This is a genomic window from Streptomyces sp. Act143, assembly GCF_003143935.1.
Taxonomy (GTDB): domain Bacteria; phylum Actinomycetota; class Actinomycetes; order Streptomycetales; family Streptomycetaceae; genus Streptomyces.
On the sequence record NZ_QFRX01000001.1, the window covers coordinates 57749 to 115419 of the forward strand.

Below are 57671 nucleotides of genomic sequence, written 5' to 3' on the forward strand. Positions count from 1 at the left end.
TCACATCGAGAGGTAGGAGGTAGATCATGATCGCACTCGGCATCATTCTTCTGATCGTCGGTTTCCTTACCGGCATATCGATCCTGTGGACCCTCGGCATCATTCTTGCCGTGGTCGGCGCCGTCTTCTGGGTCATGGGTTCCATGGGGCACGCGGTCGCCGGTCGACGCCACTATTGGTGACCGTACCGTTCACCGGTCGGCGCCCTCGCGCCGAGGGGGCGTCGCCTGCAAGGTCGGGCCAGTAGGGGCAGGGGTCCTTGAGACAGCGAGGGGTCCTTGCTCCTGCAGGCCGAGAGCGGTCGTAGCTTTCAGAACGCGTAACGCACCCGCAGCCACGGCACATGGGTACTGAGGAGTCCGCGCAGGGTCTGCACGGCTTCGGCTTTGATGAGGTTGTGGTAGCGGACGTTGGCGGCGCCGTTCTGCGAGCGCTTGCCCTGTTGCAGCGCGGGCTGCCACAGCAGGTCCTCGGCGCGGGGGTGCCAGCCGAGGTTGACCTGGTGCAGGTCCTCGTTGTGGGTCAGCATGATGACCTCCGCCGCGGCCTGCTGCTTGACCCGCTGCGGTACGACGTCGTCGACCTGCCGCAGGAGGTCGGTCCAGTCGTCCTGCCAGCCGGGCCGCAGGACGACGGGGGAGAGGTTGAAGTGGACTTCGTACCCGGCGTCCGCGAAGTCGGCCGCGGCGGCGATGCGGTCGGCCACCGCAGAGGTCCGCAGGTCCAGCAGCCGGGCGTCGTGCGGGGGCATGAGCGAGAAGCGGATCCGGGTGCGGCCGCGGGGGTCCAGTGCCAGCAGATCCGGGTTGACGAACTTCGTGGCGAAGGACGCCTTCGCGTGCGGCCACTGGCTGAAGGCGGTGACGAGGTCCGCGGTGTTGTCGCAGATCAGCGCGTCCACCGAGCAGTCGCCGTTCTCGCCGATGTCGTACACCCAGGCCGTCTCGTCGCACTGGTTGGACTCTCGTTTACGGCCTTGGCGGGCGATGTGCCGGGCCAGGTGCGCGATGATCTGGTCGATGTTGGTGAAGACGGTGATGGGGTTGGCGTACCCCTTGCGACGGGGCACGTAGCAGTAGGCGCAGGCCATCGCGCAGCCGTTGGAGGGGCCGGGAGCGATGAAGTCGGCGGAGCGTCCGTTGGGCCGGGTGGTGAGGGTCTTGCGCTCGCCCATGACCAGCGTCTCGCCCTTGACGCGAACCCATCGCTCGACGTTCTCCTCGTTGCCGTGCAGTCCCGGGATGCGCCAGTGGGAGTCCACTTCGACGACCTCCGCGGCGGGGAAGCGCGCGAGAATCTCACGTCCGCGAGGCGACGTGGCGGCCGACGGCTCGGCGTAGATGGTACGGACCGGGAGCAGCCGCCGGGCCGTGGAGGACTCGTGGAAGGGCGGGCCTGCCGCGGGCGCCTTCCCGTCGGGAGCGGCAGGTGCCGCCGTACCCGTCAGCGCGTCGAGGCCGAAGAGGGTGTCGGCACCGTCGTCGGGCTCGGCGGAGGGGTGTGCCATACGTGAAATTCTCTCGCCGTTGGTGCACCAGTACGCCCCTATCATACTTATTGCCCTGCCCTGCCCTGCTTGGCGCGGTGAACGGTCGTCGCCGGGCCCCCTTCGGGGGGTGCGCGGTTTCCGGTCGGTCGGCACGCCCCAGCGCCGGGGCGTGCCCGCACTCGCGCAGGCCGCCGCGGGGCGGACGACGTGCACGAGTGCGAGGTGCTGTGCGCGGTGGATCGTGGTTCAGCCGCCGGGGAGGATGACGGCATTGCCTGCCGGGGCCGGGGCCGGGCTCGGGATCGGGGCCGGGCTCGGGATCGGGGCCGGGCTCGGGATCGGGGCCGGGCTCGGGATCGGGGACGGTGGCCACCTCCGGGGGGCAATCTTGCGGAACTGCAGTGCCTTCATGGTGCGGAATCCTTTGTGCGGCTCGGCTGCGGCTCAAAGGGGTAGGTGCCGTCGACCAGGTTGGTGCGGATGGCGCGGCTGTAGGCGTCGATGTCGTACGCACCCGGCTGGCACGCTCGGGCCGCCGATGTCGGCGTTGTTCATGGCGAGGTAGTGGGCGCCGAAGGTGTCCACGGTGAAGGTGACGGCCGCGGCCGCGGAGGAGGGGCCGGTCACGTCGAGCTGCACGGCCGCTGCCTTGATGCCTTCGACCTTGAGGGTTTCGGCGGCCTGCTCGGAGCCTTCGGCGTCGAAGCCGGCGATAACGACGTTCGCGCCGCCCGCACCCAGGCGTCAGGCGGTGGCCAGACCGCTGCCGGGGGTGGCGCCGGTGATCAGCGCGGTGCGGCCGGTGCGCTCAGTGCAGTGATGGTGCTCATGTGCTGCTCTCACTGCGCGAGAGGGGGTGCGGCGACTGCGGTGGCGGCCTCCGAGATCAGAGCGTCGTAGCTTGCTTCACCCGGGCGGCCAGGTCTGCGGCATCGGAGTCGTGGCCTCGTCCGCCACGCGCCCAGACGTGCAGCGCGGCGGTGAGGACTCCGGCGGCGTCCACCACGACGGCCGGACGGATGTCCCGCACGTTGTCGTTGCCGAGCCGGTCGGCGGTGCTGCGCATCGACTCCTCCTGGGCGTCGACCCGCTCTGCGATCGCCACGACCGCTGTGGCCGTCAGCCCGTGTTCCAGGGTCAGCTCCATTGCGGCGACGGCCAGGGCGCTCCTGGTCTGCTGCGCCTCGCGTCGGCGTCGGTCCCGGGCCGGGGCGACGGGCTCCGTTGCCTTCGTGTCTCCCTCTGTAAGCCGTCATGTCTCATTGGGACATCAGTCGCAGGGAGGCAGGCGCCCCGAGGGGATGGAATGCAGGCACAGCGTGTGCTCTCGCGCTCTGGCGGACTTGGGCTTGATCGGCTTGGCCGTCAGGCCGTCGGACGCTGGGGGTCGTCGGGGGCCGGCGGGGGTGCCGGACGCGGATCGGCACACGTGGCCGGCCCGCCGCGCCGCTCTACGAGGCTGCCGGTGGCCTCGTAGAGCTTCACCCTAGGGCTCGACGAGCCGCTGTCGGGCCGCCACTAGGGTGGGCGCATGTCTGTGAACATCCATCTCTACCTCGACATCGAGAACCTCGCCTCCGCTGAGGAAGCCGACGCAGTGGGGGCGACAGTGGAAGAACTCTTCAAAGAGCACGGGATCGAGTCGTGGATGCGGGTGGGTGTTTTCCATGACCCGCCCAAGGTTCTGACGAGCAGCGAGCACGGGCCGATTATCATCACCGGGTTCGGAAGATGGTCCGAGCAGTTCGAGTCCGACGTCGCCAAGGCGATTGGCGCCGTCGCGCCGAAGGCCCGGATTGACCTGAAGTGGGACTACCCGGACGAGAGGTGACAGGGCGTGGGCGTTCACCGGTGCCCGGATGGCTGAACCGGCCGGGGCCGGGCGGGGGAAGACGCCCCCGCCTCAACGGTCCGGCGGCGGGGAGCGGTTGGCCGGAAGTGAGCCCAGGGGGTGTGCCGATCGGTCTGGACCATTGACCCGGCCCCGTCATGACGGCACCCAGAAGCCCGTCAGTGGCCGTGTGAGTGAACAACCGTCACATACCTGAATCAGTAGGGTAAGCGCCCCTCTCGCGTCCCCGCGCACCGCCACCCCTCGGCTCACGACGAGGTGAACGCTCATGAGCACCACGCGAAGGAAGCTCCGCGGCTACGCGCTCGGCGGCGCGACCGCCACGGCGGTCGGTCTCCCCGCCGCTCCCGCGCACGCCGCCTCCTGGCAGCTGAAGTGGTCCCCCTCGGCGAGCGGCGACGGACGATATCGCCGGTGTCGCGCTCCTGGGAAACCCGTACACTCCCTGAGCAGTCACAAAGATTCGCTGTCGAGGAGCCCGCTCCGTTCGATGTGACCTTCAACGCGGGACACGACAGATCCAGCTGTGCCGAACCGTCCTCGACGGGCGACAGGGTGGCCGGTGTCCTGTTGCCGTTGGCCCGACAGTTCGCCCCGATCGCGGACGCCGCACTCGACCTGCTGCTGAGGATCGCCGCCGCCGCGCACGGTCTGGCGGTGTTCCTGAGGCAGGGCCTGTGGCGTGAGCGCCGCTGGGACTCCTTCTGCCTGGTGACCCCCAACTGGCAATTCGGCACGGGAAGCGCAGCCCTCTGGGACACCGAGGCGAAGGCTGCCCGCTCAGCCCGGGAGATCATGGGGCAGAACGCCGTACCGTGATCGTCAAGCAGCACGCGGCCGCCGAAAGGCCGACCGAGCGGGAAGAGGGCCCCGGGTGCCGGGGGACACCCGGGGGTGGAGAAGGGTCAGGCGCCGGTTCCGGTCACCGAGCCTGCGCTCTTCGTCACGTGGTACGTCACGGTGGCTCCGCTCCAGAAGTGGAAGACGAGCGTCGCCTGGGTGTTGTCACGCAGTGAGTTGACGAACTTGGAGGTGAGGAGGAGCCCGTTGCCCGGGTAGTCGGGAGAGAAGGCCTCGTTGAACTCCTGGTAAGGAGTCCAGTTGGTCGGGCCGGCGTTGCTGCCGTCGGCGTACGTGGCCTCCATGGTGGCCAGTTGGTCACCGCGGTATTGGGTGGGAATGGTGAGATCGCCGGCGTCGCCGGTCGCGTCGGAGAGCACCGGCCTGTCGTACGTGGTCACGTGGATCTTCCAGGGCAGACCCCGGGAGAAGCGAGCCTCGATGGTCGCGTTGACCCCGTAGGCGCGGTCGCCGGCGAGCCGGGTCAGCGCGGTGGCTGTGAGCGTGAGCTGGTTGCCGGAGACGGTGTAGTCCCGGCCCCGGACGAGCTCTTTGCCGCCCTGCCACATGCCGCGGAAGGTGGTGCCGTTCGGGTTGAGGGTGAGTGTTCTGGCGGTGATTGCACTCGACTTGGCCAGGAAGACACGGTCCGAGGAGGCGGTGCCCGAGCGGGTGGTCCAGCTCGACTTGATCAGGTTGATCAGCTCGGGGTCACGCCATTGCAGCGTGGAGCGGTTCAGGAAGTTGTAGGCGTCCCACAGGGCCGTGGTCACCCCGGAGGTGCGGGCCTCGTATCCGAACATCTCGAAGTACTTCAGTGCTTCGCCGCGTTCGACACGTGGCGCGGGTTGGAAGTGGTCGGGGTACGACAACAGGCCGTACTCACCCAGGTAGACGGGGATTCCCTTGGAGACAAGGGTGTCGCGGAGCCGGGCGAAGTTGTCGGTCAGGTCCTTCTGTGCGGTGGCGTCGAACCGGGTGCCGCCGGCGATGTTCACGCTGAACGGGTACCAGCTGTAGTAGTGCACGGTGGCCACGAGGTTGGGGTCGTCGAGCGACTGCATCTCGCTCACCAGGGCATCCAGGAAGACCTGGCCGGAATTGGTGTGCAGGCTCGGCAGGACGAGCAGACGGGTCGCGTTGTTGCCGCCGGACTGGCGCACCACGCCGTGGAACGCGGTGTTCAGTTCGTCGTTGTACTGGATGCCCTGGGCGTCGGTGGTGTTGTTGAACTGCGGCTCGTTGTTGCTCTCGAAGAGCAGCTTGTGCGGGGAGTCCTTGAAGGTGGCGGCGATCTGGGTCCAGGAGGCCTTGAAACGGGCCAGGACGCCGTCATGGTCGGTGGGCATGTCGGCGATCCACTGCCACGAGTCGTGATGGACGTTGATCACGACGTAGAGACCGTCGGCCAGGGCCCAGTCGACCACCTGCTTGACGCGGGTCATCCATCGCGCGTCGATCGTGTAGGGAGCGGTGGAGGACTGGTGGTCCGTCCACGTCACTGGGATCCGGACGCTGCGGAAGCCCTGGGCTTTGATGGTGTCGAACAGGGCTTTGGTGACGGGTGGGTTGCCCCAGGACGTCTCGTCGGGGATGGCGTCCAGGGTGTTGCCGAGGTTCCAGCTGGGCTGCATCGCGGCCACCGTGCCCATCGGACTGAGCGCGATGTTCCCCGTCGCCGCGTACGCGCCCTTGTGGGACGGTGCGGCGAACGCGGTGGTGCTGGTCAACCCGATCGCGGCGACCAGCGCCAGCAGCAGACCGAGCACCCGGCGGGGGCCGCCTCTGCGCCGGTCGGAGGGGTGGTGCGTTCCCTTCATCTCTGACCTCTCTGTGTTGGCCGAGCGGGTTCCGCCCGTGGGGATGGAGCGGCAGGCAGCAAGGGGGCGTCTGCGGAAGCCGACGTGGTGACTCGGCTCGCGCCGCGCCGGTTCAGAGGGAGAGCGGCTCGTAGTCGAACCAGTCGAAGTGCACGGTGCCCGCTGCCGCGTACAGGCCGATGACCCGTCCGGTGAAGCCGCCTGCCACCTCGGTCGACAGGTAGCGGCCGTCGAGTGCGCCGAGTGGGATGAAGGTGCCGTCCTGCTGCTCGACGCCGAACGTGAGGACGTCGGGGCCGGTGCGGGGGCCGTTCGGAGGGGCGTCGCAGACGTCGAGGCGCAGTACCACGGGCCCGGCGGGCACGGGACGGGCCGCCACGACGGTGCGGAACGGTCCGACGCGGCTCAGGACGCGTACCTGGCCCTCGGCCGCCTCGATCTCGTAGTGGTGCTCCTCGTCCAGACGGACGGCGAGGCCACCGCGCCCTTCGGCGGGGTCGATCCGGGTGCGTACCCGGCAGGACAGGTGCTGCTGACGGCGGCCGGCGAAGACGACGTCCGGCTCGTCCAGCGAGGTGCCGCGGGCCCGCAGGGTCAGCCAGCCGGGCCGTTCCTTGGTGGTGCAGTGCTCGGCGGGACGGTCGCGCACGGAGATCCACTGCGGCCGCAGCTCGTTCAGGTCGAAGTCGTCCCGTACTTCCTCGGCCGGGCCGGGCACGAGCGGCCATGCCGGCGCGGGCAGAACTGACGTCACCTCGCCGACGACGGGCCAGTCGTCCACCCAGGTCACCGGTGCGAGGAACGTCTCGCGTCCCAGCACGTGCCAGCCGGGGGTGCCCCCGCGCGGGCGGACCCCCAGCAGCACCAGCCACCAGGTGCCGTCGGGGCCTTGGACCAGGTCTGCGTGCCCGGTGTTCTGGATGGGGTGGTGGGTACCGCGGTGGGTGAGGACCGGATTGTGCGGGCACGGCTCGAACGGGCCGGTGGGCGTGCGCCCGCGGGCGATCGAGACGGCGTGGCCGCGCTCGGTGCCGCCCTCGGCGATGAGCAGGTACCAGTAGGCGCCGATGCGGTACAGGTGCGGCGCCTCAGGTGCCTGGGCGCCGGGGGTGCCGGCCCACACCTGGTGCGCAGGTGCGAACGTCTCGCCGGTGTACGGGTCGATACGGACCTGTGCGCCGCCGGCGACCGTGCACCAGCAGGTGCCGTCCTCGTCCCAGGTGAGGTCCGGGTCGATGCCTTTCACCTCGGGCAGTCGGACCGGGTCGGACCAGGGTCCGGCGGGGTCGGTGGCGGTGAACAGCATGGTGCCCTCGCCGTCGGCCACGTTGGTGACGATGAGCCAGAAACGTCCGTCGTGGTGGCGCAGGGTGGGAGCGTAGATCCCGCCGGAGGACGGCATGGCGGCCGGCAGGCGCAGTTGGGCCGGCCGGTCCAGGGCGTTGCCGATCTGCGTCCAGTGCATGAGGTCCCGGCTGTGGAAGACGGGGATGCCGGGGAAGTACTCGAAGCTGGAGCAGACGAGATAGTAGTCGTCGCCCACGCGGCAGACGCTGGGGTCAGGGTGGAAGCCGGGGATCACGGGGTTGGTCAAGGTGGTGTCCGCCCGCCGTGTTTCTGTCATGGGGCCAAGTCCCTTTCCTTCAACGGGTCGTTGTCAGGTGGCACCGGCGGTTCAAGGCGCGTCCGGCACTACGGGGGCAAGGCGGAGCAGCACGGCGGACGGAGCTGTGGGCAGCGTCAGCGTGAGGTCGGCGGCGTCGGGGTTCCAGGCGGCGACGGCCTGGCTCGCGGTGGGGTAGAGGACGTCGACGCGAGCGGCGGAGCCGCGCAGGTGAGGCAGGGGGAGGCTCATGGTGGACGCGCCGCGGGGGCGGCGCCACACGGTGAGGTAGGTGGCGGCCGGGGTGCCCAGGGCCAGGGCGAGCCATGGGTCGTCCCAGGCCGGCAGGCCGAGCGGCCACGCGGGGACGGCCTGAGGCAGGTCGGCACGGATGGCCTTGTACACGGTGACAGCCTCGTGCACCAGGGCCCGGGCCTCGGGCCGCAGATCCGGGAGCCGGCCGGAGAGGTGGATGCGGCCGAGGAGTGCGCTCCCCATGGTGAAGGCGACCTCGTCGAGGGAGTCCTCCGGCAGCGGGTAGGCCCAGACGGCGCCCTGTTCGGGGGTGACGGCGGTGGGCGCGGAGGCGGCGATCGGTGCGTACAGCTGGAGGTTCTGCTGGTCGCTGGTGGACTGCAGTTGCAGCCGCGACAGCAGTGCGTAGTCCCAGCGCATGCCGCCGGAGGAGCAGTTCTCCACCACGAGGTGCGGGTAGCGGTCCAGGATGCCGTCGAGCCAGTCCAGTTGGGCGCGGTTGTGGCCGAGCAGTCCGGCGGCCGGGGTCTCGTCGGGGTGGGCGCTGGTGCCGGAGCCGGGGTCGATGTTGTGGTCGAGCTTGAGGTAGCCCACCCCCCAATCGCCGACCAGACGGTCCACGACCTGGTCCAGGTGGGCGCGGGCGGCTGGGTGACGCAGGTCCAGGTGGTGGCGGCCGGTCTCCGTGACGCGCACGCCGTCGCGGCGGAAGAACGCCTCGTCCGGCAGGGCCTTTGCCATGGGGCTGCGTACGCCGATCACCTCCGGCTCCAGCCACAGTCCGGGCACCATGCCGCGTTCGCGGATGCGGTCCAGCACCTCGTGGATCCCGCGCTCTCCTGGGAACCGTGAGGCGGCCGGCTCCCAGACGCCGACGCTGTCCCACCAGCCGCCGTTCTCGTCGTCGTACCAGCCGGCGTCGATGACGAAGTACTCCGCACCCGCTTCGGCCGCCGCGTCGATCAGAGGCAGCAGTTTCTCCGTGGTCGGGTCGCCCATCAGGCAGTTCATGTAGTCGTTGAAGATGACGGGGAGTCTCCGGTGGTCGGAGTGCGGGCGGCGGGCCGTGCGGCGGTAACGGGTCAGCGCGGCGAACGCGTCGTCCGGGCCGCCGTCGCCGCTGAAGGCGAGGGCGACGGGTACGGTGCGGAACTCGCCGCCGGGCTCCAGGGGTTGGCGCCAGCCGTGGTGGGTGTCGGTGGGGCCGAACAGGGCGAGGTAGGCGAGCTGGTCGCGTTCGCCGCACTCCCAGTGCCAGCCGCCGCCGTTGTGCTCGATCTGCCACAGCCAGGTGCGGCCCGAGTCGCGGTCGGTGAGACCGCCCATGGGCAGGCGGCCGCAACTGGACCACACGCCCCGGCCGGTCTGCGTGAACTCGCCCTTGCCGTTGTCGTAGACGACGACGCGGTCGCTCAGCAGCGGCGAGGTCACCCGCATAGGCCGGCGCTGCCAGCGGCATTCGGCGACCCAGTCGTTCTCCGCCCACAGCAGGTCCGCGCCCCCGATGGCCGCCGGACCGTCCGCGAGGCACCCCACGACCAGGGACGAGACCGATTCCAGGTGCAGCGCGGCCTGCCCGCCGTTGCGCAGGACCACCTCGCTGCGCAGGACGGGCACGCCGTCCGGCGAGCGGTAGGTCACCTCCGCGACGAGCCCGGTGTCAGGGTCGCGGAGTTCGACGGTCAGCACGTGCCAGTCACCGTCGCGGGACACGCGGTGCGCGCGGTGGCGCAGCCGTCCGCCGACGTAGGAGTCGATGAGACGCCCGCCCGACCAGGCGCGGCCGTGCCCCGCGGCCGTGACCTCCAGCAGGGGCAGCGGAGGCCAGTTACGCCGCTCGGGGGGTGTCCCGCCGGGGAGGCCGATGTGGGTGAGGCGGGCGGTGCCTTCCTCGCCGACGTCGATCTCGACCTCCAGGGCGGCGTGGCCCCATCGGAGGGTCTGCGGTGCGCTGGTCATGGTGGCCTTTCTGGTGGGGGAGAGACGTGGGGGTCGGGACCCAGCGGTAAGGGAGACAATGGGCGAGGGTCAGGTGATACGGAGCACTGCGCAGCCGCCGGGCGGCAGTTCGGCCAATGTGATGCCCGTGAGTACGTCGCGGGCGGGCTCGGGCAGGGGCACGGGTTCGGGGCGGTGGTTGATCAGGACGCGCCAGCTACGGCCGTCCGGGGCGCGTCGGAGGACGGCCTCGACCTGAGCGGGCAGGCCTGGTGCCTCGGGAGCAACCCCCGTTTCGTCGAGCAGCCGGGCGACCAAGGCGGCGTAGCCGGCGTCGTCCAGGCGGGTCGAGAGGTACCAGCCCGTTCCGGTGCCGAAGCGGTGGCGGGTCAGCGCCGGGGCACCGGCGAGCATGCCCTCGGCGTAGGCGGCGAGCGTGTCTGCGCCTTCGGCGCGAAGCGACTCGCTCCAGACGGTGCCGTGCGATCCGTCCGACAGGGCGATCCGCTCGTCCCGCCGCAGCGGCCGGTACTCCTCGACGCGGACGCCCAGTGCCTCGCGCAGCGGCGCGGCGGGGTAGCCGCCGAGGCGGGCGTGCATGCGGTCGTCGACGTATCCGCTCGCGTGCTGGACGAGGAGGGTCCCGCCACCGGCGACGTAACGGCGTAGGTTCTCGGCCGCCCCGTCGGACAGGAGGAACAGGGCCGGCGCGATGACGAGAGCGAAGCGGCTCAAGTCGTGCTCGGGGTGGGCGAAGTCGACGGTGACGCCGGCGTCCCACAGTGCCCGGTGCGCCCGGCCGAGTGCCGCGTGGTAGTCGAGGTCCGCCGAGGGCAGGCCGTCCACGCCGAGCGCCCACCAGGCGTCCGCTTCGTGCAGGACCGCCACCGAAGCGGTGACCGTCGATCCCGCCAGTTCGCCGAGCCGGGCGACCGCCTCGCCGACGTGCGCGACCTCTCGGAAGATGCGGCTGTCCGGCCCGGCGTGCGGGACCATCGCCGAGTGCCACGTCTCGGCGCCGGCGCGGGACTGCCGCCACTGGAAGAACAGGGCGCCTTCCGAACCACGCGCGATGTGCCCGAGGGTGTGGCGCAGGACGTCCCCGGGCTCCTTGGCCAGGACCCGGTCGCGGTCGTAGACGGTGTTGGTGCCCTGTTCCATCAACAGCCAGGGCCGGCCGCCGCCCAGGGAGCGGGCGCGGTCGGCGTGGAAGGCGACGTCGGCGGCGGCGTCCGGACCGGGGGCGCTCGGATACTGGTCGGACGTGACGACGTCCAGTTCGCGGGCCAGGGCCCACAGGTCGACGTTCTGGTAGGCGGGGAGCATCAGGTTGGTCGTCACCGGCCGGTCGCTGTGCGCGCGGATCGCGTCGCGTTGCTCGCGGTAGGCGGCGATGATCTCGTCGGACCAGAAGCGGCGGAAGTCCAGTGCCTGGCCGGGGTTCTTGTGCCACTGCGTCACGCGCGGCGGCAGCAGTTGCTCCCAGGAGGTGTAGCGCTGGCTCCAGAAGACTGTTCCCCACGCCTCGTTGAGGGCGTCCAGCGAGCCGTGGCGCGCGCGCAGCCACGCCCGGAAGGCGGCGGCGGTGTGGTCGCAGTAGCAGAGCGTGCCGTACTCGTTGTGCACGTGCCACAGGGCAACGGCGGGGTGCTCTCCGTAGCGTTCGGCCAGGGCGGAGGCGATCCGGCGGGCCGCGCTGCGGTAGGCGGGCGCTGCGAGGCAGTAGGTGTCGCGGCTGCCGTGGGTGAGGCGGGTGCTGTCCGGGGTGACCGGCAGCGCGTCGGGGTGGGCCAGGGTGAACCAGGGCGGCGGGGAGGCCGTCGGGGTGGCGAGGTCGACGGCCACGCCGTTGGCGTGCAGGCGGTCTATGTGGGCGTCGAGCCAGGCGAAGTCGTAGCGGCCCTCGTCCGGTTCCAGCAGGGCCCAGGAGAAGACGCCCATGGTGGCCAGGTTGACTCTGGCCCGGCGCATCAGCGTGTCGTCCTCCTTCCAGACCGGTTCGTCCCACTGCTCGGGGTTGTAGTCACCGCCGAAGGCGAGGCCGTCCAGGCGGTCGGTCAGGCTGCGGGTGGGCATGACTGGTCCTCGGGAAGAAGGGATTCGGCACCTGCTGGGCTACTGCTCCGGTCCTCCTGACGGTGGTGAGGGAATCGGGGGTCGGTTCACCCCCTGATCGCGCCCGAGAGCACACCGGTGCGGAAGTGCTTCTGTCCGAACGGGTGGATGATCAGCAGCGGTACGGACGTCAGGACGATCACCGCCCTCTGCATGAGGCAGCGGGGCCGTCTGCGCGTGCCCGGAGCCGAGGCCGGAGTCGAGGCCGGAGTCGACCCGGCTGTGCCAACGGAGCTCCCGGGCTTGGCTCGTTGCTCAAGGCGGCGATCCTTCCTTCCCGCGATCGTCGAAGCGCTTCACCTGGCCGGGAACGTTAACGACACGTCTCTGACGAGACAAGAGGGCAGGCATCAAGAAAATCTCTTCGACTCAGGCCGTTGACAGCCCGTTGCGGCGATGCAGGCGTTGAAGCGCTTCGATAACGCACCTGCCTGCCTGGGCGTCTTCCGCGGGGGTTCTTCGTCCTGCCCGCCGCCCGACATCCGTTCCGCGCCCCGGTGGCGCCGATCGACGGGCGCGCCGACGACCTGCTCGGGCGGCCCGCGCGCGACATGCGGATCACACTGCCGCGTCAGTACGCTCCGGCCGTCGAGCGCCTCGGTGTGGCCTCGTTGTGCACGGGTACGGCTGCGCTGCACGGCGTTCGGTGCGGCGGGCGGAGTTGACGGACCCCGAGAGCCTCAGGCCCGGGTTGGACGGCGCGGAGGCGGTGTTCCTGCAGCGACGGCGGTCCCGTCGTGCATCCGCTCGACGTGCCGCGTCTGCTGGATGTGGCGAAGGCTGGCGGGGTTCACCACCGCCATCGGCTTGTGTCCCTGCTCGACTGCGAGGTGGATCTTGCTGTTCGCCCGGCTGCGGGAGCGTCCGGGACCGTCGTCGGCCGGCTGCACCCATCAGGCTCCTGGCCGAAACGGCACAAGTCCCTGACAGGCGAACGGAATCCTGGCGCGGGCATGCGCGATGGTGCGGCGGCGCACCACCTCGCATGCCCGCCGCGTGGGCGATCAGGTCACGGGCTGAAGCGTCCACAGCAGGTTTGTGCTGGTGGTCCACGTCCATTGCTTCGTCACGGAGCCGGAGGGGACCTGGCCGCCACCGTCGAGCACGAGTCCCGTGCTGCGGTTGGCGATCGAGTACTGACCGTTGCCGCGGTCGGTGATCTGCCACTGCTGGTTGGGGCCGCCGTTCCAGGCCGCTTGGCGGGCGGGAGAGCCGTTGTCGGTCGAACCCCAGCCGTCGGCGACCATGCCGTTGGTGCGGTTGACCAGCCGGTAGTAGCCGGTGCCGAGGTCGACGGCCTGCCACTGGAGGTTGGTGCTGTCGACCGGAGTCCACTGCTTGAGGTTGGAGCCGCTGGCGACATTGCCACCGCTGTCCAGGGCCAGACCGTCCGTGACGTTGATGAGCCGGAAGTAGGTGACCGGATTGAAGGTCACCTTGAGCGAGGCGATGGCGTCGTTGTTGCCGGTGGTGCGCAGGTCGGGGGTGTCGGCGGTGAAGTTCCAGGCTGTGCCGGTGAAGTTGTCGCCGGAGTAGCCCGTCACCCGGTAGCCCCGCGGCACCCGCAGCGAGGAGATGGAGGACGGCCCCACCCCCGCAGCCGTCAGCTGGGAGGAGGTGTAGCTGCCCAGCGTCAGCACCGCGCTGGCCGCGGAGTAGTCCACGTCCTTGAACGCCGTCACCCGGCCCGCGCCGACGGCCGTCGGGATGCCGGTGACCTCCACGCACACCACGGAGTCGTTGGCATCCGGCGCACCGGACGGGACGGTGACATTGATCTGGCCGCCGCTGACGGTGTAACTGAGTGAGGCCGACGGGTTGTTCATGAGATAGACGCGGCTGATCGTGTTCGTGAGCGCCGGGATCTGCAGCACACCGCCCGAGGGCCAGGCGAAGACATGGGCGTACAGCTTGCCGTCCTTCTTGGTGGCTGTGCCCCAGGTGGGGTCGGTGCCGTAGGGGCTCGCCGTGGCTCCGTGCACGCTGTCGCCGTACGTCGCCATCCACGAGGCCAGGCCCTGAAGGACGGTCACGGATCCGGCGGTGACTGAGCCGTCGCCCTTGGGGCCGATGTTCAGCAGGAAGTTGCCGTCCCGCGAGACGCAGGTGACGAGCTCCTGGACGAAATCCTTCACGGGTCGGTAGGAGTTCTCCTGGCCCCCGTTGTAGCCCCAGGCACCGTTCATGGTGTCGCACCGCTCCCACTGGCGCTCCAACGGTGCGGCGGGGACACCGAACTCCGCGACCGCGTAGTCGCCGAGCCCCAGGTCCCGCTTGACCCTTTCGTTGACGACGAGTTGGGGCTTGCGGGCGATCAGCCAGTTGTAGAGGTCCTCGCCGTCCGACTTGAGCCACCAGTCCTGGAGCGTGGGGCTGGAGGGCTCGCCGAACCAGTCGCCGTCGAACCACAGCAGCGCCGGGTCGTAGCGGTCCAGCAGTTCCTGCAACTGGGCCTTCATGTCGGCGATGTAACTAGTGCGGGCGCCCTGGGAAGCCATCGTGGTGACGCCACCGCTCCGAATCGTCTGCGAGGGATGATTCCAGTCGAGGATCGAGTAGTAGAGCCCGAACTTGACACCTCTCGCCTCGCACTCGGTCTTGAGTGCCGCCAGGAGATCTCCCTGGACGCCGGCGTAGTCGTGCAGGTTGTACAGCCTGGTGCCGGTGGTGTCGGTGAAGCTGGGGACGTCGGAGTTCCACATGGCGAAGCCCTCGTGGTGCTTGGCCGTGATCACCAGGTACTTCATACCGGCGTCCGCCGCCAATTGCGCGATGGCCGCCGCGTTGAAGGCCGTGGGGTTGAACTGTTGCGACACCTGGGTCTGGTAGGCGGACTTGGACCAGTTCTCCGCGGAGAAGGCCCATTCACCGTGGCCGAGGTAGGAGTAGGAGCCGAAGTGGATGAACATGCCGAACCGGGCCTGGTACCACCATTGCATCTTGGATGGGACGGTGTAGGCCTGAGCGGGTGCAGCCCACAGGGCCTGGGGCAGTCCGAAGGCCACGACGCCTCCGGCGAGCGCGGCAGCTTTGATCAGGGAACGTCTGCTCAGGTGCGCAGAGGACATGGTGCGGCTCCTGGATCCGGGAGGCGTGGCGGGAGGGGCAGGGCGCATGCACGGGCGTCAGGTCCGTCGGCGCCGCGGACACGCTTCTTACGCCAGCGCCGCCGATGACATCGGATGAATTTATAGGGGCTGCCCGCGTTCCCGTCTAGAGTGAAGGCGGAAGTTCATCAATTGACTCTGCTCAACAGGGAGTTACTCAGCATCCCTCTGGCTCGAACTTGAGGGAGCAGTGGGCTGCTCGCTGACATTGATCGGATCTATGGTTTTGGTGGTGAGGACAGCAGGGAGCGGTGTGGCGGAGCGTGGCCCGAGGAGCCGGGAGACCCGTGGCCGACGATCCGAGCTCCGCAAGGCCGCCCATGGTGGGCGCCAAGTCCCCTTCTGGTAGCGGCCTCGTCCTTGCTGGGCGAAGACGCCTTGACGGAGGAGGCGTCCGAGGCGATCGGCTTCGTCGGACTGGTGCTGCCACGCGCAACTCGTGCACTCACCGGCGCGGGCCACGCCAGTCTGGTCTCGTCAACGGCCTCGACGCCACTGAAGACATCGCCGATGAGATCTCGGCGGGACTGCCTGTGTCGTCCTGGTGACGCGGCACGCCCGGCCGGCGGGGAGCTCCGCGACATCGCCGCCGGTCGCCGCCGGGACCGGACATCGCCGCCTCGGTGCTGACCGGGAACGACTGTCACCTCGCCGGCCAGGAACCGGAGGTGCTGCGCGCCGCCCGCACCGGTCGTCGATCGTCGAGATCACGGCCGATGCACTGGCGCCCGGCACGTTGGGCAACCACTCGGCCATGGCCACGTCGAAGGCCGGCGTCGCGACCCGGCCGTGCGGCCGGCTGCCACGCCCGGGAGCAGGGCTGGAAGCGAGACGGAGGCCACGCCCAAGGCGGCGCCTGAGCCGAAAACTTTCGCGTAATTCGGTGGCTCTTCCCCCCGGGCAGGCGCCTGACGGATAGTGAGTGCGCCGATCTTCAACCTCAAGTCTCAAGACCGCGGCTTGAGAAGAGACGAGAAGAGACGAGAAGAGACGAGACGAGTAGGCACGAGATGACGCGGAAGAAGGCCCTGGTGGTCAGGGGCGGTTGGGAGGGTCACCAGCCGGTCCGGGCCACAGAGCTGTTCCTGCCCTTTCTACGCGGCAACGGATACGACGTCCGGGTCGAGGAGTCGACCGACGTCTACGCCGACGCCGCCGAGATGGCCCGCACCGATCTCGTCGTGCAGTGCGTCACGATGTCGGAGATCAGGGGTGAGGAGCTGTCGGGACTGAGCGCGGCGGTCGAGGCCGGGACGGGCCTCACCGGCTGGCACGGCGGCATCGCGGACTCGTTCCGCGCCTCGTCCGACTATCTCCACCTGGTGGGAGGGCAGTTCGCGACTCACCCGGGCAAGGAGCCCTGTCAACGCCGGGGCGTTCAGGAGGACAACTACCTGCCGCACATGATCGACATCACGGACCTCGGCCGCGAGCACCCCGTCACCGCGGGTATCGAGGACTTCGAGCTGCACACCGAGCAGTACTGGGTGCTCCACGACGACCTGATCGACGTCCTGGCCATCACCACCCATCCCGCCCGACCGTGGCAGCCCTGGCACCGGCCGGTGACCTCGCCTGCGGTCTGGGCCCGGCGGTGGGGTGCCGGGCGGGTCTTGGTGACGACCCCGGGACACAGTCTCGACGTGCTGGAGAACCCGAACGTCCGCACCATCATCGAAAGGGGCATGCTGTGGGCGACGCGCACCGCGTCGGCGTCGTAGGTCTCGGCGTCATCTCCCGCGCGTACCTGGACACGCTCGTCGGCCATCCCGCCGTGCGCGTCACCGCAGTCGCCGATCTCGACGCGTCCCGGTCGGCAGCGGTCGCCGCCGAACTGCCCGATACGCAGGCCATGTCCGTCGAGGAGTTGCTGAGCAGCTCGGATGTGGACACGGTGCTGAACCTCACCGTCCCCGCGGCCCACTCCGAGATCGCGCTCGGCGCGATCGGCCATGGAAAGCACGTCTACGGGGAGAAGCCGCTGGCCGCCGACCTGCCTGCCGCTCACGCCGTGGTGGAGGCCGCCGCGCAGGCCGGTGTGGGTCTGGGATGCGCTCCGGACACTGTGCTCGGCACCGGGATCCAGACGGCGCGCGCGGCGGTGTCGGCGGGAAGCATAGGGCGTCCCCAGTTCGCCTCCGCCGTGATGGTCACAGCGGGGCATGAGCGCTGGCATCCTCACCCCGACTTCTACTACGCCGCCGGGGGTGGCCCGCTGCTGGACATGGGGCCGTACTACCTCGCGTCCCTGATCCACCTCCTGGGCCCGGTGCGGGCCGTGATCGGGGCCACGAGCCGGTTGCGGAGCGAGCGCGTGATCGGTTCCGGCCCGCGCGCGGGCGAGCGGATACCGGTGGAGGTGGACAGTCATGTCGCGGGGGTGCTCGAGCATGTGAACGGGACTCTGACGACGATCACGACGAGCTTCGACGGGGTGGCCGCCACAGCCGTGCCGATCGAGGTGCACGGCGATGCGGGAACCCTGGCGGTCCCGGATCCGAACCACTTCGACGGTGAGGTACGCCTCTTCGAACTCGGCGGCACCCAGTGGCACCCGCTCCCCGCGTCCGCGGGCTACGTGGACGGTGCACGCGGCCTCGGCCTGCTCGACTTCGTCACCGCGGGCCGGCGGCGGGCACCTCGCGCGAACGGCGACCTCGCCCTGCACGTGCTGGAGACGATGAGCGCCCTCCTGCGTTCGTCGGCCGAGGGACGGCGGATCGAGCTGACCACCTCGGCGGAGCCGCCCGTCGTCGTTCCGCTGACGCCCGCCGCGCAGTGGAGGGGCGCCGACACCCGGCGGGCCGCACAGCGCTGAGGGCCAGCACCGAGGGCCCCCTGAGCGGGTGTCAGCACACTACGCTGACACAGAACCCGTAGCCGACTAGGCCGTGTTTTAGAAGTGGGCTTCGCCCCTTGCCCTGTGCCGTGATGATCGCGGTGTGGGGCGCCGGCATTGCCGGGATAGAGCACGACCCGCACCCCGGACAGCTCCAGCTCCGCCAGATCGTCCGCCCTGGGCACACACAGCACCGGCAGCCGGGTACGGCTGAGATACCGGAACGAGGCCCGCTCCCGAAGAATGATCAACGGACGCCGGTCCAGCTGCTCCAGCGTCTCGATCCACATGTTCACCTGGTACATGAAGTCCCGCGACACCGCGGCAAAACTGAAATACAGCGCCACCTCGGGCCCATACGCGGCGAGTTGACGGTTCACCTCGGCGAACACGTCTTCCGCCACCGGCATCCGGCGGGCCCGCCGATACTGCTCCAGCAGCGCGAGCACGGCCATCACGGACATACCGACGGTCAGGGCGAAGCCGATGTACGCCCAGTTCCAGGCACCCGTGCCCAGCGCCGCCAGGAGCCCCGCGTGGGCGAACAGGTCCAGGTGGAGCAGCTTGCGCCGGAAGCGCCGGAACAGCAGCGCCGGGGGTTCCTTCGGGATGGGCAGCGCACTCATGTCGAGGTTGCGCACCACCAGCGGCAGCACCCGGCGCCGCCGGATCGCGTGATGCACAGCGGTGTACAGCATCATCAGCGCGAAATGGACGCCGAACACGGCCAGCCCGGTGACCAGCACGGCATCAGGTGCGTCCATCCGGTCGGCCAGCGCAAGCAGCATCACCGTCCGCACGGCGAACCGCAGCGTGCGGTCGAGTTGCAGCGAGGCCAGGCGACGGACGAATGCCGGGGCCCGGCGGTGCAACGCCTCGTCCGCGAGATAACTCACCGCCGACGCCGTCGCGAAGCCCCACAGGGACGGCAGCAGCGCGAGGACGGGCAGCGTCGCGAAGCCGGCGACCAGCAGGAGGACAAGGACAAGGTCGGTCGTCCCGCGCACGCGCAGGACGCCGCACAAGCGGCGGATCATCGTGGACAAGGTTCCCCCCAAGGAACTGGGAACGGCGGTAACGCCGTTGGTTGCCAGTTCGACAGGGGCAGGGGCCGAAGGGTTGTGCACCCTGAGGTGGCGAGTTGTTCACCTTTGCTTGGTGCGGGGTTCTTCCAGTGGACTCCGCCGAATACGTCGTACGACGGGCGCCGCTACGGCCGTCGAAGGTCGTCCTCACTGTCGGCGGGGCGGGCTATTCTCTGGCCGGTCAAGCGCGTTCGATCAACGGAAGGCTGAGGCCGATGACTGTGTCATCTCGTGACTCGATGCTGGATCTGCTCTCGGCCGAGGGCCCTGATCCGGACCACGCCGAGGCGATGATGCTCTACGGCCGGCTGGTCGGTACGTGGAACATCGACAACCGGTATCGGTTCAGCGATGGCCAGTGGCGCAGCGCAGCGGGCGAGTGGCGGTTCGGCTGGGTTCTCGGCGGACGTGCGGTGCAGGACGTGCTCTTCTGCCCGGAATTCCACGACCGCTACCCCGGCACGACCGTCCGCATGTACGACGTGACGACCGGGCTGTGGCAGATCACGTGGATCTCGCCGAAGCTTCCTTCGTACTTCTCCCAGGTCGGCAGGCCGGACGGGGCCGGTGGAATGATCCAGGAGGGCACCGACTCCGAGGGCAGGCGCTCACGGTGGACGTTCACCGACGTCACACCTGCCTCTTTCCACTGGCAGGGGTACAGCGCCGCTCCCGACGGCGAGTTCGAGTTGTTCCAGGAGATGTACGCGACACGCCAGTAGAGCGACATCCGCGGCACGGTGAGGGGCACCTGCCGCGGATGCTCCACGGTCAGGAACCCACGTCCGCCCCTCCGTGCGTTCGGCGACGGCGGCTTCCGCCCAGGCGTGAACGTCGGCTCCGGTGAGAGCGAGGGAGAGGGCCGCCGTCATGCCCCGGCGTCGTGGACGCCGTCGCCGTCCTCGGTGCAGCGGGCGTCGAACTCGGCCAGGTCGGCGGCGGGTTCGGGGTTGCCGGGGTGGACGACCGTGAGGGCCCGCGGCCGCAGGACGGAACGGAATCGCCGGGTTCCGGCCACCGCCGTACACCACCTGATCGGCCATCATGGGTAGCCGTGCCCGCCATCATGGGCAGGCGTGCCGTTCAGCGCACCGCACGCCGCTCCCGCCCGTCCCCGGATGCCACGAAGGAGTGTGCGCGATGGGAATCTACGAGGACGTCTTCCGCACCAGCATGGAAGACCCCGAGAACTTCTGGCTGAAGGCGGCGGAGGGCATCGACTGGGATGTCGTCCCGCAACGCGCCCTGGATTCCTCCAGCGCCCCCTTCTACCGCTGGTTCACCGACGGCCGGCTCAACGTCTGCTTCAACGCGCTCGACCGACACATCGAGGCCGGCCGGGGCGAACAGCCCGCGCTCGTCTACGACTCGCCCGTCACCGACACGAAGCGCAGCTACACCTACGTACAGCTGAGGGACGAGGTGGCGGCCTTCGCGGGGGCGCTCGTGCGGCTCGGTGTGGGGCACGGCGACCGGGTCGTGATCTACATGCCGATGGTCCCCGAGGCCGCCGTCGCGATGCTGGCGTGCGCGCGGATCGGCGCGGTCCACTCGGTCGTCTTCGGCGGGTTCGCCCCGCACGAACTCGCCCTGCGCATCGACGACGCCGCCCCCAAGGTGATCGTCTCCGCCTCCTGCGGCATCGAGGGCAAGCGGGTCATCGCCTACAAGCCGCTGCTCGACCGGGCGATCGAACTCGCCGGCCACAAACCGGAGAAGAGCGTGATCCTGCAACGCCCGCAAGAAGAAGCCGCGTTGGGGCCGAATGATCTCGACTGGGCCGACGCGGTGGCCGCCGCGTCACCGGCCGGCTGTGTCGCCGTTCCGGCCACCGACCCCCTCTACATCCTCTATACGTCCGGAACGACCGGGAAACCCAAGGGAGTTGTGCGTGACTGCGGTGGCTACGCGGTCGCCCTGCACTGGTCCATGGGCGCCGTCTACGACGTGGGCCCGGGCGAGACGATGTTCACCGGCTCCGATGTCGGCTGGGTCGTCGGACACTCGTACATCGTCTACGGCCCGCTGCTGGCCGGCGCGACCACGATTCTGTACGAGGGCAAGCCGGTGGGCACTCCGGACGCGGGCCAGTTCTGGCGAGTCGCCGGCGAGTACCGCGTCAAGACCATGTTCACCGCCCCCACGGCCTTCCGCGCCATCCGCAAGGAGGACCCGAAGGGTACGCTCACCGCCGACCACGATCTCTCCGGCCTGCGCTACCTCTTCCTCGCCGGTGAGCGTCTCGACCCGGAGACCTACCACTGGGCGAGCGGCCTGCTGGACATCCCGGTGATCGACCACTGGTGGCAGACGGAGACCGGCTGGCCCATCGTCGCCAACCCGGTCGGCATCGAGGCGGCGCCCCTCAAGGCCGGCTCCCCCACCCGTCCGGTGCCGGGCTGGGACGTTCGCGTGCTCGCCCCGTCCGGCGAACCGGTGCCCGCCGGCGTGGACGGCGCGATCGTCGTGAAGCTCCCGCTTCCGCCCGGCGCGCTGCCCACCCTGTGGAACGACGACGACCGCTACGTCGCCTCCTACCTGTCCGCCTTCGACGGCTACTACCTCACCGGCGACAGCGGGCACATCGACGAGGACGGCTATGTCTTCGTCATGGGCCGCACCGACGACGTCATCAACGTGGCCGGACACCGGCTGTCCACCGGCAGCATGGAGGAGGCCCTGGCCGCTCACCCCGACGTCGCCGAATGCGCTGTCATCGGCGTCGCCGACAGCCTCAAGGGGCAGGTACCGCGCGGCTTCGTCGTCCTCAAGGCCGGAACGGACCGCGAACCGAGCGTCATCGAGGCCGAGTTGGTCCAGTTGGTGCGCGACCGCATCGGGGCCGTGGCGTCCCTGAAGGACATCTCGGTCGTGGCCGCGCTGCCCAAGACCCGCTCGGGCAAGATCCTGCGCAAGACGATGCGCGGCATCGCCGACGGCCACGACGAGCCGATCCCCTCCACGGTGGACGATCCCACCGTCATCGAGGCGTTGCGCCCTGTCCTCCGCCGTACGCCGCCCACTCCTTGACCGCTTCGTCGCCGTCGGCGCGGGGCCCCTGGTCTCGGCCGTCGGCGGGCCGTCAGATCACCATTCGATCTTTCTCAGCAGTCGCAGCAGTGTGTCCCGTTCCGTGTCGGACAGGGCCCCGAAGCAGTCCGCGAGGACTTCGTCGGCGACGGCGTGACCGGCCGTCAGGACCCTTTCGCCCTCGGCGGTGAGGCGGTGCTCGATACGGCGCCCGTGGCCGGGGCGTCGTTCCAGCAACCCCTGCGCCGCCAGCCGGCCCGCGAGCGTACCGAACGCCTGCTCGGTCTGGAAGGTGGCCGCCGCCAGTTCGCGGGCGCTGGCACCGGGTGTGCGGGCGACCGCGCGCAGCGCGTCCCACTGCGCGAGGGTGCTGCCGACGATGGCGAGCCGGCTGTCCAGCGCCCGGTGCTGCCGGTACTGAGCCGCTTTCACGGCCCGTCCGAGGATCTGCAAGTCTGCGGCCATGCGCCCCACCCTAACATCACAACTAAGCTTGTTTAATTAAACATGCTTAGTTACAGTGCCCGGCATGACCTCACACCCTGAACTCCTCACGTCCGGCCCCGCCGACGCCCGCCCCGTCCTGATCCTGCACGGCGGCGGCGGTCCCGCAACCGTCGCCCCGCTCGCCGAGCACTTCGCCGCGGACGCCCACATCCTCCTCCCCACCCACCCCGGCTGGAACGGCACCCCGCGCCCCGCCGGCTGCACCCGCATCAGCGACCTCTCAGCCGTCTACCTGCGGCTTCTGCACGACCACGACCTCTCCGACGTCCTCGTGGTCGGCTCCTCACTCGGCGGCTGGATCGGCGGCGAGATGGCAGTCGCGGACAGCGAGCATCGGATCAGCGGACTCGCACTCATCGACCCGGTCGGCATCCACGTGGCGGAAGAACCGGTCCAGGACTTCTTCGCCCTCGACGCCCGAGGCGTCGCCGAGCACGCCTACCACGATCCCGACCGCTTCTACGTCGACCCCACCACCCTTCCGGCCGAACGCATCGCCGCCGTCCAGGCCAACCTGCGGACCCTGCGCCTCTTCTCCGGCGGCCCCGCCATGAGCGACCCCGGCCTGCGGGACCGCCTGGCCGCCGTCACCGTCCCCGTTCTCATCGTGTGGGGTGAGAGCGACCGCATCGCGACCCCCGCATACGGCAAGCACTACGCGGCCTCCTTCCCCGACGCCCGCTTCGAGCTGATCCCCCGGGCCGGCCACCTGCCCCACCTGGAACAGCCGGCCGACACCTTCGCCCGGCTCGACGCCTTCGCCGACCGGACCCGTCGCCACTGAGCAACGCGACGCGAGCGGAGCTTTCCCTCCTGCGGGCGCCATGGCTCACGTCGCGCGCGTGTCGGATTGCCCGGTCCCGGTTAAGCGAACAACGTCAGGAGGAACAACCGGCAGAAGATCCCATCCGACCAGGAAGCAGGGTGCGCGCATGCCCGGCAGTGAGAGCGAGAACCCGGCCATCCCCTCCCCCACCCCCACGGCGAGTGGGCCCCGGACGAACCGGGACTGGTGGCCGAACCAGCTGGACCTGCAGATTCTTCATCAACACTCATCGCGTTCGAATCCGCTGGACGAGGGCTTCGACTACGCCGAGGAGTTCGCGACCCTCGACGTGGAAGCGCTGAAACGCGACGTCATCGAGGTGATGACCACATCGCAGGACTGGTGGCCGGCCGACTACGGTCACTACGGTCCGCTCTTCATCCGTATGAGCTGGCATTCCGCGGGAACGTACCGGACGGCGGACGGCCGGGGCGGTGGCGGTTCCGGCGCGCAGCGGTTCGCTCCGCTGAACAGCTGGCCGGACAACGCGAGCCTGGACAAGGCGCGGCGCTTGCTGTGGCCGGTCAAGCAGAAGTACGGGCAGCAGATCTCCTGGGCGGACCTGCTGGTCTTCGCCGGGAACTGCGCCATGGAGTCCATGGGGTTCAAGACGTTCGGGTTCGGTTTCGGGCGCGAGGACCAGTGGGAACCGGAGGAGATCTTCTGGGGGCCCGAGGACACCTGGCTCGGGGACGAGCGCTACAGCGGCGACCGGGAGCTCTCCGGTCCGCTCGGCGCCGTGCAGATGGGGCTGATCTACGTCAACCCCGAAGGCCCCAACGGCACCCCGGATCCGCTGGCCGCCGCCCGCGACATCCGTGAGACGTTCGGGCGGATGGCGATGAACGACGAGGAGACGGTGGCGCTCATCGCCGGCGGCCACACGTTCGGCAAGTGCCACGGAGCGGTCGACCCCAGCTACATCGGCGCCGAGCCCGAGGCCGCCCCCATCGAGCAGCAGGGCCTGGGCTGGCGGAACACCCACGGCACCGGGGTCGGCGGCGACGCGCTGACCAGCGGGCTCGAAGGGGCGTGGACGTACGAGCCGACGAAGTGGGACAACGGGTTCCTGGACAACCTGTTCGGCTACGACTGGGAGCTCACCACCAGCCCGGCCGGCGCCCACCAGTGGACGCCCACCGATCCCTCCGCCCGGGACAAGGTGCCCGACGCCCACGATCCGTCCCGGCGGCACGCCCCCATCATGCTGACGACGGACCTCGCGCTGAAGACGGACCCGGTCTACGAGCCGATCGCCCGGCGCTTCCACGAGAACCCGGACCAGTTCGCGCTCGCCTTCGCCAAGGCGTGGTTCAAGCTTCTGCACCGTGACATGGGCCCCCGCTCGCGCTACCTCGGCCCGTGGGTTCCCGAGCCGCAGCTGTGGCAGGACCCGGTGCCCCCGGTCGACCACGACCTGGTCACCGACACGGACATCGCCGCCCTCAAGGAGACTGTCGTCGCCTCCGGCCTGTCCGTCTCCCAGCTGGTCACCACCGCCTGGGCCTCGGCCGCCTGCTTCCGCGGCACCGACAAACGCGGCGGCGCCAACGGGGCCCGCATCCGGCTCGCACCGCAGAAGGACTGGGAGGTCAACAACCTCCCCGAGGTGGCCGGCACGGTACGCGCACTCGAGCAGATCCAGCAGGACTTCAACGCCTCACAGACCGGCCGGACGCGGGTTTCCCTCGCCGATCTGATCGTGCTGGGCGGCTGCGCCGCCATCGAGAAGGCGGCGGCCGACGCCGGGCACGACCTGACCGTCCCCTTCACCCCGGGGCGCACGGACGCCACGCAGGAACAGACCGACGTGGAGTCGTTCGCCGTACTCGAACCCAAGGCGGACGGGTTCCGCAACTACCTCAAGGCGGGCGAGAAGCTCTCCCCCGAGACCCTCCTGCTCGACCGCGCGAACATGCTGAACCTCACCGCCCCCGAAATGACCGTCCTGATCGGAGGCATGCGAGCCCTCGACACCGGCTACAAGGGCTCCGAGCACGGCGCCCTCACCGACCGGCCCGGAACCCTCACCAACGACTTCTTCGTCAACCTCCTCGACATGCGCACGCAGTGGTCCACCTCGGCCACGGACGAGAACGTGTACGAGGGCCGGGACCGGGAAACCGGCGAGGTGAAGTGGACCGCGACCGCCGTCGACCTGGTCTTCGGCTCGCACTCCCAGCTCCGTGCCCTCAGCGAGGTCTACGCCTCCCGTGACGCCGACGCGAAGTTCGTACGGGACTTCGCTGCGGCCTGGGACAAGGTGATGAACCTCGACCGGTACGACATCCGCCACTGAGCGAGCCGCACGGGCACCCGGCCAGGAGCTGTCCGGCTCCTGGCCGGTGCGGCCGGGGTGTCAGGGAATGAACGCCGACCTTGATTGTTGAAAGCGGTATGAAAAAGATCGGGTTCCTGTCCTTCGGACACTGGACACCATCGCCGCACTCGCAGACGCGCTCCGCCGGGGACGCCCTCCTCCAGGCGATCGACCTCGCGGTCGCCGCGGAGGAGCTGGGCGCCGACGGCGCGTACTTCCGCGTCCATCACTTCGCGCGACAGTACGCCTCGCCGTTCCCGCTGCTCGCCGCCATCGGCGCACGTACCAGCCGGATCGAGATCGGCACCGGCGTGATCGACATGCGCTACGAGAACCCCCTGTACATGGCCGAGGACGCCGGCGCCGCGGACCTGATCTCCGGTGGCAGGCTCCAGCTCGGCCTCAGCCGGGGGTCCCCGGAGCAGGTCATCGACGGCTGGCGGCACTTCGGGCACCTGCCGTCCGAAGGCACCACCGACGCCGACATGGCCCGCGCCCACACCGAGCGGCTTCTTGAGGTGCTCACGGGCGAGGGGTTCGCGGAGCCCGACCCCCAGCCGATGTTCTCCAACCCACCCGGGCTGCTGCGCATCGAGCCGCACTCCGAAGGTCTCAAGGACCGCATCTGGTGGGGTTCCGGCTCGAACGCCACCGCGGCATGGGCGGCGCGGCTCGGGATGAACCTGCAGAGCTCGACCCTCAAGGACGACGAGAGCGGCGAACCACTGCACGTCCAGCAGCGCAAGCAGATCGAGACCTACCGCACGGTCTGGCGGGAGGCGGGGCACACCCGCGAGCCGCGGGTGTCGGTCAGCCGCAGCATTTTCGCACTGGTCGACGACCGCGACCGCGCCTACTTCGGCCGTGAGCGCAACTCCAAGGACCAGATCGGCTACCTCGACGCCAACACCCGCGCCGTCTTCGGCCGTTCCTACGCCGCCGAGCCCGACGTACTGGTCAAGCAACTCGCCGAGGACGAAGCGATCGCCGCCGCCGACACCCTGCTCCTGACCGTGCCGAACCAGCTCGGGGTCGCCTACAACGCCCACGTGATCGAGAGCATCCTGACCCACGTCGCTCCGGCACTGGGCTGGCGCTGAGCCCAGCGGGTCGTTGTACACGGGAAAGGTGTGAGCCGGCTTGGGCCGGCATGCGGGCGGTCGGCCGGAACGCAAGTTTGATCCGGTCGACCGTCCGCAGGGCGGGCTCAGAGGGTCAGCGCGAGCACGTCAGCACAGGCAGGGGTTCGTCTCCGCGCCGAGGCCCACGATGTCCTGGTCCCGCAGGGCACCGGCGTAGGCCTGCACCTCGTCCACGTCGCCGTGCAGGTACTCACCCCAGCCGTCTGCGACCTTGCCCCGGCCGATCTGGAGGGCGCCGGTGCTGTGCCAGCCGTCGGGCAGGGTCGCGGTCGCTGCGGCGTTGGTGTAGCCGTCGAGGTAGAGCTTGACGGTGTCGGTGCCATCGTCGTACACCACCGTCAGCCGGTGCCCCTGGCCCTCGCCTCCGTCCGCAGCCGTGACCTGGGAAACGACCTTCTCCGGCGCTCCGGCCTCGTCCCGCTCGGGCATCACCAGCTGCCAGCTGTGCGCGGACGGGTCGTAACGCACCTTGAAGGCATCGGTGTGCTCCCCGGACTGCGAGAGCACGGTCATGGGGTGGGTGGGTTCGGAGTCGGCGAGGCGTACCACGGCACCGAGGGTGAAGCTGTCACCGGTGTCCACCACCGGCCCGGAGGCGGTGGCGTAGCCACTGTCACCATCGAGTGCCAGGTGTCCGTCGCCGACCAGCGGCGGCGGCACATAGGTGCAGTCCGGGTCGATCTCCGGGATGCAGGAGTCCTGCGACGCGCGGTGGATCGACGCTCCCTCGCCGAGTTGCAGCGGTGAGCCGCCGGACTGCTCGGGGCTGGCGCCGTCGGTGACGCTCGACAGCGACCAGTGCCCCAGCAGGCTCGGCTTGCGCCGCGCCAGTTCGGTCACCTCGTCCGGTACGACGACACGGTCGTGGACCTGTACGTCACTGACGTCACCGTGCCAGCGGTCACGGTAGCCGACGGGGCCGCGCGCGCGTCCGATCTGGAAGGCACCGGCGGCTTCCGCGGGAGTCGCCGCGACCGCCTCTCCTGCCTCATGGCCGTTGACGTAGAGGTGGGCCTTGCCGGTCTCGGCGTCGTACATCCCCAGCAGGTGGGCCCACTCCCCCGTCTCGGGGGCGCCACCGGACACGCCCGCTCCTCCGATCACGAACGACCAGACAGGGCCGGAGTCCTGGGGCCGCAGTCCGAGGGTGAACCCGGGCCGCCCGTCGGCGTCCTGGCTGGCGACGGTCATGGTGCGGTCGGTCTCGGCGGGCCGGACCCAGGCGCTGACGGCGAAGGTCTTGCGGAGGTCGGCAGCCGGGGCGTCCGGGGTGAGGAAGCCGTGCCCGCTGCCGTCGAGGGCTGCCGCGGTGCCGGCCGTGGTGCCGCTGGGCGCAGAGCCGCCGAAGGTGACGCCACTGCCCGCACGCGCAGGCGTGCCCGTCTCGGCGGCCGCCGTGCGCGACCCCGCCGGGTCGTCCAGCTTCCAGCGGGCGACGGGCGCCCGGCCGGATTGCACATTGAACTCGTACCGGGTTGTCGTGCTGCTGCGGCCGGCCCGGTCGATGGCGCGGACCGTCAGATACTTGGGACCGGCGCTCAGCGGCAGGTAGGGGATGGTCACGGCGCCGCCGAGCTGGTCGGCGGTCACGGTGCCGTTGGGGCCGCCGAGGAAGCTGTAGACGTACGACACCACGTCGTCGGAGGGCGAGTCGACGGTGAAGTGGCCCCAGACGCCGACGCCGTCCACCCAGAACACCTCATCCGGTGTGGGGTACTCGGGTGAGCTGATCGTCGGCCGCTCGGGACTGGTGTCGTCGTAGACGAACGAGCAGACCGAGCCGTCGCCCTCGTCACTCCAAGTGGAGGTGGCCTGGCCGTCGTTGGCGCGGACGTGCCAGGAGATGACGGTGTTCGCCGGAAGGTCGCTCGGCATCGTCCAGTACTGACGCTGTCCCGAGGTGAGGGTGATGGTGGTGTAGGAGCGGCGTTGCTCCGTCCCGTCGGCGTCCTTCCACCATGCCTCGAACTCGCCCGAGAGCGGGCTGGACTCGCTGGGCTGGTTGTCCTCTTCCGGGTCGTACAGTACGGCGCTCAGCCGGGGCGGAGTCGGTACGTACACGGTGTCGTCACCGGTCGCGCAGGGCTTGCCGCCCGACTGGAGATCCTCGACGAGGGGTTGGTTCGGCGGCAGGTTGTCCACGGCGTGCGCCGTGCCGGTGAGGCCTGCCAGCAGCGCGGCCGCACAGGCCCCCACCACCGCTCCTCTGCGTCTGCCGCTTTTCCACGACATCTTCAACTGGCCCTCCCCTGTGCGCGCTTGAGGCTCGTTGATCACACGAGCCAACAGAACCTAACAGGCGGCACTGACAGTGCCGAACGGGTTTCCCGCTCCGGCACGCGAAGTCCCGGCCCCGGCCGCGGTGTTCGCCGCACGGTAGCCGTCATGGGGTGGCGAACAGCGGCAGGCGCAACGTCGTGTGGGCATAACGGGCCGACGGACCGGGGTCGTGCGCGGCGGAACGGCGGGAACGAGGAGGGCGGCGTGCGGCGAGGGCGGTGCTGGGCAGACCCATTGCGCAGGCCGGTCTCGCGGATCGACCGCCGCGTCCGACATACGTGACCGAAGGGGATGCGCCGGGGTGGGGCCGCGGTCAGCGGCGCGCCACCTGCGGAGATGACTGCGTGGTTCTGCGGCGTGCCGCCGTGTTCAGCGCCTCACGGATCTCCGGCGGCAGGGTTCGGCGGTGCGGCCAGTCGACGACGAGCTGCGCGATCTCCCGCATTTTGGTGTTGGTGCCTTGAGACACCTCACGCAGGATCTCCCAGGCGGTGGCGGGGCGTACCCCGGTGCAGGCGACGACCACGCCCAGGGCCTGGTCGATGACGGCGTGCGCGGCGACCGCCTGGCGGAGCTGGGCGACCTCCGCTTCCAGGGCCGCGATCCGGTCAGTGCTGTCGAGGCGCTCTGGCATCGTGACGTGAACCCTCTGGTCGGACTGGACATTCGGTATGGATCACATCTGCCCGCCTCGGAAGACGGCGAAAGTCCAGTAAACGAACAATCGTTCAGGGGCTGTCCACGGAACGAAACGCACCCCCGTGCCGCCACGGTCGGCCAGCCGCATCGCCTGCGGTCGCCCGTGCCCGTACTGCCAAGATGGGGGGATGGACTCCCTCTTGTTCGAAAGCGACGACCTCGAGGTGACGGAGGACTTCCTCTGCCGTGCCTACGCCGACATGCGCATCGGCAGCGCGACGCCCCAGTCCAGCCGGGCCCGGGTACGGCGCGACGCCACCCCGTCGATCAGCATCGACGAGCTCGAGCTCGACTTCGAGATGTCGTACTCCGTGAGCCCGCTGGGCAAGATCTGCCTGTGCGTCGTCCACGAGGGGACCGTCCAGGACCACGTCCTGCGCGGTGTGGACGACAACTTCGGGCCCGGTGACACGGTGCTGTTCGCCCCGCCCGACGAGCCGTACGAGGGGCGCATCTGCAATGCCCGCTACAACATCACGATGGTCGACCCCGCTCTGCTGAACCTGGTCGCCGCCACCGAGGGCGGTCCGCTGCGCGCGCCCGTGCGGCTGACCGGGCACCGTCCCCGCACCCGGGCCGGGGCCGACCGGCTCAAGAGCACCATCTTCTACCTGCGGGACCAGGTGCTGTCCGACCCCGAGGTCGAGTCGCACCCGCTGCTCCTCTCGACCGGCAGCCAGTTGCTCGCCGCCAGCATCCTGGCGGCCTTTCCCCACACCGCGCGCACCGACGCCACCACCCGGGATCGCGTCGACGCGCACCCCGCCACCCTCAGGCGGGCCATCGCCTATATCGACGACCACGCCGACCAGCCCCTGACGGTGGCCGACATCGCCGACGCCGTGCACGTCACGATCCGCACGCTCCAGTACGCCTTCCGCCGCCACCTCGACACCACACCGCTGGCCTATCTGCGCCAGGCCCGGCTCACCCACGCGCACCGGGATCTGCAGGCGGCCGACCCGGACGGCAACGTCACCGTGGCCGAGGTGGCGGCCCGCTGGGGCTTCCTGCACCCGGGCCGGTTCGCCGCCCAGTACCGGGCCGCCTACGGCACCAACCCCGCCGTGACCCTCAACAACGACGCCGGGCCCGCCGCCGCGAAGAAGGCGTGACGCCGACCGGCTCGACCTGTGTCCGGGTGCCGTCTTCAGTCGGCTGTCAGGATCTCCACGCCGAGCGTCGTGAGCTGTTCGACGACCGTGTCGTGGGGATCGGCGTCGGTGATCAGCCCGCTGACCTTGTCCCAGGGCAGGACGCGGAACCGTGAGGCCGTGCCGATCTTCTCGGAGGAGGCCAGGATGTACGTGTCCGCGGCCCGGGCGGCGAGGGCACGCTTCATCGCCGCCTCCTCGGCGTCTGCGGTGGTCAGTCCCGCCTCGGGGTGCACGCCGGTCACGCCGAGCAGGCAGAGGTCGGCGGAGATGTTCTGCGCGGCCTCGACCGCGGCGGCTCCGCAGGCCACCGCCGAGTGCTTGAAGATGCGGCCCCCGAGCAGGAAGAGCTCCGCCTGCGGATGGTCGAGCAGGGCCGCGGCAATCGTCGGGCTGTGCGTGATCACGGTGCAGGCGAGATCGTGCGGAAGGGCGCGGGCGACGGCGAGGGCGGTGGTGCCCCCGTCGAGGATCAGCGTGCCGCCGGCCGGCACCAGCCCGGCGGCCACCGAGGCGACCTTCTGCTTGCCGTCCGGCGTCACCGCCTGCCGGGCGGCATAGTCCACCACCGCCGGTGAAGCGGGCAGTGCGCCGCCGTAGACCCGTTGGCACAGTCCCTCGGCGGCGAGCTCGCGCAGATCGCGCCGCACGCTGTCCTCGGAGATCCCCAGTTCCGCAGCGACGTCCTTGGCGATGATCTTGCCCTCGGTCGCGAGCAGACCGAGCAGGTGATCACGCCGTTCAGCAGCCAGCATCCGCACTCCTTCGCGTTCTTGCACGTTTCTGCATGTATCGTAGCGCGTCATGACCGACAACCCGATGCTCATCCTGATCGCCGGGCCCTACCGTTCCGGTACCGAGGGCGATCCGCAGGCCATGGCCGCCAACCTCGCCCGGCTCGAAGAGGCCGCCTGGCCCGTCTTCGCCACCGGCCACCTCCCCGTGATCGGGGAGTGGCTCGCCCTGCCCGTCCTGCGCTCCGCCGGCGCCGGGCCCACCGACCCCCTCGCCGAGGAGGTCCTCTACCCGACCGCCGACCGGCTGCTCGCCCATTGCGACGCCGTGCTGCGCCTGCCCGGCGACTCGGCGGGAGCCGACCAGGACGTCGCCACCGCCCGCCACCGCGGCCTGCCCGTGTACCACGACATCACCGAGATCCCCCGCCGCACCCCGCAGGAGAAGCCGTGACACCCCGCCCCGGCATCGACCTGCCCGACCACCGCGGCCGCACCGGCCTCGACCGGGCCGGGCGCGACCTGGACCGCAACCCCGACGTCGTGATCCGCGACGTCGAGCTGACCTCCCAGGGCTGGCACGTCCTGCGCCGCACCACCTTCGACTACCGCCGCCGCGACGGACGCTGGGAGACCCAGACACGCGAGACCTACGACCGCGGCAACGGTGCCGTCGTCCTGCCCTACGACACCGCGCGCGGGCGCGTCCTGCTGATCCGCCAGTTCCGCTACCCGGCCTACGTCAACGGCCATCCCGACGGCATGCTCGTGGAAGCGGCGGCGGGGTTGCTCGACGCCGACGACGCGCCCACCGCCATCCGCCGCGAGAGCGCCGAGGAACTCGGCGTGACCCTCGGCCGGCTCACCCACGTCCTCGACGCCTACATGAGTCCCGGCTCCGTCACCGAACGCCTGCACTTCTTCGCCGCCCCCTACACACCGGACGACCGAACCGGTACCGGCGGCGGACTCGAGGAGGACGGCGAGGACATCGAGGTCCTCGAACTCCCCTTCGCGGAAGCCCTCGCCATGACCCGTGACGGCCGCATCACCGACGGCAAGACCATCCTGCTCCTGCAATGGGCGGCCCTGGACGGGCCGTTCGCCCCCGGCGCGGTCGCCGTCGCCGGCTGACCTACAGGAAGTCGTCGAGTATGTGCTCACCGTCGCCCGGTCCGTGCCACGCAGCGGAGCGCCACCCCGGTCGGGGGGCGGCGCTCCGATGGGACCCGGCACGCGGGGAGCCGAGAAAGGGCTCAATGCTCGCAGAGGGAGAATTCCCGTTCGTAGAGCTGCTCGTTGTGCTCGTCGACGAAGAACTTGCGTTCCTGCATGAGCTGTTCGCGGTACGCCTTGGCCTGTTCAAGCGTCATGGTCGAGGAGGCGGACCACGGCTGCTGCGGGGGCACGTCGGACGTCGAGACGATCGTTTCCGACGGATCCACCAGGAAGAACGCGAGAATCTTGCGATATCCGGGGCGGGTCGGGTCCGCGAGGCGGAACGAACCGACGCGGTGTTGCAGGATGTTCGGGAAGGCCAGGCAGCGGCCTGCCGGGGTCGACGCCGATCCCAGGACCTGGTTCAGTGCGTCTTCGTCCTCCAGGCCGTAGACCTCACGTACCCCGTTGTTGTCGTTCTGCTCGTAGCTCGGGTTGTCGAGAGCCGTCCGGAAACTCAGGCGGCTCTCGGTGATGTTCTCGCTGTCCCAGTAATAGATGCCGGTCGAGACGATCCGCTCGTTCAGCATGCCTTCGACATGCCAGGAGCCACCGGGGTATTCAGGTTTCTCCGGCGTGAGGTGAATGGCGGCAATCTTGACGATGACCTGGAGCGAGCGGCCGCGCAGGTCGACGCGGGAGGAGTCGTCGGGCGTCCGGGGCGGGGTGAAGGCGGGGGCGTCCGGAATGACCGGGCGACGGTTCTCCCACCAGTCGTCGTACGTCTCCTCCCATGCCTCGACGGCTTCGGCGTACGCCTCCTCGTCGCTGTAGGAGGACTCTTCCGGCTGCTCCGGCTCCGAGTCGTACCACCCGTACGGATCGGCCTTGATCCGCAGCGGTCGCGGATGACGCAGGTCGGTCAGTACGTTCTCCCAGAGCGGGCGGAAACGCGCGAACAACTCCGGCAGCACGGAGACGAGTTCGCGATGGGCCTCGGGATGGACATTGTTGACGTAGGACCGGAAGGCGACAGCGCCGTCCTCGCTGACGTCCACGTCCGTCGGCAGCCACTGGAACTTCTCCGAGAATTCGTACTTCGAGAATCGGTCCGTCGGATTGCGCCAAGCCCGCTCGGGTGCGCCGCTGACGTCCCGTACCAAGCAGAACAGTGAGGGATGGACCAGATCCAGTACGAGGCCGTCCGATCCGGGGTGCCAGTCCCTTTCCGCCTCGGGGACCTGTTCCAGCGGCCGTACCGCCTCGCGCAGCCGCGAACCGAGCTGGTCGTCGATGAGGGTGTCCGACTGCCACACTCCGTCCACGGCGGAGACCTCGATGCCGGTGCGTGCGTCGCGGAGCGCGGCGTAATGGCGCAGCTCGTCCAGCACGTAACGGACCTGCGCTTCGGTCAGGCCCTGGGCGATCGCCTCCCGGGTCCACCTGGCGGCGATCTCGGCGTCGTTCATCTTGTCGAACCACCGCGGCTTCGACCGAATCTGTGAGCTGCACTCCATCATCTGGAGTTCCCGCAGTGTTCGGGGGGTCGCGATCCCTATGGAACGGGAAGCTTGAAAGGGCAGCGGAAAAGTGGACAGGTCAGTCAATTCTCTGAGTCTTCCCCGTGGGTTGAGTGGTGGCCGGAAGAATACTTGAGGGGACTGACACAGCCGTGGTCGCCAACGGTCCACGGCCGTTGGACAGCAGGGGTGATCGACGGCGCGTCACCAGGACGCGCGGTCAGGCGTCGACCGCCTCGCGCCGGGTGGCCGGCTGCGCCGAGGCGGCGATGCGGGCCGCGCGGTCCGGCATGGTGAAGGCGAAGAGCGCGGCGAGCGCGGAGACGGCCGCGAGCACCAAGTAGGCGTGCTGGAAGGCGGAGAGGGGCGGATGGGCCTCGGGGCCCGTGCCGACCGCGGTGGCCGAGGCCAGCACGACGGTGACCACCGCCGGGGCGGCGGCGTTGGCGGCCTGCCGTACGACGGTGTTGAGGGTGGAGGCGTGCGAGACGTCCGCCTTGGCGATGGCCGTGAACGAGGCGACCGTCGTGGGCATGAACACCCCGCCCATGGCCGCGCCGAGCAGGAACATCAACACCCGGAACTCCCAGAGCGAGGACGCGGCGTCCAGCCGGGAGAAAGCGACCAGCACCAGTGCCACCCCGAGCAGGCCGCAGCCCGCGATACGGCGCGGGCCGATTCTCGCGTAGAGCGGTCCGACGAGCTGGACGGTGAGCAGCACACCGAGTGCCTCGGAGAAGGTGGCGGACCCGGACTCCCACGCGCTCAGGCCCAGGCCCTCCTGGAGGAAGAGCGGGCCGAGGAACATCGCCCCCATGAAGCCGATGAAGCCGATGAAGGCGGTGATGTTGGTGTCGCGGAAGAGCCGGTCGGTGAAGAGGCGGACCCGCAGGGCGGGTTCGGGCACCCGCAGCTCGACCACCACGGCCGCGCCCAGCAGGGTCGCGCCGCCGATCAGTCCGGCCATCACCAGCGGACTCCCCCAGCCCATCTCCGCGCCCTCGCTGACGCCGAACATCAGCCCCGCGGTGCCGAACGCGGTGAGCACCAGGCCCGGCACGTCGAGGCGGCCGGGGACGTGGTCGCGGTGCCGGTCGAGGAAGAGCAGCCCGAAGACCAGGACCGCGGCGCCGATGGGGAGGTTGGCGTAGAACACCCAGCGCCACGACAGGTGGTCGACGAGCCAGCCCGCTCCCATCGGGGCGAGGGCGGGCGCCACCTGCTGCGGGATGATCATGTACCGGGAGACCTTGACCTGCTCGGACAGGCTGAAGGTGCGGTAGAGCAGGGCTGCGGTGACGGGCAGCAGAATGCCGGCCGCCAGGCCCTGGAGGGCACGCCAGGCGACGAGTTCGCCGAGCGACCCGGCCGCGCCGCAGAGCCCGGAGGCGAGGGTGAAGACGGCGAACGAGACGAGTACCGTGCTCCGGCCGCCGAAGCGGTCCCCGAGCCATGCCGAGACCGGGACGGCCAGGCCGACGCAGACGGGGTAGACCACGACGACGGCATCGAGGCCGGCGGTGGCGAGCCCGAAGTCCCTTCCGATGGAGGGCAGGGCGACCGTGGTCCCGGCTCCGTCCACGATGGACATGAACGCGGTGACCACACAGACGACGGGAACGACGATGCGCTGGTTGAGGCGTACGGACACATGCTGAGCATACTCAGTTTGAGTAACGTCATTATTTCCTGGAGGCCGTTCACCGCGCGCAGGACGGCCGGTCGCCCGACGGCCCGGCGCCCGCATGCGGTAGGAACGGACACGCGGCGCACGGCGGTTGTGGCCGAGGAAGACATGCCGACGAGAACGGGGGCGCCACGGTGAGGGACGTACCGGGCAGCAGTGATCCATTGGTCGACGAGATGTTCGCCACCACCCACCGACTGCGGTCCTACGTCGACGGACGGCTGGCCGAGAAGGGCACCTCCGTGGCACGGCTGCGTGCCCTGCGCTTCCTCGCCCACACCGCCGAGCCGATGCGGATGCGCGACCTCAGCGACATGCTGGGCATCGCCGCCCGCACCGCGACCAGCCTGGTGGACGCCCTGGAGCGGGACGGCCTGGTGGTACGGCTGCCGCACCCCACCGACCGTCGCGCCCATCTGCTCGCTCTCACCGACGCGGGCCGCTCCTGCCACCAAGAGGCGGAGGACCTGGACCGGGAGGCCCTGAGCACGGCCACCGGAGCTCTCACCGCCGAGGACCGCGCCGTTCTGCGCACCTTGCTGGCCCGCATCCGCGACACGGTCGACGCCGCCCCGAAGCACCCCCGCCCCGCCGGTGCGGCACAGGACGCACCGCACCAGGGACGGTCCCGGCCGCGGTAGGCCGTCGCCACGGCACAGCCCGAGGCACTCTCAGGGGCGGACCTCGACGTAGTCGCCGGCCGCCTTGGCGGGCCCGGTGGTGGTCGAGCCGGTGAAGTTCCAGCGCCAGTAGCCGTCCCTGACCGCCTTGACGGTGGTGCGCAGGGTGCCCGTGCTGCTGGTGTTCACCGTGGCCACCGTGGTGTAGGTGCTGCTGCCCTTGGGGCGGAACTGCAGTTTCACCGCCCGGCCCGCGTATCCCGCGTACCTGTAGGTGTCCCAGTTGGCCCGCACCAGCTTGCCGGTGACGGTGATGCGCGCGCCCTTGGCCACCGGTTCCGGGGCCGCGTTGACGGTCAGTCGCGCGGCCCGCTTGAGAGCGAACGACCCCGCCCCGGGGGCGAACACGGTGTCGCCGTCGACCGCGTCGACCAGGGCGTCCACCGCCCAGGTTCCCGCGTTGGCGTTGGCCAGGTCCACCGGGTCGTCACTGCCGGGAGCCGGATGGGCGTTGACCGTGAAGACCGTCGTGCAGGCCGTGGGGCTCTCGCAGAAGGCGTCGGTGGTGTAGAAGCCTCCGTGCGGCCCCTTCAGGTCCACATCGACGAAGGCCAGTCCGGAGTCGTCCGATCCGGTGACCGTGACCGGGAACACCACATCGCGCGTGATCCCCACGATGACGTCATGCCCGGAGTTGACCACCGCACCGCTGACCACCGGCTCGGTGGCCGGGGCACCGGATACGGCACCGGCCGGGGTCCCCACCAGCACAACGGCAACGGCTCCCACCACGGCTCCGCGCCCCGTCGCCTTCCGGACGGGCCGGCGCCACGAGGCGTGGGCGCCGCGGACGGGCGGGCAGTCCTCTCGCCCGCCGGGTTGTCTCTCGCCCATCGGCGCGACATACAGACTCATCATTCCTCCACGGGAACACGGCGTGCCGCCGACCACGGTCCGGTCAAGGGCGGTCGGCGGCAGGCACAGCAGACCGGTCCATGTCTCCTCCTACGACCACCGAACCGGCCCGAACGTTGCCCTGCTTCGGCGGCCCCGCCGAGCGCCCGTTCAGGGAGCAACCGGCGTCGGCCGGGCCGGGAGGCGCCGTACGTCCGGGACACACAGCAGCGCGAGAGCAGCGGGGACGGCGAGGGCCGTCATCGCGTACAGCGTGGGCCGGACGCCGAGCACCTCGGACACCGGGCCGGCGACCGCGAGCCCGAGCGGCATGAGGCCCGACGACAGCAGATAGTCGTAGGAGCTCACACGGGACAGGACGTCTTCCGGCACATGTGTCTGCAGCGCGGTGTCCCACGTGACGAAGAAGACGGAGACGGCGACCCCGGTGACCGCCTCGAGCGTCACGATCAGGGCGAGTGGTGCCCCCGATCCGATGATGACCGCCTGGCAGGACGCCACGGCGAGGGCCGCGGCGCCGATCGCCATGGGGCGCCGGGCGGCCAACCGGTACGCGGTGATGTCACCGACGACGGCGCCGATCCCGAAGCCCGCGGTGACCGCCGACCAGCTCGCGGCACCGCCCCACTCCTTCTCGGCCAGCACCGGTCCCAGTACGAACACCGACGGCAGCACGACGACGTGGTACACCGAGATGGCCGCCATTCCGGACCACACCCAGGGACGGCTGCGCACGTGGATCCAGCCCGCACGCAACTCCCCCAGGAACGCCGTCGCGGTGCCGGTGCCGGGCTCCGGCGTCTCGGCCGCCGTCGTCCGGGGCCGCAGCCGGGCCAGGAACGCGGCGCTGACCGCGAAGGTCACGGCATCCAGGGCCAGGGCGCCGCCGGCACCGGCCAGCAGGACCAGGCCGCCGGCGAGAGCCGGCCCCAGCACCAGCCCGGCCGACCGCACGAATCCGCGCAGGGCGTTCGCCTCCCGCAGCCGGTCGGGCCCGACGACCTGGGGTATCAGGCCCGTCGAAGCCGGCATGAAGAAGGCGTCCGCGGTCCCGAACACGATCATCAGCAGCACGAGATGGGTTACGGCGGCGACGCCGGTCAGCAGCAGTACCGCGGCGATGCCTTGCACGACGCACCGCACCACGTCGGACACGAGCATGATGCGATGGCGCCGGAAACGGTCCGCCCAGACACCGCCCACCAAGGTGAACAGAAGCGTCGGCAGCAGTCCCGCCGCCGCCACCGCCCCGACGTCGGCGGCGGACCCGCCCACCGAGAGCACGGCGAAGGGCACCGCCACGAAGGACACCCGGTCCCCCAGAACCGACAGGGACTGCCCGATGAACAGGCGGGCGAACTGCGGCTCTTCGCGCAGCACAGCGGGAATCAGGGATCTCATGAGCGGCCGATCGGGAGGGAAGGACGGGAAGTGCGGCGTCCGATCCTAGGAAGATCCCGCCCTCTCGGTCATCCGGATTTGCGCCGGGCCGAGGTGGGCCGCCGACCGCCTGCGGGACCGGCCCGTCCCGCGGTGCCCGCAGGCGGTTCCACGGCGGGTTCAGGGCATCATCTCGTACGCCGCCGACAGTGCCTCGACGCGCTGCCAGACACGCTGTGCACGCTCGCCGTCGACAGCCGGGCGTCGGACCGCTCCGAGCGCCCAGCGCTGCTGCTCCCCGGTCGCGGAGTCCTTGCCGTGCAGTTCGACGGCGTGTGCGGAGAAGTCCCGGACGAGGACGGCGAACAACTCGTCGAGCACATCCTCGTCGAGGCGCGTCAGGGCGGCCTGCTCCAGAACCAGCTGGCCGTGGACGACGAGTGCGAAGAGCTGCCCGACGGCGAGGAGCAGGTCGAGGTCCCGGCTCTGCTCCTCGCCAGGAGCGGCCGTGCGGACGAACTCGCAGAGCGCGTCGGCCTGTTCGCGGAAACGCGTGACGTTGGGCAGGTGGGCGTAGGCGTCGAAGGCCGGACGCCAGTCGTGGAACCGCACCGAGCCCAGACCGCGGGCCGGGCCCTGGCGGAAGAGGAAGTCGTCGTCGGCCGCGTCGAGGCGGGTGGGGACGGGCTCGTACGGGACCGGCTCCAGGAGGTGGTTGCGCATGAACTTGAGGATCAGGGCGAGGTTGACGTGGACGGTCCCCTCCAGCTTCGGCAGGCCGCGGATCTCGACGGCGGCCTGGGCGAAGTAGTTGTCCTTCTCGAAGCCCTTGGCGGCGATCACGTCCCACATCAGGTCGATGACCTTCTCGCCCTCGGTGGTCACCTTCATCTTCGTCATCGGGTTGAAGAGGAGGTAGCGGCGGTCGTCGGGGCCCGCGGTGCGGAAGTAGTCCACCGCGCGGTCGCTGAACAATTTCATGCCGACGAGCCGGACGTAGGCGTCGGTCAACTCACGCCGTACGTGCGGGAAGGCGGTGACGGGACGGCCGTAGAGAATGCGGTTCTGCGCGTGCGTCACGGCCTCGTACATCGCGTGCTCGCAGATGCCGATCGAGGCGGTGCACAGGTTGAACTTGCCGACGTTGACGGTGTTGAGGGCGGCGTCGAAGGCGGCGCGACCGGTGTGCAGGACGTCTTCGGACGCCACGGGGTAGTTCTCCAGGCGGAACTCGCTGACGAACTTGGAGGAGTCGACGACGTTCTTCACCAGGTGGTAGTCGGGGTGGCGGCTGTCGGCGGCGAAGAAGACGTAGCCGTCGGGGCCTTCGACGTCGGTGCGGCGGCCGAAGACGGAGACGAGCCCGGCGGCGTTGCCGTTGCCGATGTAGTACTTGGAGCCGGTGGCCCTGAAGCCGCCGCTGCCGTCGGGCTCCAGGAGCATGTCGGTGGAGTAGATGTCGGCTCCGTGTGCCTTCTCGGACAGACCGAAGGCGAACACCTCGCCCTGGGCGAGCAGTTCGGCGGCGCGGGCACGGGCGGCGGGGTTGTCGCTCTGCCAGACGGGGCCGAGGCCGAGGATGGTGACCTGCCAGGCGTACCAGTAGTCCAGGCCGTAGAAACCGAGGATCTCGTTGAGGGCGGCGATGCGGGCGGTGTCCCAGCGCTTGTCGCCCTCTCCCTCAGCGGCGGCCGAGGCAGGCGTCAGGAAGGTCGCGAACAGGCCTTCCTTGGCGGCGAAGGCGAGGAAGTCGCCGAGCCAGGCGCGGGTCCGGTAGTCCTCGATCAGCCGGCGCTTGCCGCGTTCCTCGAACCAGTCGACGGTGGCGCGCAGCAGCCTGCGCGTCTCCGGGTCGAAGTGCGCGGGGTCGTACGTCCGCGGGTTGAAGAGCAGCGCGTCGGCCATGGGTGCCGCCTTTCGGCTGGGAATGTGAGGGTGGATCCGGGACCGGGTGCGGGCCCGGGATGCCTGCGCGGCCGGTCAGCGACCGGTGCCGAAGCGGGCGAGGGTGGCGAGGACGTCGTCGAGCCAGGCGATCATCATGCGCTCGTAGGCGATGCCGCCGCGGAGCACGACGTGCTGGAGTTCCCGTTCGGCGTCGAGCGGGCCGTCCGGAGGGAGTTCACCGAAGTCGCGGGTCTCGCCGGCGAGGTAGTGGGCGAGGCGGTCCGTGTGCGCCCGGCGGTGCCGCTCGACCTCGCTGATCAGGACGGCCGGATCGTCGAAGGCGGCGCCTCTGACCTTCACCGCCAGGTCGTGCCGCACGCTCTCGGGCTGGGTCGGTTCGTGGAGCCACGCGGAGAGCGCGTCGCGTCCGGGCCCGGCGACGGAGTACTCCTTCTTGTCCGGACGCCCGTACTGCGCCACGTCCTTCACGTCCACCCAGCCGTCGGCTTCCATGCGCTTGAGCACGCGGTAGATCTGCTGGTGGGTGGCGGTCCAGAAGTACCCGATGGAGCGTTCGAAGCGGCGGGCCAGCTCATAGCCGGAGCCCGGCTTCTCCAGCAGGGACACGAGGATCGCATGGTCGAGCGCCATGACCCCGATGCTGCTATGCACCTCGTTGCATAGCAACCTTGTTGTGGTGAGACACGCCTCACGCGGTGCGGATGGCACACGTCACCGCCCCGCTCACGGTGGGGGCCGGAGCAGTGCGGATCGCCCGCTCGCACCGCCGCTCCGCCTGCCCCCTACGATCAGCATGTGAGCGCGTGGAACGACACCCTGGATGCCGCGGGCATCCGCGAACCGGCGTTGCGGCGGGACTACACCACGCAGCGCACGTACGTGGCCCACTACCGGCGTGCCTCCTATCTCGCGGCCCGTCTCCTGCTGCCGAAGGCGGTCCTGCCCCATGTGATCGCGGCGACGGCGGTGATGCATCACGGGGACGACCTGCTGGACACCGGCGCGAAGCCGCAGCGCCTCGCGGCCTGGACGTCGTGGGAGCAGGAGATCCGCAAGGCGCTGGACAGCGGGGTGAGCGACGATCCGCTGATCCGCACGCTGCTGCACACGACGACGGCGTTCCCGCGGCTCCACGAAGTGGTGGAGCGGTATCTGTGCACCGCCACGGCCGAGTTGGAGTTCACCGGCTTCGCCACCGAGGCCGACTACCAGGCCTATGTGGACGCCTATGTGCTGCCCGCCTTCATGCTGGTGGCGTCCCTGCTGGGTCCGGAGGACGACGCGGAAGCCTTCCGGGCGGGATGCCGGGTGTTCATCGACGGCAGCCAGCGGCTGGACTTCGTCAACGACCTCGCCGAGGACCTGGTGGAAGGGCGGCCGGGCATCCCGGCGCAGACACTGGAACGCTTCTCGGTGACGGTGGAGGACCTCGCGCACCGGCGTGAATCTCCGGGCGTGCAGGCACTGGTGGAGCATGAGATCGAGACAGCCCGCGCCTCTTTGCTGGCGGCCAAGGCGCTGCCCGTGCTGACCTCGAACCCCAGCGGAGTCCTCTTGGAGGCGGTCATCGACATCGAGCTGCTGACCGCGGACGCCGCGCTCGCACGCGGTGCCCGGCTGCTGCGCGGGTCCGTGTCACCGCCGATGGCGGGCTCGCTGCGCGCCGTGCTGCGCGCCCGTCGGACGGCCCGCCGAAGGCGCTGAACTCCCCCGGTCCGAGGCGCCGCCCGCCCGGCTCCGTCTCAGGCCGCCCGACGCCGGTGTGCGTCCGCCTGTCTCGAAGGCGCCGCCAACCCGACCCGGTACGTCGTCTTCAGCGGGTCGACCACGGGCTCGCCCAGCACGATCCGTCCGGCCGCACGCAGCTCCTCGCACACGGCCGTCGGCAGGGCCACGTAACAGCCGCCGCCGACGCCCCCGGCCGGGAGCCAATAGCCGTACCGGACCGGCCGGTTGGCGTGGACCGTGACGAAGACCGGTGTGCGTGAGTCCCCGATGATGCGCAGCACGTCGGACACGCGTGTCCCGGGCGGGGCGCCCGGGTCCGGACGGCGCGGCGGGGAGGGGGCGCGCAGCCGGGTGACCTCGGCGACGGTCACGGACTCGGCACCGTCGAGGCCACCGCGGCTCGGGGCGGGCACGGCGCGGGGTCCGTCGAGCGGTCGGGGCGCGTGGGACGGGATGGGGCGGGCGGCGAGGAGCATCGGCACGGTTCTTTCCTCAGGGATGGCCACGACACCGCTCACCCGTTCGGGCGCGGTAGTGATCTTGCTTGTGTACATTCTGGCGTCCACCACTGACAAGGCGGCTCGCCCCGCGCGCCGGCCCGTTGCCGAACCGACCGGGCAGCCGCCGTCGATGCCGTACGAACCTCGGTTCAGGGGTGCAGTTTCTCGCCCTTGGCCAGCATCGCGACGTACGTCGCGATCCGGCGCGCTCGGGTCTCGGCCTTCTTGGCGTCCTGGATCCGGTACAGGATCGCGTAGCGGTTCTGGCGGTCCAGTGTCTCGAAGAACGCCGCCGCGGCCGGGTCCGCGGCCAGGGCAGCCGCGAGATCGTCCGGCACGCCGGCGGTCCTGCCGCCCTCGTAAGCCGCCTCCCAGCGACCGTCGGCCTTGGCCCGGTCGACCTCGGCCTGCCCCGGTGGACGCATCCGGCCCTGCTCGATCAGCGCGGTCACCTTGTCCCGGTTGATCTTGGACCATTTGCTCCTGGGCCTGCGCGGCGTGAACCGTTGCAGCCACCATCCCTCGTCGGCCTTGGCCTTCTGGCCGTCGATCCAGCCGTAGCAGAGGGCCACGTCGAGCGCTTGGGCGTAGTCCAGCGCCACGATGCCGGGGCCCTTCTTCCGCAGCCTGAGCCAGATGCCGGGCGAGACGCCGTGATTCTCGCCGAGCCAGGCCTCGAATGCCTCGGCGGACGCGAAGGTGACGATCTCCAGTTCCTGAGCCACGTCAGCAGCAAACCACAGACGGCCCACGCCCATCACCCATTCGGGCACAAGTTCGAGTACGAGCCGCCCGGGAACTGAGCGAGTGCCCGCCGTCCGCCTCGTACAGGGTCCGCGTCATGCGGGCCGTCTCGTGCGGTCCGTCTCATGCCGTCTGCCGATGCAGCAGTCTGGCCAGCAGGTCGTCCAGGGTGACCAGGCCGGCGAGACGGTCGTCCTGCCCGCGTACCACGGCCAGGGACGCACGGCGGCGGCGGAGCTGCTCGATGGCGTGGCCGACGGTGTCGTGCGCGGTCAGTTCCGGTACCGGGCGGGCGAGTTCGCGGGCGGTGGCGGTACGGCCGCGCCCGCGGGCGATCAGGGCGTCGCGGGCGTGGACCGAGCCGACGACGAGATCGCCGTCGCGGACCAGGAGACGGCTGCGGTCGTGCGCGGCGGCCCGGCTCAGGATCTCGTCGAGGCCCGCACCCGCCGGCACGGAGGTGATCTCGACGGCCGGGACCTGGAGCTCACCGACCGGGGTCTCGGGCTCGGTCAGCGAGTTGGTGATCAGCTCGGAGTCGTCCTTGCTGATCAGGCCGAGCCGCTCGGACTCCTCGACCAGGTGGGTGAGCTGTTCGCGGTTGTGGACGGAGGCCAACTCGTCGCGCGGGGTGACCCGGCACAGCCGTACGAGACCGTTGCTCACCCGGTTGAGCACCCAGATCAGCGGGCGGACCGCTTTCACCACGCCCCGGAAGGGCGGAGCGAGGAGCATCGCCGAGCGCTCCGGGTGGGCGATGGCCCAGGACTTGGGGGCCATCTCGCCGACCACCATGTGCAGGAACACGACCACGGTCATCGCCACGGCGAAGGCGATGCCGTAGCTGAGCGCGCCGGGCAGGCCGAGGTCGCGCAGCAGCGGGTCGAGTTCGTGCGAGATCGCCGGCTTGGACACCGAGCCCAGGCCCAAGGTGCAGACGGTGATGCCGAGTTGGGCGCCGGCCAGCATCAGCGACAACTCACGCATCCCGGCCAGGGCCGCCTTCGCTCCGCGCGTGCCCTCGGCGGCGGCCTTCTCCATGCGGTGCCGCTTCGCCGCGACCAGCGCGAACTCGGCGGCGACGAAGAAGCCGCTGCCGATCAGCAGCAGGACGGTGACGAAGAGTGCCGTCGGAAAGCTCATGCCTGCTCCTCCGCCCGTTCGGTCCGTCGCTCCAGGCGGACGCGCTCCGGCACATGCCGGTCCAGCGTCCGTACGTCGATGACCACGCGGCCTCCGTCCGGCAGGTCCACGGTGAGGCGGTCGCCGACGGCCGGGAAGCGGCCGAGCCGGTCGACGATCAGGCCCGCCACGGTGTCGTAGTCCTCCTCCTCGGGCAGTTCGATGCCGGTGGCCTCGGCGACCTCGTCGAGGCGGCGGCCGGCGTCCACCAGCCAGCCGGCCCCGTCCTCGACGGCGATCTCGGTGACGGTGTCGGACTCGTCGGCGATGTCACCTACCAGTTCCTCGGCGATGTCCTCGTAGGTGACGATGCCGGCCACGCCGCCGTGCTCGTCGAGGACCACGGCGAACTCGTCGTCCGAGGCCCGCATCTGCTCCACCGCGTCCGGCAGGGACAGGGTGTCGGGCAGCAGCAACGGGCGGCGGGCCAGGGCCCCCGCGGTCGTCCCGGTCATCCGGTCGGCGGGCAGCCGCATCAGCTCCCGCACCCCGAGGACTCCGGTGACGTCGTCCGGGTGGTCGCCGAGGACCGGGTAGTTGGAGTGGCCGTGCTTGCCGATGATGTCGACGGCTTCGGCGGCGCTCGCGTCCTTGCGGACGAAGACGGAGTCGGCGCGCGGCACCATGACCTCGTCCAGGGTCCGGTCGGAGAACTCCAGCGCGTGGTCCAGCAGGGCCGCGGTGCCGCCCGGCAACTGGCCCTGCTCGTGGGACTCGCCGATCAGATGGCCGAGCTCCTCCAGGGTCGCGCCGTGGTGCAGCTCCTCGACGGGCTCGATACCGACCTTGCGCAGCAGCGTGTTCGCCGCGCCGTCGAAGACGCGCACGAGCGGGCCGACGACCTTGAGGTACGCGAGGGTGGAGGCGGCCAGCGACTTGGCCAGCCGCTCCGGGACGGCGATGGCCAGGTTCTTCGGCGCCAGCTCGCCCAGCACCATCTGGACGACGGTCGCACCGACGAAGGCGAGCACGACCGAGATGCCGCTGACAGCTCCATCGGGGATGCCCAGACCGGACAGCACCGGCCTGAGCAGCGCGGACACCGACGGCTCGGCGATGAAGCCGACGACCAGACCGGTCACGGTGATGCCGAGCTGGGCACCGGAGAGCATGAACGACAGCCGCTCCAGCACCTTCAGCGCGCGGGCGGCCTTGCGGTCCCCCGCCTCGGCCGCACGCCCGAGAGCGAGCCGGTCGGCGGAGACGTACGCGAACTCCTGGGCGACGAAATAGCCCGTACCCGCCGTCAGGACGAGCACGGCCAGCACACCGAGCCAGGCTTCCACGGCACTCACCGGACACCACCCCGCCGCGTGCCGTGCTCAGGAATGACCTGGCGGGGAGGTCGGGGACTGTGCCCCGAGGGGTCCGTCGATCTGGCGGACAAGGCTGGTGCTCCTCTTTCATGGTCGGACTCGTAGAACGATTCTGGCCACATCCCGGTTCCCCGCGCCTCCGGGACGGCTCACCGCGGCGGATCTCGGACTTTCCCCGGCCGGGGACCGCGTTGTCGGCTCCGGCCCGTCCGACCTCTTCCCGTGCCTGGACCGGCCGGTCCATCTCCGCCTCAGGCCGCTTCGCGCCGCTCACGGTCCTGCCGCTGCGCCGTGCCGTGAGCTGTCCCGCGCGACTCAGAGAGGTGTCGCCGCGTGCAGGATGAGGACCATCGTCACCGCGGAGTTCGCGGACGACATCGCCGACAGGGCCGTACCCGCCGCCGCCACCCATGCCGCGAGACCCACCGGCGTGAACAGCGACGGCCAGCGGCGTGTCACGGGGGCGGCTCCGAGCAGGGCCGCCACCCGGCGCGGTACCGGCCCCGCGACCGCGAACCCCGCCAGCGTGGCCGACGGACTCCCCCGGGAGACCAGGGCCGCCTTGCCGATCGCGATCGCCACGGTCCGGCGGCTGCCGACGGCCTCGGCCGCCTCTTCGTCCGCCCAGCGTTCCGCCGTGTAGGAGACGGCCGTACGCAGGGGGTGCAGGAACGGGTTGGCGCGCGCGGCCAGTTGGACGGCGAGCAGGAACCGGTGGTGCCGGCCGGCCAGATGGGCCCGCTCATGGGCGAACAGGGCGCGCCGCTCGGCCGGTTCGAGGCAGTCCAGCAGGGCGGTGGTCACCACGATCCGGTTCCGTCGGCGGTCCGGGAGCGCGTACGCGTACGGCAGTTCGTCGGGCAGGACCACCACCTCATCACCCGGCAGCCCGGCCAGCGCGCGGTGGGCGCGGCGGCGCACCCGGCCGTGCCGCCACACGGTCCGCCCGCAGGTCGCCAGCACCACGCAGAGCGCGGGAATGGCCGCCCGGCCGACGATCTCGTCGTACGGGACCGCCGCACGCACCTCCGGGTCCGACCAGCCGTCCGGCAGCGGATTGCCGGGCAGTTGGGCGGTGCCGACCACCATCACCAGGCCCAGGCACACCGTGCTGCACACCGCCATGACCGCGGCCACGCCGGTCAGCAGCCGGGTCGCCGTGCGGGGGTGCAGCCGCTGCTCGGCCAGGCGCGCGATCGGCCAGGCACTGAGCGGCAGGACCAGCGGAAGAAAGACGAAGACCCCCATGAGGCGTCAGTCTTCCCTCTCGCTCCGGGAGTGATCCAGCAGTTCGCGCAGCAGACGTTCGCCGTCCGGGCCGAGGCCGGTGACAGAGCCGGCCGGCACCGCGCCCCGGTCGCGCTCCGCGTCCAGCACCCGGCGCATCCGGTGCGCGGCCAGACCCGCCTCGTCGGAGGCGGGCGTCCAGGCGACGGACCGGCCCGCCCGTTCCCGCGTCACGACACCCTTCGCCAGCAGCCGGGTCAGGATCGTGATCACCGTCGTCGAGGCGAGATCCCCGCCCAGCCGTTGCTGCACCCAGCCCACCGACGCGGGTCGCCCGAGTTCACCACCCCACCCACGACGGCATCTACAACATTTGGGCCTGGGGCCGGGACGTACGGACGACCACCGGCACCGACATCCACGACGCCGAGAACCTGCCCGGCCTCGCCCGTCCCGCGGGCAGGTCGGCCCGCGCCCTCAAGGCCGAGGCCCGCGCGGTGCAGGACGCGCCACGGCGGGCTCACCGTCGCTTCATGGGCTCGCCCTGGGATGCGTACAGGTGGGGGACAGACAGGAATGTGATCGTGCTTTGCGGACAGGTGCACCGAGTTACCGGAAACAGTCGGCAGGTGGGAAGCGGTCTCGTTCATGGTCAAGGCATCGGATGCGACAGCCGGGGAAGCGGCCGAGACGGACACGGCGGTCAGCGGCCGGAGACACACGGCCCCGGCGGCACCAGGTGTCCGCCGGGGTTTCCCCTCCGCGCCCCTGCGCAGCGGCCGGGTCGACGGACTGGACGGGCTGCGCACCCTCGCGGTCGCCCTGGTGCTCGTCTACCACGTCGACCACTCCCTGGTCCCGGGCGGCTCGATCGCCGTCGACGTCTTCTTCACCATCAGCGGCTTCGTCATCACCCGCCTGCTGCTCGTCGAGTACTCCCGCACCGGCTCCCTCGCCCTGCTCCCCTTCTACCGGCGCCGGTGGCTACGGCTCGTCCCCGCGCTGCTGGTCCTGTGCGCGGTCTGCGTGGTGCTGCAGACGACGACCTCGCTGTGGAGCTTCGACGGCTCCTGGCAGGCGGTGGGCCTCGCGGCGACCTTCCTGACGAACGTCTTCAGGGCCGCGGAATTCGGGTCGTACTCCGGCGGCCCCCTTGCGCACACCTGGTCGCTGGGTGTGGAGGAACAGTTCTATCTGCTGTGGCCGATCCTGCTGCTGTTCCTGCTGCGCCGCCTGCGGCCCCGTACGGTCCTGATCTGCACCGCCGCGCTGTGCGTGCTGCCCTTCCTGTGGCGCTGCCTGCTGTGGAACCCGGACGCGGTGCACCGCATCTACAACGGCACCGACACCCGCGCCGACGAACTGCTGGCCGGCGCCCTGGTCGCCGTGGCCCTGGCGCGGCTGCGCACCGACGACCCGCGGCTGGCGCTGCTGCGCACCTGGGCCGGACGGCTCGCCGTGCCCGCCCTCGCCGTCCTGGCGCTCGTGGCGTGGAAGGTACCGGTGACCGGGGACGCCGGTGTCTGGACCGCCCTCTGGTACACGGTCGGCATCCTCGGCGTGGCGGTGGTGTCGGCCACCCTGGTCGCAGGGCTCGAACTGCGGCCCGACGGCCTGCTGTCCCGTCTGCTGGGGTTCGCGCCGCTCGCCTGGACCGGACGCAATCTCAGCTACGGCATCTATCTGTGGCACTACCCCGTCGTGCGGCTGCTGGCCTCCCTCGACGTGAAGGAGGGGCTGCTGTCGGCCACGGTGGTGCTGACCCTGGCGATGGCCCTGCTGTCGTACCACCTCGTCGAACGGCCCTTCCTGCGCCGGGCCCGCCGGCACCGGACCTGACGGCGGCAGGGCCTCCGAGGCCGCCGCCGGCAGGCCCGGCCGTCAGGTTTGGCCGCGCTCTCGCCCGAGTGTTCCGCGGAGCCGGGAGGCGGGCCTGTTTCCGCGGGTCAGGGCCTGGCCGGCTTGACCTTCCTGTCGACGCCGTTCACGCGCACGGTGACCTTCCCACGGTCGCGGGCGCGGTCGGCCACGATCCGGTACGACGTGACCTTCCCGTCCCGCCACGCGCAACTGACCTCATAACCGCCGCGGGCGCGGAGCCCGGTGAAGGAGCCCTTGGCGCGCCAGCCGTCGGGCAGGGCGGGCAGCAGGTGGATGGCGCCGTCGTGGCTCTGCAGCAGCATCTCCACCACGGCGCCCGAGATACCGAAGTTGCCGTCCATCTGGAAGGGCGGGTGGTTGCAGAACAGGTTCGGCAACGTGTTGTACGTCAGCAGTCCGCGCAGCATGATCTGGGCGCGGTGTCCGTCACCGAGGCGGGCGAAGAGCGCGGCCCGCCACGGCCAGGTCCACGAGCGGCGGCTGTCGCCCGACACCGTCGCGGCGGTGAAGGGGACGCCTTCCTTCTCTCCGCACCTCGCCTTGAGCGAGACCAGGGCGGCGGCCGCGAACTCGGCCGTCCTCGGGGTGATCTGGCGGCCGGGATAGACGGCGAAGAGGTGCGAGGTGTGGCGGTGGATGTCCGTGGGGCTGTCGATGTCCTCCTGCCATTCCTGCAACTGCCCCCATTTCCCGACCTTGTTCGGCGCGAGACGCGCCTGCAGGTCCGCGACCTTCGCCCGGTAGCCGGGGTCCGCGTCGAGGACGGCCTCGCAGTCGAGGTAGTTCTGGAACAGGTCCCAGATGATCTGCTGGTCGTACATCACGCCGTCCTCGCGCGGACCGTGCTCCGGGGACCAGCCGTTCGGTGAGACGAGGAGTCCGTCCTCGCGTTCCTTGAGGTGGTCCTCCCAGAACTCGCAGATCTCCTTGATCATCGGGTGCGCGACGGTGCGGAGGTAGTCCAGGTCCTGGGTGAAGGCCCAGTGTTCGTAGAGGTGTTGGGCGTACCAGGCGCTCGCGACGGTGTTCCACTCCCACGCGTTGCCGCCGTAGATGCTCTGGCTGGTGCGGGCGGTCCAGCCGCGTGTGTCCTTGCCGAAGGCATTGCGTGTGGCCACCCGGCTGGGCACGGCGACCTGCTGGACGAACTCGACGAGCGCCTCGTGGCACTCCGGCAGGTTCGTGGTCTCGGCGCCCCAGTAGTTCATCTGGATGTTGATGTTGGTGTGGTAATCGGACGCCCAGGCCGGTGAGTTGCTGTCGTTCCAGAGGCCCTGGAGGTTGGCGGGCAGTCCGCCGGGGCGGGAGGAGCTGATCAGCAGGTAGCGGCCGTAGTCGAACATCGCCTGCTCAAGGGTCGGATCGTCGCCGCCCGCGGCGTAGCGCGCCAGCCTTGCCTGGGTCGGCAGGGCGGCGACGGCAGCCTCGGAAGTGCCCCAGTCGACGGACACCCGCTGCATGAGTGCCCTCACCTGGGCGGTGTGTTCATGGCGCAGCGTGTCGTACGGCGTCCTGGCCGCCTTGTCGAGCGCTCTGTCGAGGGCCGTCCGCGGATCGGCTCCGCGCCACCCGGCGCCGGCGTCGAGCCGGTAGTCGGTGCGGGCGTCGAGCAGCAGGGTCAGCGTCGTGCAGCCGGCGAAGCCGAGTGCCGAGCCGTCGGCGCTCAACGTGCCGTCGGTGTGCACCACTTGGACGGCGCACGCGTGCTTGAGGCCATTGCCCAGCACTCCGTGGAAGGCGATCCGCCCGTTGCCGGGGTCGACGGTCGTCGGCGCCCCCTCCTGTGCGGACGTCAGGGAGATGGTTCCGGAGAGTCCCCCGGCACGCTCCGACGTGTACCGGAAGACCATGACGTCCGCGGAGCGGCTCGCGAACGTCTCCCGCCGGAAACGTCGCCCCGGCGCGCCGAAACGGGTCACGTGCACCCCGTCGGTGAAGTCCAGGGCACGCTGGTAGTCGACGCACGTGCGCAGCGTGCGGGTGTCGAATCCGGTGCCCTCCAGGGCGACTTCGGCGATCTGGAAGCCGCTGGACGACGCGCCGGGGGTGAACGTGAGCCGGTAGGCGCGGTACGCCGTGGTGTTGGCGATCCGGAAGGTCCGGGTCTCGCCGCGTCCGGCGAAGGGGGCCGCGGGATTCTGCGTGTCGAGCGTCACCCACTCCTGCCCGTCCTGCGAGGCCTGGAGCGTCCAGCGCCGGGGATCGTCCAGCGGCCGGTCCGGGGCCGCCGTGAGGGCGTACGAGGTGACGGTGGCGGCGCCGGCCAGTTCGGCCTGCCAGACGACCGCCTTCACGGCGCCGCCCACCCGCCACACCGTGGCCCGATCGCCGTCCACGGAACGGGAGATGTCCGTGTCCCCGGACCCGGCCTCGGACCCAGCGCCCGACCCGGCCCCCTCTGCGTGCCCGCTCGGCGAGGACAGGTACACCGAACCGACTCCGCTGCCGCCGCCGAGGACGACGCCCGACAGGCCGATCTCGCTCACCTGGAAGTGGCTGACCCCCGCCTTGGGCACGAAGTCGAACCGGTAGAACCGATACGACCCGCTGTCGGCACAGGTGAACTCCTTTGTCTGGAACCGGCTTTCGAAGGGTCCCGTCAAGGTGCGGCTGTCCAGGGTGGTCCACGTGGCGCCGTCGGCCGAACCGGCGAGCGTCCACTGCTGCGGGTCGCGATCCGGTACGTCGTTGGCACTGGTCAGCCGGTAGGACGTGACGTCGACGGGTTCGGGCAGCTCAACCTGCCACTGCACCTTGGAACCAGGCCCATCGATGCACCACTTGGTGCTCGACATGCCGTCGTACGACTTGTCGACCCCCTCCGCCGAGGAGGAGTTGTACGGTCCTCCCGGCGCGGTGACCTTCGGCCGGGCCCCGTCGGGCCCGAAGGCGACGACGACATCACCGAAGGTACGGTACGAGCCGAAGCCGGTCATGCTGGTGTCGAAGGCGTCGTCCGGCCGGCCGGCGAGGGCGTTGTCGTAGTTGTTGACCCCTCCCCACAGGCTCTGCTCGTTGAACTGGATGCGCTCCTCGTCGGGATCGGCGAAGAGCATGGCGCCGAGTCGGCCGTTGCCGATCGGCAGGGCCTGCGACTGCCAGTCGGTGGCGGGGACGGTGTACTTCAGCGCCTTGCGCGACAGGGCGGGCCACTGCACGACCGCCGGCTCCGCCCTGTCGGCGGCGACGGCCGCTCCGGCGAAGAGGCCGTCGGCGAGCGGGGCGAGGGCGAGGGCACCGCCGAACTTGAGAACGCTTCTTCGCTGCGGTTCGGACGCACGGGTCACGACAGATCTCCCAGCCATTGGTCGGTTCTTCTGACGGAGGGAAGCACGGCCTCAGCTGAAGGCAGCGCCCATCATCACCAAGTGACACGTCGGATGTCTATAGGGATGCTGCACCGTGAATTTGGGATCGCTGCGCTCGTCCTGCGCCGCTGGCCGCTATACGTAGGATGTATGTTTCGCAGCGGTCTGAGGGTGCGCGGAAGCGTGCATCACCGGAGCGCTTCGGTGCCGCGGTCGGCCGCGAGCACCGTGCGGAGAGGGAACGCGATGAGCAGCGCGACGGCGACCAGGAGCCCGCTCGCCCACAGCGGCCCGAGGTCTCCGGCCGCGGTGTCGAGGGTGGTCGCGGCGACGAGGGGGCCCACCGCGGCACCGACGTTGAGTGCGGCGGTCGCGTAGGAGCCGGCCATGGTAGGGGCTCCTGACGCCTCGTAGAGCACCCGCGTGATCAGTGTGCTGCCCAGGGCGAACGACAGGACGCCCTGCATGAACACGAGGGCGAGCAGCGCAGTCGGTCGGTCGGCCAGCAGGGCGAGGGCCGGCCAGCCGACGAGCAGCAGCGGACCGCCCGTCGCCAGAACCAGACCGGGTCGCTGGTCGGACAGCCGCCCGGCGACGGTGACGCCGACCAGGGACCCACCGCCGAAGAGGACCAGGGCCACGGAGATCCACAGCTCGCCGAGCCCGGCGGTGCCGGTCACGACCGGCGCGAGGAAGGTGAAGCTCGCGAATGTCGCCGCGTTCACCAGCGCCCCGAGCAGCAGCACCGGGAACAGTCGCGGACTCTTGAGCTGTGCGAGCTCCGCCCGCAAGGTCGGCATGTTGCTCGCGGCTGTGTCCGTGCGGCGCGCCGGGACGCCGGTCAGGATGCCGATCGCTGCGGGCAGGCAGAGGGCGGCGACCGCCCAGAACGTGGCCCGCCAGCCGAGCAGGGTCCCGAGTACGGCCCCTCCCGGGACTCCGGCGATCGTGGCCACCGTGGTGCCCGACAGCAGTACGGCCAGCGCCCGCCCCTTCTTGTCGGGCGAGACCAGTGCGGCGGCCGTCGTCAGGGCGACCGCGAGGAATCCGGCGTTCGCGAGGGCCGCGACCACTCGCGTCGCGAACAGGACGGGGAAGCTGGAGGTGGCGGCACCTGCGGCATGGGCGGCCGAGAAGACGAGGACGAACCCGAGCAGGCTCGACCGTCCAGGCCGGTTGCGGGCGAGTGCGGCCATCAGCGGGGCACCTGCGACCATGCCGACCGCGAAGGCCGACGTGAGCGTGCCGGCTGTCGCGACGCTGATGTCGAGGTCCGAAGCGATGTCCGGCAGGAGTCCGGCGAGCATGAACTCCGAGGTGCCCATGGCGAAGACCGCCATGGCAAGCAGATACAACGGGAAAGGCACGAGTGGCTCCGAGGTGAGGAGAAGCGCGAGAAGGTCATCTCGTCACCGCGGTCAGCCCCGACGGCACACCGCCCGCTCGCGGAACGCGCGGCGGCGGAACGGCTGAGAGCTCAGTGGTTCTGGGGGCTGACGGCGTGACCGAAAGCCCCCACCCTGTCCGACTCAGGACTCGACATGGCCCGCACGCTACCCGACCGGCCCGCGCGGAGGCATCTCGGTTTCAGCGGCGTGGTCCGTCTCCACGGCCCGCGAGTCCGTCTGTCACTTGTCCGTCAGTGGCTGCGGGGAGGAAGCTGTGCCGAGCCGTGCCACGCGGTGTCACGTTCGGCGGTCACCTCCACGCCTTCGCCACCGCTGCCGCAGGCACCACTGGCATGACCTTCCGCGGCAGCACACCGCGCACCTCGAAACGCACAAGTCCCCCCGCAGGACAGAGAATCCAGCACAGGGACGCGAGGGAGCTCTGTGAAGTCCAGCGTGTCCTGTCCTGCGGTCTGCAGATCGCCTTCTTGACCTGCGATGAAACCGCTGGTGCATCAAGTGGTCACTCCCGTCCATCTGCTGGCGGCGGCTGCCTACCGGCGGACTGCCGAGATCAACCCGCCGGGCCCCTCGTCGAGTTGTGGCGGGGTGCTGATCGGGCGGCCGTAGGCGGCGGCGCACTCGCGCAGGGTGCGGCTGTCGGCCTCCCAGCCGTGCCCGGCCAGCCAGCCCACCGGATCGTCGGGCGTTTCCGAGACCCACAGGGACGCCGCCGATCCCGGCGCGGCGTCCGCGCCGAAGCGCTCCAGCACGCCCCGCGAGCCCAACGTCAGCCCCATCCGGCTGCCTGGCGCCGATCGTGCGCTGATCCGGGCCAGCAACAGCTCCACCGCGTCCTCGGGCAGATAGATCAGCAGACCCTCGGCGATCCACACCGTCGGCGCGGTCCGGTCGTGCCCTGCGGCGGCGAGTTCGCTCGGCCAGTCCTCGCGCAGATCCGCCGCGACGGTGATCCGCTCGCAGCGCGCGACGGCCTGCTCCCGGTGCAGCACGGCAGCCTTGAAGTTCAGCGGGGCGGCGGTGTCCAGCTCGAACAGACGGGTGCCGTCGGGCCAGTACATGCGGAAGGCCCGGCTGTCCATGCCGGCGCCGAGCAGCACGACCTGCCGTACCTCGGAAGCCGAGGCCTGCCGCAGCAGGTCGTCGAGGAACTTCGTCCGGATGACGATGGACAACGACACTGCCCGTCGGCGGCGTTGAGCGGCCTCGTCGCCGGGCAGCGGCGGCGAGGAGGGCCACAGGCCGCCGGCGGTGGCGAAGGCCTGTGCGAGCGGGTCCCGGAACAGCGCGTCCTCCCGCTGCGTCTCCAGGGCCCGGACTCTGGCGACCCCCACCGCCGTGGCCCACACTCCCGACGGCCGCACATGTTCCTGCCCATCGCTCATCACGCCAGCCTAAATGGCCGACTCGAAGACGGCTGATGTGTGGGGCCGGTTGCAGCACGGCAGCCACTCCGTGTCCGGGCACAGGCACCTCGCCGAGGCACACGTGTGCCCCGGCACGACCGACTCGGCCCGTCCCACCCCGTCCGTCGGGGCCGAACGGCATCGCGGCCGTGGGCTTCGGTCCTGGGTCATGTCAGCATGAGCAAGCCCGATTCGGTCCTCGGACCCTGGAGGTTTGCATGCGTGCAGGCGTCGTGGTCGCCGCGCACCCCGGTGTGGAAGAACTCGCCGTGACGGCTGAGGAGTTGGGCCTCACAAGCTTCTGGGTCTACGACACCCCGATGGTCCACGGGGACCCTTTCGTCGCCCTGAGCCTGTGTGCGAAGGTCACTCGCCGCATCCGGCTCGGGATCGGTGTGACCTCACCGGCGTTGCGCTCGGCCCCGGCCGCGGCGAGCGGGTTCGCCAGCCTCAACGCCCTGGCACCGGGCCGGATCATCTGCGGTGTCGGCACCGGAAACACCGCCCGGCGTACGGTCGGCATGCAGCCGACCACGGCAGCCGCGATGGAGAACTTCACCGCGGCACTACAGGATCTGTGTGCCGGGCGCTCGACCTCGTACCGCGAAGGTGACCGGGTGCGCGACATCCGGTTCCTGCATGCCGGGGCACAGGTGAACACCACCGATCCGATCGAGTTCGTCGTGGCCGCGCTCGGCCCCAAGGCCGCCGCCGTCGCCGGCCGCCGCGGCGCCGGCCTCATCTCCTTCGGCCTGCTGGACCCTGCCGCCTGGCAGGCACTGCACGCCGCCCGAAACCGAGCCGCCCACGGCACACCCCGCGCCCCCGGCTCCTCTCCGGACTCCTACCTGGTCACCGCCCTCCACCTGCTGCGCGACGACGAAGACGCCGGCGGTGACGCGGCCCGGGACGCGACAGGTCACCTCGTGCTGTCGCTGCTGGACTACGCCGCCGACACACCCGCCTTCGCCGCACAACTCGGCCCCGAACAACGCGAAGTGGTACGGCACCTCCTCGCCCGGCGCGGCACCACCGCCGACGCGCCGGACCGGTACACCAAGCTCTATCCCGGCTATCTCGGACGCATCGCACCGCGCGACCGGGACCTGGTGCTGCCCTCGCTGATGAACAGCGTGGCCCTCGTCGGCACCCGCGACGACCTGCGCACCCGCATCACCGCCCTGGAACGGGCAGGCGTCGACGAACTCCTCGTCCAGCCCGTGATCGACCCGCCCGCCGAGATGGCCCGACTCGCCGGACTCCTCGCCTGAACACCCGCTCGCGGGAGGGCGGCACGGCCTCTGGAAGTACCGCATCCACGCGTCCTGTCAGGGACCTGCGCGTCGATGCGGCACCAACGCTCAGCGCAGTACGGCCGCCAGCAGATCGGCGCCCAACGCCGTCAGGTCGGGCAGGTTGAGGGTGTACCGGACGTAGCGGCCCTGCCGTCGGGCCGTCAGCAGGCCCGCGCGGCGCAGGACGGCGAGGTGGCGGGAGACTTCCGGGGGTGAGAGTTCCCAGAAGTGGGCCAGTTCGGCGGTGGTGTGCGGGCCACGGGCCAGGGTGCGCAGCAGCCGCAGCCGTACCGGGTGTGCGAGCGCCTCCAGCCGGAGCGTGACCGTCTCCAGGGAGACCGGCTCAGCCGGGCTCGGCTCGGCGACGGGGTACTGCACCACCGGGTGCCACCCGGGGGCGTGCACCGCCACCAGGTGGGGGCGGCCGAAGACGCTGGGGATGAACGTGACCCCGGTGTCGCGAGCGGCAGTCGCCTTGTCCTGCACCTTGTCCACGACGATGCAGTCGCCGTCCGGGGCCAGGGTGATCGCGCCGGAGACCGAGGCGAGTGCCGCTGCGAGGCCGTGGCGCTTGAGCAGCTCGTTCTTCTGCCGCAGATCAGTGGCAAGCTGCACCGCGGCGCCCGCCCAGGCGTCGTCGAAGAAGGCGGCGGCGCATTCTTCGAGGGTGTGGCGCACCCGCGATCGCACCGCTGCCGGGTCGGCGAGCAGCCGCTCCGCGAAGGCCTCCTGCAACGCGCCGCGGGCCTGGGCCACGTCCAGGGCCCGTTCGCGTGCCGCGGTGTCGGTGAGCGGGGACGCGCCGCGGAAATGGATCCGGTTGCTGCCGCAGGTGGTGACGAGCGCGGCCGT

44 protein-coding genes and 1 pseudogene (1 of these 45 cut by a window edge) are annotated in these 57671 nt (G+C 70.4%); 17 read left to right on the top strand and 28 right to left on the bottom strand.

From position 1 onward, the window contains the following. Positions 1-26: 26 nt before the first annotated feature. Positions 27-182, top strand: coding sequence for a DUF6131 family protein (locus tag DI272_RS44070; RefSeq protein ID WP_146238291.1), 156 nt, complete (start codon positions 27-29; stop codon positions 180-182). A gap of 128 nt (positions 183-310) precedes the next feature. Here DI272_RS44070 and DI272_RS00305 read toward each other — a convergent pair whose 3' ends face one another. Continuing rightward, complete coding sequence (locus DI272_RS00305) at positions 311-1507, bottom strand: spore photoproduct lyase family protein (RefSeq protein ID WP_109493129.1); 1197 nt, start codon at positions 1505-1507, stop codon at positions 311-313. Between the two features lie 868 nt (positions 1508-2375). Further along, entirely contained in the window at positions 2376-2636 is a 261-nt protein-coding gene (locus DI272_RS00315; RefSeq protein ID WP_375138016.1) for a hypothetical protein, read from the bottom strand. 384 nt (positions 2637-3020) lie between these two features. On the opposite strand from DI272_RS00315, the gene DI272_RS00320 reads away from it, so the two are divergent. Both DI272_RS00320 and DI272_RS00330 read left to right on the top strand, forming a co-directional pair. Continuing rightward, positions 3021-3320: a hypothetical protein gene (locus tag DI272_RS00320; protein ID WP_109493130.1), complete on the top strand. Its 300-nt coding sequence runs from the start codon at positions 3021-3023 to the stop codon at positions 3318-3320. Between the two features lie 597 nt (positions 3321-3917). Further along, positions 3918-4160 (top strand): hypothetical protein, encoded by a 243-nt coding sequence (locus tag DI272_RS00330; RefSeq protein ID WP_146238292.1) that lies wholly within the window; start codon positions 3918-3920, stop codon positions 4158-4160. An 86-nt stretch (positions 4161-4246) separates the two neighbouring features. Here DI272_RS00330 and DI272_RS00335 read toward each other — a convergent pair whose 3' ends face one another. From DI272_RS00335 to DI272_RS00355, 5 genes are all read right to left on the bottom strand, one after another. Beyond that, positions 4247-6001 carry a cellulase family glycosylhydrolase gene (locus tag DI272_RS00335; protein WP_109493132.1) on the bottom strand — a complete coding sequence of 585 codons (1755 nt, stop codon included), beginning with the start codon at positions 5999-6001 and terminating at the stop codon, positions 4247-4249. A gap of 112 nt (positions 6002-6113) precedes the next feature. Beyond that, entirely contained in the window at positions 6114-7625 is a 1512-nt protein-coding gene (locus DI272_RS00340; protein ID WP_109493133.1) for a glycoside hydrolase family 43 protein, read from the bottom strand. 51 nt (positions 7626-7676) lie between these two features. Beyond that, positions 7677-9818: an alpha-galactosidase gene (locus DI272_RS00345; RefSeq protein WP_109493134.1), complete on the bottom strand. Its 2142-nt coding sequence runs from the start codon at positions 9816-9818 to the stop codon at positions 7677-7679. Positions 9819-9887: 69 nt separating this feature from the next. Next, complete coding sequence (locus DI272_RS00350; RefSeq protein WP_109493135.1) at positions 9888-11873, bottom strand: beta-galactosidase; 1986 nt, start codon at positions 11871-11873, stop codon at positions 9888-9890. Positions 11874-12916: 1043 nt separating this feature from the next. After that, on the bottom strand, positions 12917-14980 hold the full coding sequence (locus DI272_RS00355) for an alpha-L-fucosidase (protein ID WP_109493136.1): 2064 nt from the start codon (positions 14978-14980) through the stop codon (positions 12917-12919). A 1049-nt stretch (positions 14981-16029) separates the two neighbouring features. On the opposite strand from DI272_RS00355, the gene DI272_RS00365 reads away from it, so the two are divergent. The 3 genes from DI272_RS00365 to DI272_RS44075 all read left to right on the top strand — a co-directional run bounded on the left by DI272_RS00365 (position 16030) and on the right by DI272_RS44075 (position 19665). Then, on the top strand, positions 16030-16740 hold the full coding sequence (locus DI272_RS00365; protein WP_109493138.1) for a ThuA domain-containing protein: 711 nt from the start codon (positions 16030-16032) through the stop codon (positions 16738-16740). Beyond that, the gene (locus DI272_RS00370; protein WP_109493139.1) at positions 16710-17837 is read left to right on the top strand and encodes a Gfo/Idh/MocA family protein; all 1128 of its coding nucleotides are present in this window, start codon (positions 16710-16712) and stop codon (positions 17835-17837) included. The genes DI272_RS00365 and DI272_RS00370 overlap by 31 nt, the downstream gene beginning before the upstream one ends. Before the next feature lie 1321 nt (positions 17838-19158). Then, positions 19159-19665: a hypothetical protein gene (locus DI272_RS44075; protein ID WP_146238293.1), complete on the top strand. Its 507-nt coding sequence runs from the start codon at positions 19159-19161 to the stop codon at positions 19663-19665. A 146-nt stretch (positions 19666-19811) separates the two neighbouring features. Here the strand turns inward: DI272_RS44075 and DI272_RS46120 are convergent, their stop codons facing one another. Further along, the gene (locus tag DI272_RS46120) at positions 19812-19961 is read right to left on the bottom strand and encodes a hypothetical protein (protein WP_181387035.1); all 150 of its coding nucleotides are present in this window, start codon (positions 19959-19961) and stop codon (positions 19812-19814) included. A gap of 122 nt (positions 19962-20083) precedes the next feature. Between DI272_RS46120 and DI272_RS00380 the strand changes: the two genes are divergently transcribed. Continuing rightward, a complete protein-coding gene (locus tag DI272_RS00380) occupies positions 20084-21973 on the top strand; it encodes a propionyl-CoA synthetase (protein ID WP_109493140.1) in 1890 nt (629 codons plus the stop codon). A 57-nt stretch (positions 21974-22030) separates the two neighbouring features. Here DI272_RS00380 and DI272_RS00385 read toward each other — a convergent pair whose 3' ends face one another. Beyond that, positions 22031-22438 (bottom strand): MarR family winged helix-turn-helix transcriptional regulator, encoded by a 408-nt coding sequence (locus tag DI272_RS00385; RefSeq protein ID WP_109493141.1) that lies wholly within the window; start codon positions 22436-22438, stop codon positions 22031-22033. A 64-nt stretch (positions 22439-22502) separates the two neighbouring features. On the opposite strand from DI272_RS00385, the gene DI272_RS00390 reads away from it, so the two are divergent. The 3 genes from DI272_RS00390 to DI272_RS00400 all read left to right on the top strand — a co-directional run bounded on the left by DI272_RS00390 (position 22503) and on the right by DI272_RS00400 (position 26726). Continuing rightward, the gene (locus DI272_RS00390; protein WP_109493142.1) at positions 22503-23264 is read left to right on the top strand and encodes an alpha/beta fold hydrolase; all 762 of its coding nucleotides are present in this window, start codon (positions 22503-22505) and stop codon (positions 23262-23264) included. Between the two features lie 148 nt (positions 23265-23412). Then, complete coding sequence (katG, locus tag DI272_RS00395; protein WP_109493143.1) at positions 23413-25605, top strand: catalase/peroxidase HPI; 2193 nt, start codon at positions 23413-23415, stop codon at positions 25603-25605. A 98-nt stretch (positions 25606-25703) separates the two neighbouring features. Continuing rightward, positions 25704-26726: an LLM class flavin-dependent oxidoreductase gene (locus tag DI272_RS00400; RefSeq protein ID WP_109493144.1), complete on the top strand. Its 1023-nt coding sequence runs from the start codon at positions 25704-25706 to the stop codon at positions 26724-26726. Positions 26727-26855: 129 nt separating this feature from the next. Here the strand turns inward: DI272_RS00400 and DI272_RS00405 are convergent, their stop codons facing one another. Both DI272_RS00405 and DI272_RS00410 read right to left on the bottom strand, forming a co-directional pair. Next, positions 26856-29000 carry a LamG domain-containing protein gene (locus DI272_RS00405; protein ID WP_181387036.1) on the bottom strand — a complete coding sequence of 715 codons (2145 nt, stop codon included), beginning with the start codon at positions 28998-29000 and terminating at the stop codon, positions 26856-26858. Positions 29001-29361: 361 nt separating this feature from the next. Beyond that, positions 29362-29682 (bottom strand): ANTAR domain-containing protein, encoded by a 321-nt coding sequence (locus DI272_RS00410; RefSeq protein WP_109493146.1) that lies wholly within the window; start codon positions 29680-29682, stop codon positions 29362-29364. Positions 29683-29875: 193 nt separating this feature from the next. Here DI272_RS00410 and DI272_RS00415 point away from each other — a divergent pair, with 193 nt between their 5' ends. Then, complete coding sequence (locus DI272_RS00415; protein WP_109493147.1) at positions 29876-30862, top strand: AraC family transcriptional regulator; 987 nt, start codon at positions 29876-29878, stop codon at positions 30860-30862. Between the two features lie 35 nt (positions 30863-30897). Here the strand turns inward: DI272_RS00415 and DI272_RS00420 are convergent, their stop codons facing one another. Continuing rightward, the gene (locus tag DI272_RS00420; protein ID WP_109493148.1) at positions 30898-31656 is read right to left on the bottom strand and encodes a DeoR/GlpR family DNA-binding transcription regulator; all 759 of its coding nucleotides are present in this window, start codon (positions 31654-31656) and stop codon (positions 30898-30900) included. 49 nt (positions 31657-31705) lie between these two features. On the opposite strand from DI272_RS00420, the gene DI272_RS00425 reads away from it, so the two are divergent. Both DI272_RS00425 and DI272_RS00430 read left to right on the top strand, forming a co-directional pair. Continuing rightward, positions 31706-32089: a DUF4406 domain-containing protein gene (locus tag DI272_RS00425; RefSeq protein WP_181387037.1), complete on the top strand. Its 384-nt coding sequence runs from the start codon at positions 31706-31708 to the stop codon at positions 32087-32089. Continuing rightward, positions 32086-32769: an NUDIX domain-containing protein gene (locus DI272_RS00430; RefSeq protein ID WP_109493149.1), complete on the top strand. Its 684-nt coding sequence runs from the start codon at positions 32086-32088 to the stop codon at positions 32767-32769. The genes DI272_RS00425 and DI272_RS00430 overlap by 4 nt, the downstream gene beginning before the upstream one ends. Positions 32770-32891: 122 nt before the next feature. Here DI272_RS00430 and DI272_RS00435 read toward each other — a convergent pair whose 3' ends face one another. Both DI272_RS00435 and DI272_RS00440 read right to left on the bottom strand, forming a co-directional pair. Then, on the bottom strand, positions 32892-34400 hold the full coding sequence (locus tag DI272_RS00435) for a DUF4246 domain-containing protein (RefSeq protein ID WP_109493150.1): 1509 nt from the start codon (positions 34398-34400) through the stop codon (positions 32892-32894). A gap of 133 nt (positions 34401-34533) precedes the next feature. Then, the gene (locus DI272_RS00440) at positions 34534-35964 is read right to left on the bottom strand and encodes a DHA2 family efflux MFS transporter permease subunit (protein WP_109493151.1); all 1431 of its coding nucleotides are present in this window, start codon (positions 35962-35964) and stop codon (positions 34534-34536) included. 170 nt (positions 35965-36134) lie between these two features. On the opposite strand from DI272_RS00440, the gene DI272_RS00445 reads away from it, so the two are divergent. Further along, entirely contained in the window at positions 36135-36641 is a 507-nt protein-coding gene (locus DI272_RS00445; RefSeq protein ID WP_258314400.1) for a MarR family winged helix-turn-helix transcriptional regulator, read from the top strand. Positions 36642-36671: 30 nt separating this feature from the next. On the opposite strand, the gene DI272_RS00450 is transcribed toward DI272_RS00445, so the two are convergent. From DI272_RS00450 to DI272_RS00465, 4 genes are all read right to left on the bottom strand, one after another. Next, the gene (locus DI272_RS00450) at positions 36672-37412 is read right to left on the bottom strand and encodes a calcium-binding protein (protein WP_109493152.1); all 741 of its coding nucleotides are present in this window, start codon (positions 37410-37412) and stop codon (positions 36672-36674) included. 273 nt (positions 37413-37685) lie between these two features. After that, on the bottom strand, positions 37686-38936 hold the full coding sequence (locus DI272_RS00455) for an MFS transporter (protein WP_181387038.1): 1251 nt from the start codon (positions 38934-38936) through the stop codon (positions 37686-37688). 159 nt (positions 38937-39095) lie between these two features. After that, complete coding sequence (locus DI272_RS00460; RefSeq protein WP_109493154.1) at positions 39096-40820, bottom strand: acyl-CoA dehydrogenase family protein; 1725 nt, start codon at positions 40818-40820, stop codon at positions 39096-39098. 75 nt (positions 40821-40895) lie between these two features. Further along, complete coding sequence (locus tag DI272_RS00465; RefSeq protein WP_109493155.1) at positions 40896-41453, bottom strand: PadR family transcriptional regulator; 558 nt, start codon at positions 41451-41453, stop codon at positions 40896-40898. A 165-nt stretch (positions 41454-41618) separates the two neighbouring features. Between DI272_RS00465 and DI272_RS00470 the strand changes: the two genes are divergently transcribed. Continuing rightward, positions 41619-42527 carry a squalene/phytoene synthase family protein gene (locus tag DI272_RS00470; protein WP_109493156.1) on the top strand — a complete coding sequence of 303 codons (909 nt, stop codon included), beginning with the start codon at positions 41619-41621 and terminating at the stop codon, positions 42525-42527. 38 nt (positions 42528-42565) lie between these two features. On the opposite strand, the gene DI272_RS00475 is transcribed toward DI272_RS00470, so the two are convergent. The 6 genes and pseudogenes from DI272_RS00475 to DI272_RS00500 form a co-directional block, all read right to left on the bottom strand. Then, the gene (locus DI272_RS00475; protein ID WP_309221693.1) at positions 42566-43027 is read right to left on the bottom strand and encodes a cell envelope biogenesis protein OmpA; all 462 of its coding nucleotides are present in this window, start codon (positions 43025-43027) and stop codon (positions 42566-42568) included. Positions 43028-43200: 173 nt separating this feature from the next. After that, positions 43201-43809, bottom strand: coding sequence for a YdeI family protein (locus DI272_RS00480; protein WP_181387494.1), 609 nt, complete (start codon positions 43807-43809; stop codon positions 43201-43203). A 109-nt stretch (positions 43810-43918) separates the two neighbouring features. Continuing rightward, positions 43919-44938 (bottom strand): hemolysin family protein, encoded by a 1020-nt coding sequence (locus tag DI272_RS00485; protein WP_109493158.1) that lies wholly within the window; start codon positions 44936-44938, stop codon positions 43919-43921. After that, positions 44935-46272 carry a hemolysin family protein gene (locus DI272_RS00490; RefSeq protein WP_109493159.1) on the bottom strand — a complete coding sequence of 446 codons (1338 nt, stop codon included), beginning with the start codon at positions 46270-46272 and terminating at the stop codon, positions 44935-44937. Before DI272_RS00490 ends, DI272_RS00485 begins: the two co-directional genes overlap by 4 nt. 336 nt (positions 46273-46608) lie before the next feature. Further along, positions 46609-47541, bottom strand: coding sequence for a M56 family metallopeptidase (locus DI272_RS00495; RefSeq protein WP_109493160.1), 933 nt, complete (start codon positions 47539-47541; stop codon positions 46609-46611). A 6-nt stretch (positions 47542-47547) separates the two neighbouring features. Further along, positions 47548-47862 (bottom strand): annotated as a pseudogene (locus DI272_RS00500) (BlaI/MecI/CopY family transcriptional regulator); the annotation flags it as partial. A gap of 306 nt (positions 47863-48168) precedes the next feature. On the opposite strand from DI272_RS00500, the gene DI272_RS00505 reads away from it, so the two are divergent. Next, entirely contained in the window at positions 48169-49359 is a 1191-nt protein-coding gene (locus DI272_RS00505; RefSeq protein WP_109493162.1) for an acyltransferase, read from the top strand. 107 nt (positions 49360-49466) lie between these two features. Here DI272_RS00505 and DI272_RS00510 read toward each other — a convergent pair whose 3' ends face one another. The 3 genes from DI272_RS00510 to DI272_RS00520 all read right to left on the bottom strand — a co-directional run bounded on the left by DI272_RS00510 (position 49467) and on the right by DI272_RS00520 (position 55503). Continuing rightward, positions 49467-52688: a glycoside hydrolase N-terminal domain-containing protein gene (locus DI272_RS00510; protein WP_109493163.1), complete on the bottom strand. Its 3222-nt coding sequence runs from the start codon at positions 52686-52688 to the stop codon at positions 49467-49469. 209 nt (positions 52689-52897) lie between these two features. Continuing rightward, entirely contained in the window at positions 52898-54076 is a 1179-nt protein-coding gene (locus DI272_RS00515) for a Cmx/CmrA family chloramphenicol efflux MFS transporter (RefSeq protein WP_109493164.1), read from the bottom strand. A gap of 575 nt (positions 54077-54651) precedes the next feature. After that, entirely contained in the window at positions 54652-55503 is an 852-nt protein-coding gene (locus DI272_RS00520) for a class I SAM-dependent methyltransferase (RefSeq protein ID WP_109493165.1), read from the bottom strand. Between the two features lie 239 nt (positions 55504-55742). Here DI272_RS00520 and DI272_RS00525 point away from each other — a divergent pair, with 239 nt between their 5' ends. Continuing rightward, entirely contained in the window at positions 55743-56795 is a 1053-nt protein-coding gene (locus DI272_RS00525; RefSeq protein WP_109493166.1) for an LLM class flavin-dependent oxidoreductase, read from the top strand. A gap of 90 nt (positions 56796-56885) precedes the next feature. Here DI272_RS00525 and DI272_RS00530 read toward each other — a convergent pair whose 3' ends face one another. Then, positions 56886-57671, bottom strand: the 3' portion of a protein-coding gene (locus tag DI272_RS00530; RefSeq protein WP_109493167.1) for a DUF5937 family protein. It continues 300 nt past the right edge of the window; the window shows 786 of its 1086 coding nt (coding positions 301-1086); its start codon lies beyond the right edge, outside the window — the gene reads right to left on this strand; its stop codon occupies positions 56886-56888.

Coding starts and splice junctions, on each gene's coding strand:
- DI272_RS00365 (WP_109493138.1), top strand. CDS start 16,030: ATGACGCGGAAGAAGGCCCTGGTGGTCAGGGGCGGTTGGGAGGGTCAC.
- DI272_RS00410 (WP_109493146.1), bottom strand. CDS start 29,682: ATGCCAGAGCGCCTCGACAGCACTGACCGGATCGCGGCCCTGGAAGCG.
- DI272_RS00495 (WP_109493160.1), bottom strand. CDS start 47,541: ATGGGGGTCTTCGTCTTTCTTCCGCTGGTCCTGCCGCTCAGTGCCTGG.
- DI272_RS44075 (WP_146238293.1), top strand. CDS start 19,159: ATGACTGTGTCATCTCGTGACTCGATGCTGGATCTGCTCTCGGCCGAG.
- DI272_RS00455 (WP_181387038.1), bottom strand. CDS start 38,936: ATGAGATCCCTGATTCCCGCTGTGCTGCGCGAAGAGCCGCAGTTCGCC.
- DI272_RS00400 (WP_109493144.1), top strand. CDS start 25,704: ATGAAAAAGATCGGGTTCCTGTCCTTCGGACACTGGACACCATCGCCG.
- DI272_RS00315 (WP_375138016.1), bottom strand. CDS start 2,636: ATGGAGCTGACCCTGGAACACGGGCTGACGGCCACAGCGGTCGTGGCG.
- DI272_RS00335 (WP_109493132.1), bottom strand. CDS start 6,001: ATGAAGGGAACGCACCACCCCTCCGACCGGCGCAGAGGCGGCCCCCGC.
- DI272_RS00390 (WP_109493142.1), top strand. CDS start 22,503: ATGACCTCACACCCTGAACTCCTCACGTCCGGCCCCGCCGACGCCCGC.
- DI272_RS00425 (WP_181387037.1), top strand. CDS start 31,706: ATGACCGACAACCCGATGCTCATCCTGATCGCCGGGCCCTACCGTTCC.
- DI272_RS44070 (WP_146238291.1), top strand. CDS start 27: ATGATCGCACTCGGCATCATTCTTCTGATCGTCGGTTTCCTTACCGGC.
- DI272_RS00350 (WP_109493135.1), bottom strand. CDS start 11,873: ATGCCCACCCGCAGCCTGACCGACCGCCTGGACGGCCTCGCCTTCGGC.
- DI272_RS00340 (WP_109493133.1), bottom strand. CDS start 7,625: ATGACAGAAACACGGCGGGCGGACACCACCTTGACCAACCCCGTGATC.
- DI272_RS00480 (WP_181387494.1), bottom strand. CDS start 43,809: ATGGGCGTGGGCCGTCTGTGGTTTGCTGCTGACGTGGCTCAGGAACTG.
- DI272_RS00380 (WP_109493140.1), top strand. CDS start 20,084: ATGGGAATCTACGAGGACGTCTTCCGCACCAGCATGGAAGACCCCGAG.
- DI272_RS00345 (WP_109493134.1), bottom strand. CDS start 9,818: ATGACCAGCGCACCGCAGACCCTCCGATGGGGCCACGCCGCCCTGGAG.
- DI272_RS00320 (WP_109493130.1), top strand. CDS start 3,021: ATGTCTGTGAACATCCATCTCTACCTCGACATCGAGAACCTCGCCTCC.
- DI272_RS00385 (WP_109493141.1), bottom strand. CDS start 22,438: ATGGCCGCAGACTTGCAGATCCTCGGACGGGCCGTGAAAGCGGCTCAG.
- DI272_RS00420 (WP_109493148.1), bottom strand. CDS start 31,656: ATGCTGGCTGCTGAACGGCGTGATCACCTGCTCGGTCTGCTCGCGACC.
- DI272_RS00305 (WP_109493129.1), bottom strand. CDS start 1,507: ATGGCACACCCCTCCGCCGAGCCCGACGACGGTGCCGACACCCTCTTC.
- DI272_RS00505 (WP_109493162.1), top strand. CDS start 48,169: ATGGTCAAGGCATCGGATGCGACAGCCGGGGAAGCGGCCGAGACGGAC.
- DI272_RS00525 (WP_109493166.1), top strand. CDS start 55,743: ATGCGTGCAGGCGTCGTGGTCGCCGCGCACCCCGGTGTGGAAGAACTC.
- DI272_RS00355 (WP_109493136.1), bottom strand. CDS start 14,980: ATGTCCTCTGCGCACCTGAGCAGACGTTCCCTGATCAAAGCTGCCGCG.
- DI272_RS00405 (WP_181387036.1), bottom strand. CDS start 29,000: ATGTCGTGGAAAAGCGGCAGACGCAGAGGAGCGGTGGTGGGGGCCTGT.
- katG (WP_109493143.1), top strand. CDS start 23,413: ATGCCCGGCAGTGAGAGCGAGAACCCGGCCATCCCCTCCCCCACCCCC.
- DI272_RS00485 (WP_109493158.1), bottom strand. CDS start 44,938: ATGAGCTTTCCGACGGCACTCTTCGTCACCGTCCTGCTGCTGATCGGC.
- DI272_RS00475 (WP_309221693.1), bottom strand. CDS start 43,027: ATGCTCCTCGCCGCCCGCCCCATCCCGTCCCACGCGCCCCGACCGCTC.
- DI272_RS00520 (WP_109493165.1), bottom strand. CDS start 55,503: ATGAGCGATGGGCAGGAACATGTGCGGCCGTCGGGAGTGTGGGCCACG.
- DI272_RS00465 (WP_109493155.1), bottom strand. CDS start 41,453: ATGGCGCTCGACCATGCGATCCTCGTGTCCCTGCTGGAGAAGCCGGGC.
- DI272_RS00460 (WP_109493154.1), bottom strand. CDS start 40,820: ATGGCCGACGCGCTGCTCTTCAACCCGCGGACGTACGACCCCGCGCAC.
- DI272_RS00415 (WP_109493147.1), top strand. CDS start 29,876: ATGGACTCCCTCTTGTTCGAAAGCGACGACCTCGAGGTGACGGAGGAC.